We start from the raw sequence: 56,763 nt of genomic DNA on the forward strand, positions 1-56,763 counted from the left end.
GGTATGCGGTGGGGGGGAGATCGAGCGCCGCCCGCGCGGCGCATCGCGAGCAAGGCTCGCTCCTACGCTTGTTTCGGGCCAGTGATGTCAGTGGCGCGATGCGCGACCGCCTTGTTTGTACGACCTGATATCGCGTCAGGTGCCAAAGCGTTCGCGGGCAATCTCACAGGCATAGTTGGCCCGAAACAGACGTAGGAGCGAGCCTTGCTCGCGATGCGCCGCGCGGGCGGCGCTCGATCTCGCAGGCGTAGGGTCTGTCACGACGACCACACTCAGTCATCGTATCTCTGGCTGCGAAAAGGGAAAAAACGATCGCGGAGACAGGCACAAGCCCGCCGCCCGCTTCCACGGGAAGTATTCTGGGACCAGCAGAGGGTGACCGGGGAAACGGGGGCGACGTTGCGCCGCCCCGCGATCAAAGCTAACGAAGCAGAGGAATCAAGCCGCCAGGTGGCGTTTGCCGGCCTGGGCCTTGCGGACCTGGGCACGGCAGGCGTCGCCAAAGGCCTGGAACATTTTGATCGAGTCAGGGTTCTTCGCAGCTTGCCACTCTGGGTGCCACTGCACAGCGAAGAGGAAAGGCGAAATGCTTGGCGCGTGGATGGCCTCGACCAGGCCGTCTTCGGCGTGAGCGATCGGCTCGATGCCTTCACCCAGATTGCGCAGGCCCTGACCGTGCAGCGAGTTGACGCGGATCTCATCGGTACCGAGCGTTTCGCGCAGCCAGCTGCCTGGCTTGATCTTCACGCTGTGGACCTGGGCGTATTGCACCTCGACCGGGTCTTCCGGGTTTTCCCGGTGATCGTTGAAACCTGGCTCTGCGTAGACCTTCTGGTAGATATCACCACCCAGGGCCACGTTGATTTCCTGCATACCCCGGCAGATGCCGAAGATCGGCAAGCCACGCTTGATGGCTGCCTTGACCAGCGGGATATCGAACAGGTCGCGGTTCTTGTCCTGGCCTTTGCCTGGGGTCTCGTTTTCCTGGCCGTACAGGGTGGGGTCGATATTGCTGCCAGCACCGGTCAGGTACACGCCGTCGGCCATGTCCAGATAGGTCTCCAGGTCTTCGGTACCGCAGCAAGTGGGCACCAGTACCGGGACGCAATCGGAAAACTCGACCAGCGGGGTGATGTATTTGTGGGTCATGACCTGGTAGTCATGGCCTTTGCGCTCTTGCATGCCCATGGTCATCAGGACGACGGGTTTGCGCAGGGAGGGTTGTTTGCTGCCAATGTTGCTGTTGGACATATGTCACCTTGAGACAGGTTCGACCTGTCGTTGTTGTGCAGGCGCACGGCCTTGGCCTTCTGTGCTGCCTGGAGCCCCGAGCACTGCCGGCTCGTCCGAGTCGACGATTCCGGTCGGGGCTTAAGCGATAGATTGCCAGAGCCGTTCGATATGTCAAACGACACGCAGGGGCTTTGATGGGGGGCGGGCGCCGAAATACGGGGGGTTAAACCCTTGCGAGCCTCAGGCGGCAAGGGTTTGACGTAAGGTGAGGTCAATTATATTTAACGATGCAGTCGGCTCATTGCAGCCGTGCAATGAATCGCCGCCAATTCGGCGCCGGCAAAGGCTCCGCAACCCCAGCAGGCATCGGCTTGCCGACGATCAGGCCTCAATGCAGTATCTGCGCAAGGAACGCCTTGGCTCGCGCAGTGCGTGGCTGGCCGAAAAAGACCTCTGGCGGGCTGTCTTCGATGATCTGACCACCTTCAAGGAACAGCACGCGCTCGGCGACCTGCCGGGCAAAGCCCATCTCGTGGGTCACGCACAACATGGTCATGCCCGTGCCAGCCAGTTGTACCAGCACATCCAGCACCTCGGCGACCATCTCCGGGTCGAGCGCCGAGGTCGGTTCGTCGAACAGCATGATCCGCGGCTTCATGCACAGTGCACGGGCAATCGCAACCCGTTGTTGCTGGCCGCCGGAAAGCTGGCTGGGGTACTTGTGCGCCTGGCTCTCGATGCCGACCTTGCTCAGGTACATCCGCGCGCGTTCCTCTGCGTCCTTGCGTGACAGCCCGCGCACGCTGGTGGGGGCCAGCAGGCAGTTGTCGAGCACGCTCATGTGCGGAAACAGGTTGAAGTGCTGGAATACCATGCCAATTTCGCTACGCACCTGGGCAGCTTGCCGGCTGGTCGCAGCAAGGTCGGTGCCGTCGACCCGAATGGTGCCTTGCTCGGCCACCTCCAGACGGTTGATGCAACGGATCAGGGTCGACTTGCCCGAGCCGGATGGGCCGCACAGGACGATGCGCTCGCCTTCGCGCACCTTGAGGTTGATGTCACGCAATACATGGAAGGCGCCGTAATGCTTGTTCAAGCCCTCGATGCTGATCAGCGTTGGACGCGGATCGGGTTCAGGAGCAAGGCTGGCAACGCTCAGGGGGGCGGTCATATTGTTGTTCTCCCGCGTGGGTTCAGTCGAAACGTGCAGCGCTGTAAGGCGCAGGGTCGGTGAATGGCCGTTCGCCGGTGACCATCTCGGCCAGCAGGCGGCCGCTGACCGGGCCCAGGGTCAGGCCATGGTGGGCATGGCCGAAGTTGAACCACAGCCCTTTGTGCCTTGGCGCAGGCCCGATCACCGGACGCATGTCCGGCAGGCAGGGGCGACGACCGAGCCAAGGGCTGTCGTCCAGGCGCTCGCCGAGGGCCGGGAACAGTTGGCGGGCCAGGATTTCGCAGCGCCTTAGTTGGATTTCATTGCCCGGCGCGTCGCTGGCGGCGAACTCGATGCCGGTGGTCAGGCGCACGCCTCGGGCCATCGGTGCCAGCACGTAGCCGCCTTGTGTATCGCAGATCGCATGTTCGAGCTGTGCACCGTCACGGGTGCCGTAGTGCATGTGGTAGCCGCGCTTGATACCCAGCGGGATGCGGTAACCCAACCGCTCGTAGACTTGGGCGGATTGCGGGCCGAGGCAGGCGACGACTTCGTCGGCGGTGATCGGGCCGCGCTGGCTGTTCACCTGCCAGCGACCTGCGACCTGGCTCAGGCTGCGTGCATCGCCATGCAGGAACTGCCCGCCGCGCTGGACGAATAGCGCAGCGTAACCCTGGGTGAGGGCGCCGGGGTTGTTCACGGTTTTCGGGTCGAGCCAATGAATGCCACCGACCACCGCGCTGTCGAGCTGATGCTCTCGCGCCTGCAACTGGCCGCGCTCGAGAATCTCGTACTGCAGACCATAGCGGGCAAGCCCCCTGATCTCGGCCTTGGCCTGTTCGAACAGGGCCGGGTCGCGGTACACCTCGATCCAGCCTTTGGCTTGCACCAGCCCTTCGAGGCCAGCAGCACCGATCAACGCGTCATGCTCTTCGACGCAGCGCTGCACCAGCGGCAGCATGTCGGCGGCCGCGCCCGCCAGACGCCCAGGAGCCGACTGGCGCCAGTAACGCAGCAGCCATGGCGCTGCCTTGGGCAGGTGCAGCAGGCTGTAGCGAACATCGGGCTGGCGGTTCAGGCCATAACGCAGCAGAGCGCCCAGTTGGCGGGGGAACGCGTAGGGGATCACGCTCGAGCGCTCGATCAGGCCCGCGTTGCCGTGGCTGGTACCGCTGCCGGGTTCGTCGCGGTCGATCAGGATCACCTGGCGACCACGCGCTTGCAGGTGCAGCGCGGTGCTGACGCCGACGATACCGGCGCCGAGGACAAGGGTCTGGCAATGCATGGAACGTATCCTTCCGTCAGTTCAAGTGGCGGCCCAGGCGGGCTTCCAGGTGTTTGAGCAGGCGCCGTACCAGTTCCACGATCACCAGGTAGAGCACAGCGGCCCACAGGTAGATCTGGAAGTCGAAGCTGCGCGAGAAGGCCAGCTTGGTCACGCCCATCAGGTCGTAGATGGTCACCAGCGAAGCGATGGCGCTGGCCTTGATCATCAGGATCAACTCGTTGCCCAGCGGGCCGATGGCCACCAGCAGCGATTGCGGCAGGATCACCTTGAAGAAGGTGGTCGAGCGTTTCAGGCTCAAGGCTCGCGCGGCTTCGTACTGCCCTGGGGCGACCGCCATCAGGCTGCCGCGGAAGATTTCGGCTTGGTACGCCGCGGTGTTCAGGGTGAAGGCCAGCAGGGTGCAGAACCACGCCTCGCGGAAGAACCACCACAGCCCTACGTCCTGCCAGAAGCCTTTGAGCGAACCCAGGCCGTAATAAAGTAGGAACAGCTGCGCGAGCAGCGGCGAACCCCGGAAAAAATAGATGTAGCCAGCGGCCATGCGCTGCAACAACAGGCTGTGTGACATCCTCGCCAATGCCAGCAGCAAGCCAAGGACGGCGCCCAGACTGAAGGAGATGGCCACCAGTTTCGCGGTCACCAGCAGGCCATCGACGAAGCGTGGCCCGTAGCGCTCCAGCAGGTCAGGGTCTAGTACCAGGCCCAGCAGTTGTTCGAAGCTCATGCCCGTGCTCCTTGCAGATGTCGGTTGCAGCGTCGTTCGATCCAGGCGAATACCCGCCCCGACAATGCCGAGAACAGCAGGTAGCCCACGCAGGCAACGCCATAGAAGAACATCGGCTCTTTGGTCACGCTGACTGCCAGATTGGTCTGGCGCATCAGGTCGACCAGGGAAATGGTCGAGACCAGCGAGGTGTCCTTGAGCAACGACAGCCAGTTGTTGGAAAGGCCGGGCAGGGCGATGCGCGTCAGTTGCGGCAGCACCACCTTGAAGAACGCCGTGCGCTTGCCCAGGCCCAGGGCCGAGCAGGCCTCCAACTGGCCTTTGGGCAGGGTCTTGAAAGCGGCCAGCCAGATCTCGCTGGAGAACGCCGCGAATACCAGGCTGAAGGCGACCATGGCGGCCAGGAAGGTGTTGATCAGGAACTCACCTTCATAGCCCATGGCTGTCAGGATCTTTTGCGCGGCGATCTGGCAGCCGTAATAGATGATGAGCAGGGTGAGCAGTTCGGGCAGCCCACGAAACACGGTGGAAAAGGTGGTCGCCCAGGCTCTTGGCAGGCGTTTGCGAGAACGCGCAGCCATGGCCACGCCAAGGCCCAGCGGCAGGCCGATGGGCAGGCAGGCCAGGGCCAGCGAAACAGTGACCAGGGCACCGGCCAGCAGGGCCTGGCCCCAGCCTCCGCTGGCGAACGACAGAAGTGACAATTGGTCGAGCATGACAAGCCCTCACGCGGGATCACTTACCCTCCCTGCAGGACCGGGTTTATCCGCGAAAGTGCCAGCAACAGCGGCACCTGTCGCCCGGTCGGGCGCATTCGCGGGCAAACCCGCTCCCACAGGGCAGCAGGTCAGTTGTAGATGTCGAAGTCGAAGTACTTGCTGGCGATCTTCTGATAAGTGCCGTTGGCGACGATCTCGGCCAGGGCGGTATTCAATCGCTGGCGAAGCGCATCGTCGTCCTTGCGCACCGCGATAGCGGCGTCGGCCTTGGTCCCGGCCACATCACCGAGGATCTTGCAGCAATCCTTGCCATTTTTGTTGATCCACTCCTGCAGCGGGAACTTGTCGGCGATCACCCCGTCCAGGCGGCCGGCTGCCAGGTCGGCGTTGGCCTCGTCCATGGTTGGATAGAGCTTCACCTCGGCGCCGGCCTTGGCGTAAACGTCCTCGGCGTAGATCGCCTGGGTGGAGGAGGACTGGGCGCCCACGGTGTAACCTTCGAACGTGGTCTGGGCGTCGTCGATCTTGCTGTCCTTGGCCACGGCGACGGCCAGCGGCGTACGGTAGTAGTGGTCGGTGAAGGCGATCTTTTTGCGGCGCTCTTCGGTGTCGATCATCGAGGCGACCACGGCATCGTACTTGCGCGCCATCAACGCCGGAATGATGCCTTCCCAGTCTTGTGCCACCAGGGTGCACTCGACTTTCATCTGTTCGCACAAGGCGTAGGTAATGTCGATGTCGAAACCGTGCAGCTTGTTATCGGCGTCGACATAGTTGAAGGGCGGGTAGCCGCCCTCGGTGGCGAAGCGCACGGTTTCGGCACTGGCAGCACCCGCCAGCAGCAGGGCACACGCACCCACCATAGCCATGGTCTTGTTCATCTCGCACCTCTTGCACTCTTGCTATTGTTGTTTGCCCGACGGCCACGAGGTGTAGCCGACGAACTCGTTATGTAGAGCGGCAGTTGCTTCCAAGCGTCTTTCAACATCCGGTCCGAGCTTCTTGCAGACCTCGTTGACCATCAGGTGCACCCACGACAGCATGGGGGCAGTAGATTCCCAGAACAGATTGAACTCGGTAGGTACGCGGAACACTTCGTCTGCGTGGGCATCTGCCCAGTCGCAGAAGGTATCGGTCACCAGGGTGACGGGTATACCGGCGGCCCGTGCCTTCTGGCACAGCAGCAGGGCGTGGCGTGAATAACGGCGGGCCTCGAACACCACCAGGGCGCTCTGTTCGGCGGGCCCGAGCAGCACTTCGCCGAAGTGCCCGGCGCTGCCATCGACCTGTTGCACGCCATCGCGTAGGTATTGCAGCAGGTGGGTCATGCACAGGGCGACGCCGCGCTCGGTCTGGAAGCCGGCGATGAATACCCGTGGTTTCTGCGCCAGGCGCTGGGCGACCTGGTGCCAGGCGTCGGTCTGACGATACTCGTGGACCCGTACCAAGGCGGCCATTTCCAGCTCCAGGCTGCCAGAGATATCGCTGGGGTCATGGTTCTGGCGGTATTCTTGCAGACGATCACCCACCAGCCAGGGGCCGTCGCCCAGGTCGCTTTGCAGATCTTGCTTGAGCGCTTTGAGGTGAGGGTAACCGAGGGCGCGGCAGAAACGGCCGACACTGGATTCGCTGACACCCAGCTTGGCAGCGATGCTGGCCGAAGTCTGGAATGGCAGTTCGTGCAGATTGGCGAGCATGTACGTGGCGATCTTGCGGCCTGAGGCAGCGGCCCCTTGCAGGCTGTTTTCCAGGCGTTGCTTGATCGGTTGGCTCATGCTGTGGCTCCCGGTGAGGCGTGGAAAAGAAAATGGATGTTTTCTGTCATCAAGTCAACATTTGACAGGTAGCTGTCACTTGCAGGAAAGTTTTTGTCGTTGCCAACGCTGTAGCCACTCCAAATCCAATAAGGAGCTTCAGATGTCCGCACCCTCCACCAGCCCCGTCGTGCGTGTGCCTTTCGCCGAGTTGCAGGCGCTGTTGCAAGCGATTTTCCAGCGCCACGGTTGCAGTGAGGCAGTGGCCGAAGTGCTGGCCCACAATTGTGCCAGCGCCCAGCGCGACGGCGCCCATAGCCACGGGGTGTTCCGTATTCCGGGGTATGTCTCGACACTGGCCAGCGGCTGGGTCGATGGCCGCGCAACACCGCAGGTCACCGATGTCGCCTCCGGTTATGTCCAGGTGGATGCGGCGGGCGGTTTTGCCCAGCCCGCCTTGGCAGCCGCACGTGCGCTGCTGGTGAAAAAGGCCCGCAGTGCCGGAATCGCCGTGTTGGCAATCCACAACTCGCACCATTTCGCGGCCCTGTGGCCGGATGTCGAGCCGTTCGCCGAGGAAGGCCTGGTTGCACTGAGCGTGGTCAACAGCATGACCTGTGTGGTGCCCCATGGCGCACGCAAGCCGTTGTTCGGTACTAACCCCATCGCCTTCGCTGCTCCGTGCGCCGACCATGACCCCATCGTCTTCGACATGGCCACCAGCGCCATGGCCCACGGCGATGTGCAAATCGCCGCCCGTGCCGGCCAACAGTTGCCTGAAGGCATGGGGGTCGATGCCAATGGGCAGCCAACCACCGACCCGAAGGCCATCCTCGAGGGCGGGGCGTTGTTGCCGTTCGGTGGACACAAGGGCTCGGCACTGTCGATGATGGTCGAGCTGCTGGCGGCGGCCCTGACCGGAGGTAACTTTTCCTGGGAGTTCGATTGGTCCAAGCACCCTGGGGCCAAGACCCCATGGACCGGGCAGTTGATCATCGTCATCGACCCCAGCAAGGCCGAAGGCGAACGGTTTGCCCAGCGCAGCCGTGAGCTGGTCGAGCAGATGCAGGCCGTGGGGTTGACGCGCATGCCTGGCGAGCGCCGCTACCGCGAGCGCGAAATGGCCGATGAGCAAGGGGTGGCGTTGACGCAGAGTGAGTGGGAGGCCCTTCAGGGAATGATTGGCTGAGCGGGTTCGAGGCCAAGGTTGCTTCGTCGCGAGCACGGCTCGCTCCTACCTGGTCGTGTCGCACAGGCATGGCGGGACAGGGGCGAACCTTGCTCGCCATCACCGCGCAGGTGGCGTTCGATCCAAAGGGCGAAGAAAACGCTCCCGTCATGCAATCTTGCATAGACAACCTTGCACGATAGGTGATGTTTCTTGGCCCCGACTCCGGGTATCCTCAGGGCAGCCTTTCCGAACTGTCCTGATCCAAGGAGCTGCACGCTGTGTTCAAACATGTCGATGCCTATGCCGGCGACCCGATCCTCTCGTTGATGGAGACTTTCAAGGCCGACCCACGCGCCGATAAGGTCAACCTGAGTATCGGCCTGTACTACGATGAGGCCGGCGTGGTGCCGCAATTGGCGGCTGTGGATGCGGTGGAAAAACGCATCGCGGGCCAGGACCACGAAGCCTCGCTGTACCTGCCGATGGAAGGCCTGGCCAGCTACCGTCAGGCCATCCAGGCGCTGCTGTTCGGTGCTGACCACCCGGCCGTCACCGGCAAGCGTGTGGCCACCGTGCAGACCGTCGGTGGTTCCGGCGCGCTGAAAGTCGGTGCCGACTTCCTCAAACGCTACTTCCCAGGCTCCGAAGTCTGGGTCAGCAACCCGACCTGGGATAACCACCGTGCCATCTTCGAAGGTGCCGGTTTCAAGGTCCACACCTATCCGTACTTCGACCAGGCCACCCGTGGCGTGGACTTCGCCGGCATGCTCGCCACCCTGCAGACCCTGCCGGAAAACAGCATCGTCCTGCTGCACCCATGCTGCCACAACCCTACGGGTGCCGACCTGGAGCAGAACCAGTGGCAACAAGTGGTGGAAGTGGTCAAGGCGCGCAACCTGATTCCGTTCCTCGACATCGCTTACCAGGGCTTCGGCGAGGGCCTGGTGGAAGACGCCTACGCCATCCGTGAAATGGCCCGCGCCGGCGTGCCGTGCTTGGTCAGCAACTCGTTCTCGAAGATCTTCTCGCTGTATGGCGAGCGGGTAGGGGGGCTGTCGGTGGTCTGCGACGACGAAGCCACCACCCAGAGCGTGCTCGGCCAGCTCAAGGCCACCGTGCGCCGCAACTACTCCAGCCCGCCCAACTTCGGTGCCCAGTTGGTGGCCGGCGTGCTCGGCGACCCGGCCCTCAACGCCCAGTGGGTCGCGGAAGTCGAAGTCATGCGCAAGCGCATCCTCGACATGCGTCAGGCCCTGGTGGACGCCCTGGCGGTATTGCTGCCAGGCCAGGACTTCCAGTTCTTCCTGCGCCAGCGCGGCATGTTCAGCTACACCGGCTTCAGCGTCGAGCAGGTGCGTCGCCTGCGTGACGAGTTCGGGGTGTACCTGATCGACAGCGGCCGCGTGTGCATGTCGGGCCTGCGCCCGGCCAACCTGCAACGGGTTGCCGAAGCGTTCGCTGCCGTCCAGAAGTAAGCCTTCATCACAGCCCATCGCCGGTAGGCCGGCGATGTGGCTTGTCCGGTAACACCGCCTCTTGTAAAGACAAGTGCAACCGTCCCTCGGACGGGGCTTCCCCAAGTGCAACCTTTGCAGGCACAATCGCGCCCCTCTTTTCCGGTTGAGTTGGGCGAAACGTCTATTTCGCCATTCTCAGCCTGTTGCAGTCTTGCGAGTGGAGCTTCACCCGGAATGAATGAGCAGGCCCCAAGCGTTGAACAACGCTTTGCAGAATCGACCCCCGCCACCCTCGGCAGCTGGTCGCGTCACGACACCACCTGGATGCTGGGCCTGTTCGGCACAGCCATCGGCGCTGGAACCCTGTTCCTGCCGATCAACGCAGGCCTCGGCGGTTTCTGGCCGTTGCTGATCCTCGCCGCGTTGGCGTTCCCCATGACGTATTTCGCCCACCGTGGCCTGACCCGTTTCGTGCTGTCGGGGCGCAACGGTGGCGATATCACCGAAGTGGTGGAAGAGCATTTCGGGCTCAAAGCCGGTGCCCTGATCACCGTGCTTTACTTCTTCGCCATCTTTCCGATCCTGCTTATCTACAGCGTGGCGTTGACCAACACGGTGAGCAGCTTCATGGAGCACCAGCTGCACATGACCCCGCCGCCACGCGCGATCCTCTCGTTCGTGCTGATCCTCGGCCTGCTGGCCATCGTCCGTTGCGGTGAGCAGGCCACGGTCAAGGTCATGAGCCTGCTGGTCTATCCGTTCATCGTCGCCCTGGCGCTGCTGGGCCTTTACCTGGTGCCGCACTGGACCGGCGGTATCCTGGACAGTGCCAACCAGGTGCCGTCCGGTTCGGCCTTTCTGCACACCGTGTGGCTGGCGATTCCGGTGATGGTGTTCTCGTTCAACCACTCGCCCATCATTTCCGCGTTCGCGGTGGACCAGAAGCGTCGCTACGGTGAGCACGCCGACGAGCGCAGCGGCCAGATCCTGGCCCGTGCCCACCTGCTGATGGTGGCCATGGTGCTGTTCTTCGTCTTCAGCTGCGTGCTGACCCTTAGCAGCGCCCAGCTGGCCGAAGCCAAGGCGCAGAACTTGTCGATCCTCTCGTACCTGGCCAACCACTTCAGCAACCCGACCATCGCCTTTGCCGCGCCGCTGATCGCCTTCATCGCCATCGCCAAGTCGTTCCTGGGGCACTACATCGGTGCCAGCGAAGGCCTCAAGGGCATCATCGCCAAGGCTGGCCTGCGCCCCGGCGCCAAGACCCTGGATCGCGTGGTCGCCGCGCTGATGCTGGTGGTGTGCTGGATCGTCGCCACGCTCAACCCGAGCATCCTCGGCATGATCGAGTCGCTGGGCGGCCCGATCATCGCGGTACTGCTGTTCCTGATGCCGATGTACGCCATCCGTCGCGTGCCGTCGATGCGCAAGTACAGCGGGGCGCTGTCCAACGTCTTCGTCGTTGTGGTCGGCCTGGTCGCACTGACCTCGGTGGTCTACGGCCTGCTGGGCTAATCCACCGCCAAAACTAAAAATGTCCGGATGGTCTGTGGCCATCCGGACATTTTTTTGTCCACAAGAATTGTCCGGCAATAAAACAATTTCTCCGCCACCCATAGGCACCCGGCTGCCTTCATGCTTAACTCAGTGTCCTTTTCAAACCCCGCATAAGGATTTCTGCCCATGGCTCAAGTGACTCTCAAAGGCAACCCGGTTCAGGTGAACGGCGAGCTGCCAAAAGTCGGTGCCCAGGCTCCCGCTTTCTCGCTGGTCGCTGGCAATCTGGCCGACACCTCGCTGAAGGACTTCGCCGGCAAGCGTAAGGTGCTGAACATCTTCCCAAGCGTCGACACGCCAACCTGCGCCACCTCCGTGCGTAAGTTCAACGCCCAGGCCAACGACGTCGCCAACACCGTGGTGCTGTGCATCTCCGCCGACCTGCCATTCGCCCAGGCGCGTTTCTGTGGTGCCGAAGGCCTGGAAAACGTGAAGAACCTGTCGACCCTGCGCGGCCGCGAGTTCCTGGAGAACTATGGCGTAGCCATCGCCGATGGCCCGCTGGCTGGGCTGGCCGCCCGCGCCGTGGTAGTGCTGGACGAAAATGATAACGTGCTGCACAGCGAGCTGGTTGGCGAAATCGCTGACGAGCCGAACTACGCGGCGGCGCTGGCGGTTCTGAAGTAAACGCTGCGTGGGGGCAGGCCGTTGTGGCCTGCTCCGGCCCTGTCGCCGGCACCTGACATCGCAGTGCTTGCAGGCGCCCGGTACTAGGGCTTCAAGCAATACCCTGTAAACGGCCCGGAACGCGTTCCGGGCCGTTTTCATTTAAAGTTCAGCATCTTGGCAACGTCAGCCGAAGGTAAACCTCTGGTAAAGGGCCTTTGCTAAAACGAAGCCAGTGCTTATCGTTCAAACTTTCCAAGCCGTCCTTTTCTGAACAAGGTTCGTTCAATCCATGCAAGCTTCTGTCTCCCGTTCCCCCCGTCGCTGGCTCGTTGGCCTGCTGATCCTGCTGCTGGTGGCCCTGCTGGCCTGGTGGTTGTGGCCTGCAACGCCGGCACATAAAGAGGCCGGTGGTGGTCGCATGGGCATGGGAATGGGCAAGGGGCGCCCAGGCTTCGGTGCATCCACCGACCCGGTGCCGGTGCGGGTCGAACCGGTGCGGGTTGGCGACTTCCCGCTCTACTACAAAGCCCTCGGCACGGTAACGGCGACCAACACGGTCAATGTGCGTAGCCGGGTTGCAGGCGAACTGGTGAAGATCCACTTCAAGGAAGGCCAGCAGGTCAAGGCCGGTGACCTGCTCGCTGAAATCGACCCGCGCAGCTACCGCATCGCCTTGCAGCAGGCTGAAGGCACCCTGGCGCAAAACCAGGCGCAACTGAAGAACGCCCAGGTCGACCTGGCGCGTTACAAAGGTTTGTACGCCGAAGACAGCATCGCCAAGCAGACCCTGGATACCGCCGAAGCCAAGGTCGCGCAGTTCCAGGGCTTGGTCAAGACCAACCAGGCGCAGGTCAACGATGCCCGTTTGAACCTCGATTTCACCCAGATTCGTGCGCCGATCAGCGGCCGTGTAGGCCTGCGCCAGCTCGACCTGGGCAACCTGGTCGCCGCCAATGACACCACGGCCCTGGTGGTCATCACCCAGACCGAACCGATCAGTGTCACGTTCACCTTGCCGGAAACCGAACTGAGCAGGGTGCTCGAGCGCTACCGCAGTGGCGCCAGCCTGCCCGTCGAGGCCTGGGACCGCAGCGACAGCAAGCTGCAATCGACTGGCGTGCTGGGCAGCCTGGACAACCAGATTGATACCACCACTGGAACCCTCAAGTTCAAAGGCCGTTTCGAGAACAAGGACCAAGCCTTGTTTCCCAACCAGTTCGTCAACGTGCGCCTGCTGGCCGACACCCTCAAACAGGTGGTGCTTGCCCCTGCAGCGGCCATCCAGTTCGGAAACGATGGCACCTTCGCCTACGTCGTCAATGCCGATAACAAAGTCAACATCCGCAAGCTGAAGGTCGGCGCCAGCGACGGCGAGCACAGCGTGATCCTCGAAGGCCTGGCCGCAGGCGACCGACTGGTGCTCGAAGGTACCGACCGCCTGCGAGAAGGCACCCAGGTGGAGGTGGTGGAAGACAGCTCGCAGGTCCCCACCACGCCCGGTCAGCACCTGCAGGGCCAGGATGCCAAAGGTTCGGCCCAGGCGGGTGAAGCAGGCAAGGCGGGCGCATGAACCTCTCGCGCCTGTTCATCCTGCGCCCGGTCGCAACCACGCTGAGCATGCTGGCCATCGTCCTGGCCGGCCTGATTGCCTACAAACTGCTGCCGGTCTCGGCCTTGCCCCAGGTCGATTACCCGACCATCCGGGTCATGACCCTGTATCCCGGTGCCAGCCCTCAGGTCATGACCAGCGCGGTCACCGCACCGCTGGAGCGCCAGTTCGGCCAGATGCCAGGCCTTACCCAGATGGCCTCGACCAGCTCGGGTGGGGCTTCGGTGCTGACCCTGCGCTTCAGCCTGGACATGAACATGGACGTTGCCGAGCAACAGGTGCAGGCCGCGATCAACGCCGCCAACAACCTGCTGCCCAGCGACCTGCCTGCACCGCCGGTGTACAACAAGGTCAACCCCGCGGACACCCCGGTGCTGACCCTGGCCATTGCCTCCAAGACCATGCCGTTGCCCAAGCTCAACGACCTGGTGGATACCCGCGTGGCGCAGAAAATCGCCCAGATTAGCGGCGTGGGCATGGTCAGCATCGCCGGCGGCCAGCGCCAGGCGGTACGTATCAAGGTCAACGTCGACGCCCTGGCTGCCAACGGCCTTAATCTCGAAGACGTGCGCACCTTGATCGGCGCGTCCAACGTCAACCAACCCAAGGGCAACTTCGATGGCCCGACCCGGGTGTCGATGCTCGATGCCAACGACCAACTGCGCTCGCCCGAGGAGTACGCCAACCTGATCCTGGCGTACAACAACGGTGCGCCACTGCGCCTCAAGGATGTCGCCGAGATCGTCGACGGCGCCGAGAACGAGCGCCTGGCCGCCTGGGCCAACGAGAACCAGGCCGTGCTGCTGAACATCCAGCGCCAGCCGGGCGCCAACGTCATCGAAGTGGTCGACCGGATCAAGCAGATGCTGCCAACGATCACCGACAACCTGCCTGCCGGCCTGGACGTTTCAGTGCTGACCGACCGCACCCAGACCATCCGCGCAGCGGTCAAGGACGTGCAGCACGAGCTGCTTATCGCCATTGTCCTGGTGGTCATGGTCACGTTCGTGTTCCTGCGTCGCGTCAGTGCAACCCTCATTCCTTCGATCGCCGTGCCGCTGTCGCTGATCGGTACCTTCGGCGTGATGTACCTGGCCGGTTTTTCGATCAACAACCTGACACTGATGGCCCTGACCATCGCCACTGGCTTCGTGGTGGACGACGCCATCGTCATGCTGGAGAACATCTCCCGTCATATCGAGGAAGGCGAACCCCCCATGCAGGCGGCGCTCAAGGGCGCCCGGCAGATCGGCTTCACCCTGGTTTCCCTGACCTTCTCGCTGATCGCGGTGCTGATCCCGCTGTTGTTCATGGCCGATGTGGTCGGCCGGCTGTTCCGTGAATTCGCCATTACCCTCGCGGTGGCGATCCTGATTTCGCTGGTGGTGTCGCTGACCCTGACCCCAATGATGTGCGCGCGCTTGCTCAAGCGTGAGCCCAAGCCTGAAGCGCAGGGCCGCTTCTATCGCGCCAGCGGCGCCTGGATCGACTGGCTGATCGCGCACTATGGTCGTGGCCTGCAATGGGTGCTCCGGCACCAGCCGCTGACCCTGCTGGTGGCGGTGGCGAGCCTGGCACTGACGGTGGTGTTGTACCTGGCAGTGCCCAAGGGCTTCTTTCCGGCCCAGGACACCGGCGTGATCCAGGGTATTTCCGAAGCTCCGCAATCGACTTCGTTCGCCGCCATGAGCGAACGCCAGCAGGCCTTGAGCAAAGTGATCCTGCAAGACCCTGCGGTGCAAAGCCTGTCATCCTACATAGGCGTGGACGGCGACAATGCCACGCTCAATAGCGGCCGTCTGCTGATCAACCTCAAGCCCCACGGCGATCGCGATGTGACTGCTGCGCAAGTCATCGAGCGCCTGCAACCGCAGCTCGACAAACTGGTGGGCATTCGCCTGTTCATGCAGCCGGTGCAAGACCTGAGCATCGAAGACAGGGTCAGCCGCACCCAGTACCAGTTCAGCTTGTCGTCGCCCGACGCCGAGTTGCTGGCGCAATGGAGCGGCAAGCTGGTCCAGGCTCTGCAGCAGCGTCCCGAACTTCAGGACGTGGCCAGCGACCTGCAGGACAAAGGCCTGCAGGTGTACCTGGTGATCGACCGCGACATGGCCAGCCGCCTTGGCATCAACGTGTCGCAAATCACCAATGCCCTGTATGACGCCTTCGGTCAGCGGCAGATCTCGACCATCTATACTCAGGCCAGCCAGTACCGTGTGGTGCTGCAGTCCCAGACCGCGGCGAGCATTGGCCCACAGGCCCTGGAGTCGATCCACGTCAAGGCTTCAGACGGTGGCCAGGTGCGGCTGTCGGCACTGGCGCGCATCGAGCAGCGCCAGGCCCAGCTGGCCATTTCGCACATTGGCCAGTTCCCGGCGGTGATGATGTCGTTCAACCTGGCCCATGGCGCGTCCCTGGGCGAGGCAGTGAAGGTGATCGAGCAGGTGCAGCAGGAGATCGGCATGCCGATTGGCGTGCAGACCCGCTTCCAGGGCGCCGCCGAAGCTTTCCAGGCCTCGCTGTCGAGCACCTTGCTGCTGATCCTGGCCGCCGTGGTGACCATGTACATCGTGCTGGGCGTGCTCTACGAGAGTTACATCCACCCGATAACCATCCTCTCGACCCTGCCATCGGCAGCCGTCGGTGCCTTGCTGGCGCTGATCCTGAGCGGCAACGACCTGGGTATGATCGCCATCATCGGCATCATCTTGCTCATCGGCATCGTCAAGAAGAACGCGATCATGATGATCGACTTCGCCCTCGAAGCCGAGCGCAACCAGGGCATGGCACCGCGTGACGCGATCTACCAGGCTGCGCTGCTGCGCTTCCGGCCAATCCTGATGACCACCCTGGCGGCGCTGTTCGGCGCCGTGCCGTTGATGCTGGCGACCGGCTCCGGTGCCGAGCTGCGACAACCCCTGGGCCTGGTGATGGTCGGCGGGCTGCTGGTCAGCCAGGTGCTGACGCTGTTCACCACGCCGGTCATCTACCTGTACTTCGACCGCCTGGCGCGCCGCTGGCGTCCGGTCGCTGACGTGAAGCAGGCCGAGGCATGAACCTGTCCGGACCTTTCATCCGTCGCCCCGTGGCGACCATGCTGCTGAGCCTGGCGATCATGTTGCTCGGTGGCGTCAGTTTCGGCCTGTTGCCTGTGGCACCGTTGCCGCAGATCGACTTCCCGGTGATCGTGGTACAGGCCAACCTGGCCGGTGCCAGCCCCGAAGTCATGGCGGCCACGGTCGCCACGCCGCTGGAGCGCAAGCTGGGCACCATCGCCGGCGTCACCACCCTGACCAGTAGTTCGAACCAGGGCTCGACCCGGGTGATCATCGGCTTCGAACAGGGCCGTGACATCGATGGCGCGGCGCGCGAGGTGCAGGCGGCGATCAATGCCACTCGCAACCTGCTGCCCAGTGGCATGCGCAGCATGCCCACCTACAAGAAGATCAACCCGTCCCAGGCGCCGATCATGGTGCTGTCGTTGACGTCGGATGTGCTGCAGAAAGGCCAGCTGTACGATCTTGCAGACACCATCCTGTCCCAGAGCCTGGCCCAGGTGAGTGGGGTAGGCGAGGTGCAGATCGGCGGTAGCTCGTTGCCGGCAGTGCGTATCGCGGTGGAGCCGCAACTGCTCAACCAGTACAGCCTGTCGCTGGACGAAGTGCGCACAGCGGTGGCCAATGCCAACCAGCGGCGGCCCATGGGTTTTGTCGAGGATGCCGATCGCAACTGGCAGGTGCGTGCCAACGACCAGCTGGAAAAAGCCGAGGACTACGCGCCGATCGTGATCCGGCAGGAAAATGGCACGATCCTGCGCCTGTCCGACGTGGCTACCATCACCGACGGGGTGGAGAACCGCTACAACAGCGGTTTCTTCAACGACCAGAGCGCGGTGTTGCTGGTGGTCAATCGCCAGAGCGGTGCCAACATTATCGAAACCGTCGACCAGATCAAGGCACAGCTCCCGGCGTTGGAGTCGCTGTTGCCGGCCAGCGTCAAGCTGAACGTGGCCATGGACCGCTCGCCGGTGATCAAGGCCACCTTGAAGGAGGCCGAACATACCCTGCTGATCGCCGTGGTGCTGGTGATCCTGGTGGTCTACCTGTTCCTCGGCAACCTGCGTGCTTCGCTGATTCCTAGCCTGGCGGTGCCGGTGTCGCTGGTGGGCACCTTCGCGGTCATGTACCTCTGCGGCTTCTCGCTCAACAACCTGTCGCTGATGGCGCTGATCCTGGCCACCGGTCTGGTGGTGGATGACGCGATCGTGGTGCTGGAGAACATCTCCCGGCATATCGAGGGCGGCGAACCTCCGATGCGCGCTGCGTTCCTCGGCGCCAAGGAGGTGGGGTTCACCTTGCTGTCGATGAACGTCTCGCTGGTGGCGGTGTTCGTCTCGATCCTGTTCATGGGCGGTATCGTGCGCAGCCTGTTCCTGGAGTTCTCGGTCACGCTCGCGGCGGCAATCATCGTCTCGCTGGTGGTTTCCCTGACCCTGACGCCGATGCTCTGCGCCCGCTGGCTCAAGGCGCAGCACCGCGAGCAGACTCGCCTGCAACGCTGGAGCGACCAGCTCCACCAGGGTATGGTCGATGCCTACGATCGTAGCCTGGGCTGGGCCCTGCGCCACAAGCGACTGACCCTGATCAGCCTGTTGCTGACCATCGGGGTCAACATCGCCTTGTACGTGGTGGTGCCCAAGACCCTGATGCCGCAGCAGGATACCGGCCAGCTGATCGGCTTCATTCGCGGTGACGACGGCCTGTCGTTCAGCGTGATGCAGCCGAAGATGGAAATCTACCGACGCGCCTTGCTGGCCGATCCGGCGGTACAGAGTGTCGCCGGCTTCATCGGCGGCAACAGCGGTACCAACAATGCCATGGTGCTGGTGCGTCTGAAACCGATCGGCGAACGAAAGATCAACGCTCAGCGTGTCATCGAACGCTTGCGCAAGGAAATGCCCAAGGTGCCGGGTGGGCGACTGTTCCTGATGGCCGACCAGGACCTGCAGTTGGGCGGCGGTGGTCGCGACCAGACTTCGTCGCAGTACCTCTACACCTTGCAGAGCGGCGACCTGGCGGCGCTGCGCGAATGGTTCCCGAAAGTGGTCGCCGCCTTGCGTGCGCTGCCGGAGCTGACCGCCATCGACGCCCGTGACGGCTCGGGTACCCAGCAAGTGACCCTGGTGGTCGATCGTGACCAGGCCAAGCGCCTGGGCATCGACATGGACATGGTTACCACCGTGCTCAACAACGCCTACAGCCAGCGGCAGATCTCCACCATCTACGACAGCCTCAACCAGTACCAGGTGGTGTTGGAGATCAACCCGAAATACGCCTGGGACCCGACCACGCTCGAGCAGGTCCAGGTCATCACCGCCGACGGTGCCCGGGTACCACTGTCAACCATCGCCCGTTACGAGAACAGCCTGGCCAACGACCGGGTCAGCCACGAGGGGCAGTTCGCCTCCGAAGACATCGCGTTCGACGTCGCCGAAGGCTACAGCCCCGACCAGGCCATGAGCGCGGTGGAGCGGGCGGTGGCCAAGGTTGGCCTGCCTGAAGAGGTGATCGCCAAGCTCGGCGGTACTGCCGATGCTTTTGCCAAAACTCAGGAAGGCCAGCCACTGATGATCCTCGGCGCCCTGGTGCTGGTGTACCTGGTGCTGGGCATTCTGTATGAAAGCTACATTCACCCGTTGACCATCCTTTCGACCCTGCCTTCGGCTGGGGTTGGAGCCTTGCTCGCGCTTTACGCCACCGGTGGCGAGTTCAGTCTGATTTCGCTGCTGGGGCTGTTCCTGCTGATTGGGGTGGTAAAGAAGAACGCCATCCTCATGATCGACCTGGCCTTGCAGCTTGAGCGTCACCAGGGCTTCACGCCGGAGGAGTCGATTCGACAGGCCTGCCTGTTGCGCTTGCGACCGATTCTGATGACCACTCTGGCGGCTATTCTGGGGGCCTTGCCATTGCTGCTCAGCCGCGCCGAAGGCGCTGAAATGCGCCAGCCCCTGGGCCTGACCATCATTGGCGGCCTGGTGGTCAGCCAGGTCCTGACCCTCTACACGACGCCGGTGGTATACCTGTACCTCGACCGTTTGCGTCACCGATTCAACCGTTGGCGTGGCGTGCGCACCGACGCCGCCCTGGAAACCCCGCTATGAACTTTGCCCAGACACCTCTTCACCGTGCCCTGCAGTTACTGACACGTGGGCGTGGCTCGCGCCTGGTCGGCGCGGGGCTGTGCGTGGCGCTGCTGAGTGCCTGTACCCTGAGCCCCGACTACCATCGTCCGCAGATGAGCACCCCGGTCCAGTTCAAGCAGGCCGAAGGTTGGACCCAGGCCAAGCCGTCCGATGCCATTGACCGTGGGGCGTGGTGGGAGATCTACGGCGATGCCGGGCTCAACGCGCTGGTCGAGGAGCTCAATCGCAGCAATCAGACCGTCGCCCAGTCCGAAGCCCAGTATCGTCAGGCCCAGGCGCTGGTGCGCAGCAGCCGTGCCTCGCTGTTCCCCAGCCTGGACCTGACCACCAGCAAGAACCGCTCGGCCCAGGGCACCGGTAGCAGCAGTTCGAGCTTGTCCAACAACAGCAGCGGCATCCGCAACACCTACAACGCGCAGCTGGGGGTGAGCTGGGAGATCGACCTGTGGGGCAAGTTGCGTGAAACGCTCAATGCCAATGAGGCGAGCGCTGAAGCCAGTCTTGCCGATCTGGCGGCCATTCGCCTGAGCCAGCAGTCGGAGCTGGTGCAGAACTACCTGCAACTGCGGGTCATCGACGAGCAGAAGCGCTTGCTGGAGGCCACGGTGGCCGCCTACCAGCGGTCGCTGCGGATGACCGAAAACCAGTACCGAGCGGGCGTCGCCGGGCCCGATGCGGTGGCCCAGGCCCGGACCCAGCTCAAGAGCACCCAGGCCGACCTGATCGACCTGGTGTGGCAGCGCGCCCAGTTCGAGAACGCCATTGCGGTGCTGATGGGCAAGGCCCCGGCCGAATTCAGCCTGGCTGATAACCAGTCGATACCGGCGTTGCCGGACATTCCGGTAACATTGCCGTCGCAATTGCTCGAACGTCGCCCCGACATCGCGTCAGCCGAGCGCAATGTAATGGCTGCCAACGCCAACATCGGCGTGTCTCGCGCGGCATACTTCCCCGACTTGTCCCTGAGCATGAGCGGCGGTTATTCCAGCAGCAGTTTCAGCAACTGGATCGAGCTGCCCAACCGTTACTGGTCGGTGGGGCCATCGCTGGCCATGACCCTGTTCGATGCTGGCAAACGTAGCGCCGAGGTGGATCGCACCGTGGCGGTGTATGACCAGACGGTGGCGCAGTATCGGCAGACGGTGCTCGACAGCTTCAAGGAAGTCGAGAACTACCTGGTGCAGCTCAAGGTCTACGCCGACGAAGCGGTGGTGCGTCAAGAGGCGCTGGATGCCGCGCGTGAGTCGTTGCGACTGACCGAGAACCAGTATCGTGCAGGCTTGATTGGCTATTTGGATGTGGTGAACGTGCAGACCACGGCATTGAGCAACGAGCGCAGCGTGCTCAACGTGCTGCAGGGGCGGTTGGTCGCGAGCGTCCAGCTGATTGCCGCGCTTGGCGGTGGCTGGCAGTCCGACGAGGCGTTCGCCCGGCAGGAGTGACAGGTACCGTCGCCAGCCAGCTTCTCTCTCCCGGAGCGGGCTGGCTGGCGGTCGACCTTGACAGCAGCCTGGATCCGTTCCCATTCGCAAAAACCCCGTGCGTTTCGCTAACGCTTGAGTACAATCGTCAGCTTTTTCCGGGCCCTTCGTCCCGACGCTGGAACTCCTGATGCTGACCGGTAGCTACTCTTCCTCGCTGGTGCTGATTTCGCTGTGCGTGGCGATTCTAGCGTCCTACACCGCCCTCGACCTGACGGGGCGCATCGCCACGGCCAAAGGCCGGGCTGTTCATCTGTGGATGGTGGGCGGAGCGCTGGCCATGGGTATTGGCATCTGGTCGATGCACTTCATTGGCATGCTTGCCTTCAGCCTACCTATCCAGCTGGGCTACGACTTCGGCCTCACCGCGTTCTCGCTGTTGATCGCCGTGTTGTCCTCGGCTTTCGCTTTGTGGCTGGTCAGCCAGCCGAGCCTGCCCTGGACGCAGTTGGGGTTCGGTGCACTGATCATGGGAGCCGGCATCAGCTTCATGCACTACACCGGCATGGCCGCGTTGCGCATGCTGCCAGGGATCGACTACGACCCGGTATTGTTCAGCGCATCCCTGGCCATTGCCGCGAGTGCCTCGGCGGCAGCCTTGTGGATCGCTTTCCGGCTACGCCAGCATACGCCTTATGTCCGGCATGTTCGCGGCCTGGCGGCGATCATCATGGGCTTCGCCATCGTCGGCATGCACTTCACCGGCATGGCCGCGGCGAATTTTCCCGAAGGCAGTTACTGCGGTGCGTTGGCAGAGGGGCTCAAGGGTGACGGGCTGGTCTACCTGGTGCTGATCACCACGCTGGCGGTGCTGTCGGTAGCGTTGCTCACCTCGGTGCTCGACGCCCGTCTGGAAGCGCGCACGGCCGAGCTTGCCCGCTCGCTGACACGGGCCAACCAGGAGCTGATCCAACTGGCCCTGCACGATACCCTGACCGGCTTGCCCAACCGTACACTACTGGCCGACCGCATCGAGCAAGCCATCCGCAAGGTGGCGGAGCAGGGCGGTTGTTTTGCGCTGATGTTCATCGATCTGGACGGCTTCAAGCCGGTAAATGACGCCTTTGGTCATCATGTGGGCGATCAGCTGCTCAAGGAGGTGGCGGCGCGCCTGCGAGGCCATCTGCACAGCCAGGACACCCTGGCACGGATTGGCGGCGATGAATTCGTGCTGTTGGTGGAGCTTCAGGAACCGGACGATGCCATGGGCGTGGCGGTCAAGCAGGTCAACCTGGTATCGCGTCCCTTCCGCGTTGCCGAACATGACCTGCAATTGTCGGCAAGCCTGGGCATCGTGCTTTATCCCGGCAATGGCCAGGACCAGCACGAACTGCTGCGTAATGCCGACGCCGCGATGTATCACGCCAAGAGCGCCGGCAAGAATGGCTACAGCTTCTTCGACGTGTCGATGAACAGCAATGCCCGTCAGCAGCTGCAACTGCTCCAGGACCTGCGCGTGGCCCTTGAGCTGGGCCAGTTCCGTCTGCATTACCAGCCCAAGTTCGATGCCCAGGCCTGCCGCCCCATCGGTGCCGAGGCCCTGTTGCGCTGGGAGCACCCCCAGCACGGGCTGCTGTTGCCAGACCGCTTCATTGGCCTGGCGGAGAAGACCGGTCTGATCATTCCCATCGGCGAATGGGTGATGCAGGAAGCCTGCCGACAGATGCGCGCCTGGATGGAGCAGGGGCACGAGGACTGGCGCATTGCGGTCAACCTCTCGGCGATTCAATTCTGCCATGCCGGGCTGGTCGACAGCGTTGCCCGAGCGTTGCGCGCAAACAACCTGCCGGCCAACCGGCTGACCCTGGAAATCACCGAAACCACAGCGATGCACGATGCCGATGCCAGCCTCACGGTACTGCAGCGCCTGGCCGACATGGGGGTCGACCTGTCCATCGACGATTTCGGTACTGGCTATTCCAGCCTGATGTACCTCAAGCGCCTACCAGCCAACGAGCTGAAGATCGACCGAGGTTTTGTGCGCGACCTGGAGCAAGACAGCGACGATGCGGCCATCGTTTCGGCGATTGTCGCATTGGGTCAGGCGTTGGGCCTGCGGATCGTCGCCGAGGGAGTGGAAACCGACCGCCAGCAGGCTTTTCTGACCCGTCTGGGGTGCGATTCGTTACAGGGTTATCTGCTCGGGCAGCCGGTGCCGGCCGAGCAGTTCATGGACAAGCTGCAGGCGTTGCGTCAGGCGAGCGACGCAGTGGCTTAACCTGCGTCGCGCAGTGCCATGGCAGGCACGAACGCCTCCATCTCGGCCTCGACGGCTTCGATGATCCGTTCCACGTCGGAGGCCGCCATGATGGCTGCGCAGGGGATACCGGCAATGGCGAGCAGGGTTTGCCCCGTGGCGCGGTCGAACAGGCGGGCGACCATGCTGCGCGGTGCATCCATGCTGGCCTCGAAGCCCAGCGGATGGAAATGCCAACGCATCACCTGGCAGGCGTTGGGGAACGTCATTTTGTTCAAGCCAGCCTCCTTGTCCAGTCCTGGACGCCTCGTTTGGATGGCCGCATGCGCGGTTGCCGGGAACTTAACCATAGCACTTGGATCGCCATTGTCCCGCGCCGCTCAAGACAATTGCATGAAGGCTTGAAGGCGGTCACAGATCCGTCATGCCTACCATTGGGCTATTAACGTCCAGGCAAACGTTTTCCTTCGCGGCCTGCCGCTAGCTGAGCCGTGGCCTCTGCTATGTTTAACCCCAGTTGGCGCACAGCGTTTTCGGACGAGCGGTGCGGGCTGGGCAGACAGGGAGACAGTCATGCGCTATTCCACGCTCACGCAATGCATCGCCGGGGACGCCAGCTCTGCCTGGGACATCCATTATCAGGCTCAGGCCCTGCGACGCGAAGGGCGAGAGATCTTCCTGCTGTCGGTGGGCGACCCCGATTTCGACACGCCCAGACCCATCGTCGAGGCGGCGGTCAGCAGCCTGCGCCGCGGCGATACCCATTACAGCGATGTGCGCGGCAGCCTGGCCTTGCGTCAGGCCATTGCCCGGCGTAGCGGCCCGCAAGTCACGGCGGACCAAGTGGTGGTGCTGGCGGGCGCGCAGTGTGCCTTGTACGCCGTCGCCCAATGCCTGTTCGAGGCGGGAGACGAGGTGATCGTCGCCGAACCCATGTACGTTACCTACCCTGCGGTACTCGCCGCCTGTGGGGCGCTACCGGTCGTGGTGTCGGTCAGCCCCGAGCAGGGGTTCCGGCTCGATCCGCTGGCCGTGGCCCGGGCCGTCACCCCCCGTACCCGGGGCTTGTGGCTCAATACCCCGCACAATCCCACCGGCGTCGCCATCCCAGCCCAGGACATGGCGCAACTCGCGCAGCTATGCCGCGAGCACGACCTGTGGCTAGTGTGCGACCAGGTCTACAGCGGGTTGTTGTTCGAGGGCGAGGTGATCGACCCGACCAGCCTGCCGGGCATGGCCGAGCGCTGCGTGATCATCGACAGCCTGTCCAAGTCCCATGCCATGAGCGGCTGGCGAATCGGTTGGGTGGTCGGACCGCTCCCGCTCGCCGCGCACTTGGCCAACCTGGCCATGGCCATGCTGTTCGGCTTGCCGGAGTTTGTGATGCAGGCAGCCTGTGTTGCGTTGGAAGGAGACCTGCCGGCGGTGCGGGAGATGCGCGAAGCGTATCGACAGCGTCGTGACCGGGTGTGCTCGGTCCTGGCCGATTGCCCGGGGGTCAGGGCTCACAAGCCCGCAGGCGGCATGTTCGTCATGCTCGACATCAGCGCGACCGGGCTTAGTGCCCAGGCGTTCGCCCAGCGTCTGCTAATGGAGGAGGGCGTAGCGCTGCTACCGGGCGATGCCTTTGGCCCCAGCGCGGCAGGGCATGTACGCATGGGGCTGGTGCTGGAGACTGGTCAGTTGGAGGACGTTTGTCGCCGTGTCGCTGCTTGTGCCTGGCGTGCGCTAGCCCAGCAACCCGGCGGCGATGTTGATCGTGAACCCCAGGATGGCCGTATTGAACACGAAACCTACCAATGAGTGCGCCAGCACTACCCGTCGCAAAGCCCGCCCTGCGACGCCGACATCCGACGTTTGCACCGCCACGTTGAGGGTGAACGAGAAATAGTGGAAGTCCCAGTAATCCGGGTTGCATTCATTGTCCGCGAAGCGCAGGGGCGGTGCCTTGCCATCGTCGGTGTAGAACAGGCGGGCGTAGTGCAGGCTGAAGATGCAGCCAATCATCAACCAGGAGCCAGCAACGGTCAGCCCAGTATAGAGGTAGTGCAGGACAAGGTCGCTGCCGTGCAGCCCGCGGCTGGATACCAACTGCAGGGTGACCGCCGCCAGGCTGGCGATGGCTGCGATGCAGACGGTGAACAGCACCAGGCCTGCGTTCTCGTCTTCGATGCGGGCGACCCGGCGCACGGTATCGGGACTGGCCCGCCAGGTCAGCCACAATACCAGCAACAGGTAAAGCCAGACGCCGATGTTCCAGCCGATCAGCACCTGCTGGACGGTATCGTCGGCGGGAACCAGCCAGGCGCCGACAACGCCTGCCAGGGTGGCGATGCTCAGGCGGGGATGGGTGCGGGTCAGTCGATGGAACGCCATGCGGCCTCGGCGATGGGGAGTCATGGCTACCACGATAGCCTATGGGGTACCATCATGGGCCGTGCCACCGTCAAACCCCTTGAATATCAAGGTGATGGCATTGATTCGCTTCACGCCTGGCGTGGCGTCACGCCGCCCTGGGCTTCGCTACAGGATCACGTTTTGTCCGACCTCACGCAAAACCCGCTGCTGCAGTACCTGGCCCGGCTGGCGCCCTCCAGCCAACAGACGATGCGCTACATTCTCCAGGATGCCGCCGACCGGCTTGGTTTCGTCGATTACGATATCGTCGATGTACCCTGGCACCAGCTCGAGCCTGGGCATGTCATCGGTCTGGTGGCCGCGTTGCGGTCGGACGGTTACGCGCCGAACAGTTCGTCGTTGTACGTCAATGCGGTGCGCGGGGTGATGAACGAAGCCTGGCGCCAGGGGCTGATCGAGCATGAGCGGCTGCTTCGAATCCGCGAAGTCAAGCCAGACACCGGCAGCCGTCTGCCACCGGGGCGCAACCTGCGACGCAGTCTGATTCGCGAACTGATGGACGTCTGTGCAGCCGACCCACGCCCACAAGGCGTGCGTGACGCGGCGATCATTGCGCTGTTGTATGGCACCGGCATGCGCAAGTCCGAGTCGGTGGACATCGACCTGACACAGGTCGATTTCATCGAACGCAGCTTGCAGGTGGTGGGCAAGGGTAATCGGCAGTTGGTCAAGTACGCGCCAGCCTGGGCCTTCGAAAAGCTTCAGGCCTGGCTCGACCTTCGTCGCCAGGCGTTGCCCGAGGGGGCTGCGGACGACCCGTTCCTGTTCAACCGTATCCGCCGTGGCAACCACATCACCCGCGCGCGCATCACCAAGCATGCGATCTACTACATCGCTCGCCAACGCGGTGCCCAGGTGGGGGTCAAGATCATGCCCCATGATTTTCGCCGTGCGTTCATCACCCGGGTGATCGAAGAGCACGACCTGTCGATTGCCCAGAAGCTTGCGCACCATGCCAACATCCAGACCACTGCCAGCTATGATCGGCGGGATGACAACGAACGGCGGCGTGCGGTCGATCGCTTCGATTACTGAAAAAGCGCCGGTGCCCAAGGCATTCCCATGCGCAGGCTTTTCCCCTATTGTCGGTGACTCCCAACCAAGCGATTGGCAGTGACATGGACAACGTTATCGTCATCACCGGTGCCAGCCGTGGCATCGGCGCCGCAACGGCATTGTTGGCGGCAAAGCAGGGTTACCGTATCTGTATCAATTACCACGCCGATGATCAGGCCGCCGAGAGCGTTCTGGCCCAGGTCCGGGCGTTGGGCGCCGACGCCATTGCCGTGCGTGCCGATGCCAGCGTCGAGGATGAGGTGATCCAGTTGTTCCAGCGGGTCGACCACGATCTCGGTCCGGTCACCGCGCTGGTCAACAATGCCGGCACCATCGCCCAGCAAAGCCGGGTCGAGGACATGTCGGAGTTTCGCCTGCTCAAGGTGATGAAAACCAATGTGGTCGGGCCGATGCTATGCGCCAAGCACGCGCTGCGGCGTATGTCCCGACGCCACGGCGGTCAGGGCGGCGCCATCGTCAATGTCTCATCGGTGGCGGCGCGCCTGGGTTCTCCTAACGAATACGTCGACTATGCCGCATCCAAAGGGGCGCTCGATACCTTCACCCTCGGCCTGGCCAAAGAGGTGGCGGGCGAGGGCGTGCGCGTCAACGGTGTGCGGCCCGGCTACATCCACACCGGTTTCCATGCCCTGTCCGGCGACCCGGGGCGGGTGAGCAAGCTCGAACCGGGCCTGCCCATGGGGCGCGGGGGGTACCCCGAGGAAGTCGCCGAGGCGATTCTCTGGCTGCTATCGGACAGGGCGTCCTATTCCACCGGCAGTTTCATCGACCTCGGCGGTGGGCGCTAAGCCCGCCGTCACTTCTGCCCATTGTCGAGCAACTGGCGCACCTGGTCAGCCAGTGCTCCGAGTTCGAAGGGCTTGGTCAGAACGCGCGTGCCCTGGAGCAGTTGCCCCTCGCTAAGCGCCGCACTCTCGTCGTAACCGGTGATGAACAGCACGCTCAGGTCCGGGTAGCGGGCCCGGCAGCGCTCGGCCAATTGGCGACCATTGATCCCGCCGGGCAGGCCAATGTCGCTGAGCAGCAGGTCGGGCCGTTCGCCATTTTGTAGATGATCCAGTGCCGCCAGGCCGTTTTCGAATGCCTCGACCTGGTACCCCAGCTCTTCCAGCACCTCGCTGACCACCATGCGCAGCGCCACTTGGTCCTCTACCAGGAGGATTCGCTGGCCGCTCGGGTGTGTGGACGCTGTCGGATTGCTTGCCGATTCGACACTGCAAGCAACCGGCTGCTCGTAATGGCGAGGCAAGTAGAGTGCTACCTCGGTGCCCTCGCCGAGGGTCGAGCGCAGGCGCATTTGCCCGCCGGACTGGCGCACGAAACCGTAGGTCATCGACAACCCCAGCCCCGTCCCTTGGCCCATCGGCTTGGTGGTGAAGAACGGATCCACCGCCCTTGCCATCACCTCCGGCGTCATCCCACGGCCGTTGTCCGAGATGGTCAGGCACACATATTCACCGGAAGGCAGCTCCACTGCACGTGCCTGGTCGGCATCCAGCACCCGATTCTCGCCCTCGATGACGATGGTGCCACCAGCAGGCAGCGCATCGCGAGCGTTGATGCACAGGTTCAGCAGAGCACTTTCCAGCTGAGGTGGATCGATGAACACCGGCCACAGGGGCGAATGGAACCGACTGCTCAACTCAATCGATGGCCCGATGGAGCGGCGCACCAATTCCTCCATGTCATGCACGAGCGCGGTGATGTGGGTGGAACGTGGTTGCAGGGTTTGCTGGCGGGAGAAGGCCAGCAGGCGGTGCACCAGCGATGAGGCGCGCTTGGCCGAGCTGTTGGAAAGGTCGAGCAAGCGGTGCAGGTCGTCGTACTGCTCCCGGGCCAGGCGCTGGCGCATCAGGTCCTGGGCGCCAAGTATGCCGCCGAGCAGGTTGTTGAAATCATGGGCGATACCGCCGCTGAGCTGTCCCACGGCCTCCATTTTCTGTGCCTGGCGCAAGGCTTCTTCGGCCTTTAGCCGCCGTTGCTGCTCCTGGAAACGCTCGGTGACGTCGTAGGCGAACAGGTAAGCGCCCTGGATCGTGCCGTCATGGTCGCGCAAGGCGTTGAAGTGCAGCTCGAAGTGGCGCACGTAGTGCTCGCTGCCGAAGACGCTCATTTCGAGGAAGCGCTCGCCTGCCAGGGCCCGACGCCACATTGGCAGGAACCGCGCGCGGTCGTCATCGGCATCGCCCATCAGGGCCGGCATGGACGCACCGACTTGCGGCGTGTGCCCATACAGTTTGTGGAAGTCTTCCTTGGCCTGCCGGTTGACGGCCAACCAGCGCATGTCGGTGTCGACCACATGCACATTGACCACGCTGTGCTCGATCAACTCGGCAAATAGCCGGCGTTCGGCCAGTGCTTCGCTAACCCGTTGCTCGAGTTCCTCGTTTAGCCGCTGCAGGGCAAGCTCGGCCTTGCGGCGTTCGGTGACATCCTTGAACAGCACCGCGACCTGACGTTTCTCGGGGGGCTCGACACGAAAGGTGGTGACCGAAAGTACACGGCCGGTGGCGACCAGTTCCTGCTCGAAGTGCAGCGGTTCGCCGGTGCGCAGCACCGCGCCGTAGCGCTCCACCCAGTCATCGGCCTCGTCGGGGACCATCTGGCGAAGCTTTTGCCCCACAACGTTGGGGATGCCGGCGTGCTTGGTGTAGGCGGCATTGGCCAGCACATGCACATAGTCGCTCAGTGGGCCATGGGGGCCATCGAAGAACTCGATGATGCAGAAGCCTTCGTCCATGGTGTCGAACAGGAAGCGATAGAGACCATCACCGAGCGTCTGTTGCTGCGCCAGCGTGGCTTCGAGTTGGCTGGTGCGCTGTTGCAGTGCGTCGAGTTGCTGGCGCAAATGGAGCAATTCGCGAGAGGGCATGCGGTCGTCCGACAGTGGGGCATGGCCCCACTGTAGCCTGCCCGTCATGGTGGCGGCTAGAAGGATCGCACGATGCGGCCCAGTGTCTCCATGGCCTGCTCGGCGCCATCATGCCAAGGGCTGCCGTAGTTCAGGCGAATGCAATTGCCGAAGCGTCGGGTCGGCGAGAAGATCGGCCCCGGGGCGATACTGATGCCTTGGGCCAGCGCCATGTGGAACAGCTTCAGCGCGTCCATCTGCTCGGGCAGTTCCAGCCACAGGAAGTAGCCCCCGGAAGGCTGGCTGACCCGTGTCTGCGCCGGGAAATACCGGGCGATGGCCGCCAGCATGTTGGCCTGCTGGCCTTCGAGGGCATAGCGCAGCTTGCGCAGGTGGCGGTCGTAGCCACCGTGCTGCAGGTAATCGGCAATGGCGGCCTGGGCGGGCATCGAGGCGCATAGCGAGGTCATTAACTTCAAGCGTTCGATTTTCTGGGCGAATCGCCCGGCTGCGACCCAGCCGATCCGGTAACCGGGTGCCAGGCTCTTGGCGAAGGAGCCGCAGTGCATCACCAGGCCTTCGGTGTCGAACGCCTTGGCCGGCTTGGGGGCTTGCTGGGCGTAGTACAGTTCGGCATAGACATCGTCTTCGATCAGCGGCACCTGGTGGCGGCGCAACAGTTCGACCAATGCCTGCTTCTTGGCCTCGGGCATGCTGGCGCCCATGGGGTTCTGGAAGTTGGTCATGCACCACACAGCCTTGATCGGGTGCTTGTCCAACGTTTGTGCCAACACGCCGAGGTCCATGCCTTCGCGTGGCTGCACGGGAATTTCCACCGCCTTGAGCTTGAGTCGCTCCAGTACCTGCAGGCAGGCATAGAAGGCAGGGGCTTCGATGGCTACCAGGTCACCGGGTTCGGTGACGGCTTGCAGGCACAGGTTCAGCGCTTCGAGTGCGCCATTGGTGATCAACAGCTCTTCCATGGGCAGCATCAGGCCGCCGACCATGTAGCGCAGTGCGATCTGCCGCCGCAACTGCGGGTTGCCAGGCGAAAGGTCGGTCACCACCATGCGCGGGTCCATCGTGCGGCTGGCGCTGGCCAGCGAGCGCGACAGGCGCTGCAAGGGGAACAGTTCGGGGCTGGGGAACGCCGAGCCGAACGGCACGGTGTTGGGGTCCTTGATCGACTCGAGGATCGAGAACACCAGGGCGCTGACATCTACCTCGGTGGATTCGCTGAGCGGCTGTAGCGTTTGCGGCTCGCTGAACGGGCGCGGTGCGTGAGCGTTGACGAAATAGCCTGAGCGCGGCCGGGCACGAATCAAGCCACGTCGCTCAAGCAGGTAATAGGCCTGGAACACCGTGGACGGACTGACCCCATGGGTCTGGCTGGCATAGCGTACCGAAGGTACGCGCTGGCCTGGGCCGAGCACCCCGGTGCGGATCAGTTCGGCGATGTCGTCGGCAAATCGTTCGTAGCGTTTCATCGTGGCTGTTTGTCGTGGCCTGGCGGGCAAGGTGAATGGGCAGTGTAAGGGATCAGCGGTTCATCGGTGCCACGAAGCGGCTCTGGGCCACGCTCCGCACCTCGGGCTTGTCGCTGTCCTGAACCACGAAACTCAGCGCCTGCGAGCTGCTGGTCGGGCGCTCGGCGAGCAGGGCGACCGATACCGGCACTTCGCTCATTTCCCCGGCTGGCACGATCAGTTCGTCCGGGCCTTGCAAGGCAAAGCCTTCGGCGTCGTCCAGGCGCAGCCGATAGCGCTGTGTCTGTTCGGTCTTGTTGATGATTTTCAGCAGGTAGATGTTCTCGATCTGGCCCAGGGCATTCTCCCGGAACAGGCCGCGGTCCTTGATCACGTCCAGCGACACCATCGGGCGCACCTGCAAGGCCACCACCAAGGCGCCGAGCATTACCACCAGGGCGCAGGCATAGCCTAACAGACGTGGGCGCAGCCAGTGGGTGGTGCCGCCTTGCAGGCTGTGTTCGGACTTATAGCCGATCAGGCCACGTGGGTAGCCCATCTTGTCCATCACGCCATCGCAGGCATCGATACAGGCGGCGCAGCCGATACAGGCCATCTGCAAGCCGTCGCGGATGTCGATGCCGGTGGGGCAGACCTGCATGCACAGCGTGCAGTCGATGCAATCGCCCAGGCCCTGGGCGCGGGCCTCGGCGCCCTTCTTGCGTGCCCCGCGTGCCTCGCCTCGGCGTGGGTCATAGGCCACGGCCAGGGTGTCCTTGTCGAACATCACGCTCTGGAAGCGCGCGTACGGGCACATGTGCAGGCACACCGCCTCGCGCAGCCAGCCGGCGTTGATGTAGGTGGCGGCAGTGAAGAACAGCACCCAGAACATTGCCGTCCCCCCCAGTTGCAGGGTGAACAGCTCAGCCGCCAAGGGGCGGATCGGCGTGAAGTAGCCCACGAAGGTGAGGCCGGTTAGTACACCGATCGCCATCCACAAGCTGTGTTTGAGTGTACGGCGGGCCGCCTTCGCCAGGCTCCAGGGCGCAGTGGCGAGTTTGATGCGCTGGTTGCGGTCGCCTTCGGTGACCTTTTCGCACCACATGAACAGCCAGGTCCAGGTGCTCTGTGGGCAACTGTAGCCACACCACACCCGGCCGGCGTATACGGTGATGGCGAAGAGGCCGAAGGCACAGATGATCAGAACTGCCGAAAGCAAGATGAAGTCCTGTGGCCAGAAGGTGGCGCCAAAGATGTGGAACTTGCTGTTGGACAGATCCCACAGCACGGCCTGGCGCCCGTTCCAGTCGAGCCAGGCGGTACCGAAGAACAACACGAACAGACTGCCGGCGAAGACGATTCGCAGGTTGCGGTACAGACCTTTGAAGCTGCGGGTATGGATGCCGCTGTCGACGGGTTTGGCGGTGCTTCGCGGGGCAGCGATCTCGACGAAGGGAATGCGTTCGCTCATGGTTCTGTGCTCATCAGGCCTGCATCAGGGTTGCTGCACTATCGCCGTCAAACTGTTTTCAGCACAGACTCAGGTTTTGCAATAAAAACCGTATCAGATGGCCAGGCGTGTTGCTCGCCAGCCGGTAGGCGGCACTCCTGGCACACAGCGCGGTCCACCGTTCATGTGAGTGGCCTGATGCGGGAGGCGGTTATGGAACCTTGGTGGCGACCTGTGGTGCTGGCCATTGAGTCCGAATTTGCCGATGTGACCGACGAAGGCGAGGTGACGCGGATTCTGCTGCGTTTGCTGATGGCGGCATTGCTGGGGGCGGTGCTGGGGTTCGAGCGTGAGCACAAGGGTAAATCGGCAGGTGTGCGCACCCATATGTTGGTGTCGCTTGGGGCCGCGCTGTTTGTCCTGGCGCCAGCGATGGCCGGGGCGGATGAGCAAGCCTTGAGCCGGGTGATCCAGGGCATCGTCGCGGGCATTGGTTTTCTGGGGGCGGGCACCATTCTCAAGGGCAATGGGCAGGACACCAGCCATGTGAAGGGGTTGACCACCGCTGCCGGACTCTGGATGACCGCTGCCATCGGCACGGCGGCAGGCATGGGGCGAGAAGTGACGGCGCTGGTAAGCACGGTGATGGCGCTACTGGTGCTGGGCACGATGCCCAAGGTGGTGGAAAAGGTCGAAGGGCATGAGGAGGCGAAGCAGGAGGAGGGCGAAGGCAGGAAGCACTGAGGGGAGCCGGAGCTCCCCTCAAAGCGTTGTTGCTTGCTCTTTTTTATTATTGAAGACCGACCATTTGTTGTTTTTGTTAGCCTGTCTTGGTACTGCGGCCGACCCCCATCCGGGGTCAAGAGCAAACGTATTTTTTTGAGCGCTGATCTGCTTTCACCAGGGCTGGTCCGGTCCTGACCGTCTCTACCTGAAGGTAGTTTTATTGTTCTGTGTCAGACCGCGGGGCGAACCCCTGAAAAGCGTATCTACTCCAAAAAAATCTGCTTGCTACGCCTCTGCCGTGTTGTTTTTTTTATGTCAGAGCCGTTATCTGTTGTTTTTATTGGGTATCACGTTTTTGTTCTTGTTATGCCAAAGATATAGCAGGTGGCGTGCCAACTTTTCAAAATCCTTTAAAATCAATAGGTTGGCATTCTGGGTGTGTGGCGGGTGACCTGAGATTTTGTCGATTTGTTTCCCTGTTACCCGATTTTTTGCTGGTTTTTGTGGGGGCGGTAACACTCCACCCACACAAATGTGACAGCCGTGTGAACTAGCCCGCAGTGCGCGCCCGCGCCACCCGTGAACCATTGGCTCGGCCCAGCACGGTACTGATACGCTGACCGGCTGCAATCAGTCGGTCCAAATCGATACCGCTGTCGATGCCCAGCCCCTGCAGCAGGTAAAGCACGTCCTCCGTGGCGATATTGCCGGTGGCGCCCTTGGCGTAGGGACAGCCCCCAAGGCCTGCGACCGAGCTGTCGAACACGTTGATACCCTCCAGCAGGCTGGCATAGACGTTGGCCAGGGCTTGCCCATAGGTGTCGTGGAAATGCCCGGCCAGTTGCTCGCGTGGCACCTGTTTCGACACCACCTCGAACAGGCGCCGGGTATCGCCGGCGGTTCCGGTGCCAATGGTGTCGCCCAGCGACACCTCGTAGCAGCCCATGTCATGCAGGGCACGGGCGACCGGTGCGACCTGTTCGGCGCTGACCTTGCCTTCATAAGGGCAACCGAGCACGCACGACACATAGCCGCGAACACGCACGCCGTGGCTGCGTGCCGCGTCCATGATCGGTTCGAAGCGCGTGAGGCTTTCACTGATCGAGCAATTGATGTTGCGCTGCGAGAAGGCCTCGGAGGCGGCGGCAAATACCGCGACCTCCTTCACACCGGCCGCCAATGCGTCTTCGAACCCGCGCAGGTTGGGTGCCAGGGCGGCATAGGTAACGCCTGGGTGCTGACGAATACCGGCGAACACCTCGGCGGAACCGGCCATCTGCGGTACCCATTTGGGCGAAACGAAACTGCCGACTTCGATGTAGCTCAGCCCGGCTTCGGTGAGGTCGTCCACCAGGCGCACCTTGTCGGCAACACTGATAGGTTGGGCTTCGTTCTGCAGGCCGTCGCGCGGGCCGACTTCGACCAGGCGAACGTGTTTGGGCAAGGACATGGCAGGGTTCCTGTGGCGGATCAACGGTTGTCGTTCTTGTTCAAGGTGGCAGCCAGGGCTTGTTCGCAGCGCTCCTGGGCGGTGTCCAGTTCCAGTTGCATCTGGTGGATATCGAGCATCTGCTGTTCCAGCTGCGCACGGCGCTCGGCGATTTTCGCCAGCATGCTGTTGAGCTGCTTGAGGTTGCCGCTGGTGGGGTCGTATAGCTCGATCAATTCACGGCATTCGGCCAGCGAGAAACCGATACGCTTGCCGCGCAGGATGAGCTTGAGGCTGACCTTGTCGCGCGCCGAATAGATTCGCTCCAGGCCGCGGCGCTCTGGGCTCAGCAGGCCCTGTTCCTCATAGAAGCGGATAGCGCGGGTGGTGATGTCCAGCTCGCGGGACAGGTCGGAAATGCTGTAGGTCTGGCTGCTCATGCTCGGGCTCGCAGGATGGTATGTGGCTAACCTAATGGCAGGTTGACGTATACGTCAAGCAGGCGCGTGCGAAGCCGAACGCCTGAATGCATTGGGCGTCTGGCCGGTCAGCCGTTTGAAGAACCGTGCAAAGTAGGTGGGGTCGCTGAACCCCAGGCTGTCCGACAGTTGGCTGATGCTCATACGCGTGTAGATCAGGTTGCGCCGGGCCTCCAGCAGCAGGCGCTGATGGACGACCTGCAAGGCCGTCTGGCCGCTGAGCTCGCGGCATAGCTGGTTCAGTTGCAGGCTGGAAATATTCAGGTGCGCGGCGAAGTCCTCCACCGACAGGTGTTCGCGGTAATGAGCCTCGACCAGGCGCAGGTACTGGCCCAGCAACAGGCGGTCGCGTTCATCGCGGTTGCGTGGTGCCAAACCTTGTTGCTGGCGACGGCTGATCCACACCACCAGTGCGGTGACCAACGCCTGGAGCATGGTCGACCGCGCCGGGGCACTGCCCTGGTATTCCTGCTGCAAGGTGTCGATCAGCGTGCGCAGGTGCTGACGATCCTTGCCCAACGGGTAGCAGGCCGGTGTCGAAAGCACCCGCAGCGGCGTGCCCAAGCGCTGTTCCAGATCGGCTACCAGGGCTGCGCCGAACGTCACCACATGCCCTTGAATGTCCGCGCTAAAGCGAAAGCCATGCACCGTCAGTGGCGGCACGACCTGGATCGCGGCCTCGCGGATTTCGCTGTGCCGGCCCTCGATCTCCACCTCGGCCCGACCCCGCTGCACGTAGAGCAACTGGAACAACTCGGCATGTTGGTGCAGCTTGATTTCCCAATGGTGCAGGCGGCTGCGCACCGGGATGGTCTCGCAATGCAGCAAGTCGGTGGCGGGCCAGGCTTGGTTTTCGCCATACAACTGGAACAGCGGGACGCCGGGGAGGGTGGATTTCATTGTTCTTGTTCCTGTCCGTTAATCGAACGCTTTTTGCAAAAGTGCAGTTTTTATATTGGATAGCACACTTTTTAGCGGTGCATTGCCAGTAAAAATGCAGGGGCAAACCCTAACAGCAGATGCCCAGCCACTGCCAGTCGTGGGCTGGCATCGCCAGACAAGAGACAAGAACAATGAACACTCAGGTTGCAATCATCGGCGCAGGTCCGTCCGGCCTGCTGCTTGGCCAGTTGCTGCATAACGCTGGCATCGACACGGTCATCGTCGAACGCCAGACCCCTGAATACGTGTTGGGCCGGATCCGTGCAGGCGTCCTCGAACAGGGCACGGTCGACCTGCTGCGCGAAGCCGGTGTGGCCGCCCGCATGGACTGCGAAGGGTTGGTTCACGAAGGCGTCGAGCTGCTGGTTGGCGGGCGTCGCCAACGCCTGGACCTCAAGGCCCTGACAGGTGGCAAGACCGTCATGGTGTACGGCCAGACCGAAGTGACCCGCGACCTCATGGAGGCCCGCAAGGCCAGCGGCGCACTGACCATCTATTCCGCCAGCAACGTCCAGCCCCACGAACTCAAGGGTGAACGCCCTTACCTGACCTACGAGAAAGACGGCCAAACCTATCGCCTGGACTGCGACTACATCGCTGGCTGCGACGGTTTCCACGGTGTGTCGCGACAGAGCATTCCTGAAGGTGTGCTCAAGCATTACGAACGGGTCTACCCCTTTGGCTGGCTGGGTATGTTGGCCGACACCCCGCCGGTGAACCATGAACTGATCTATGCCCACCATGAACGCGGCTTCGTGCTGTGCAGCCAGCGTTCCCACACCCGCAGCCGCTATTATTTGCAGGTTCCACTGGAAGATCGCGTGGAGGAATGGTCCGACGAGCGCTTCTGGGAGGAGCTCAAGGCGCGCCTGCCTGATGACGTTGCCGAACGTCTGGTCACCGGCCCTGCACTGGAGAAAAGCATCGCTCCGCTGCGCAGCCTGGTGGTCGAGCCCATGCAGTACGGGCACCTGTTCCTGGTTGGCGATGCCGCGCACATCGTCCCGCCCACCGGCGCCAAGGGCTTGAACCTGGCCGCTTCCGACGTCAACTACCTGTTCCGTATCCTGGTCAAGGTGTACCGCGAGGGCCGCACCGACCTGCTGGCGCAGTATTCGCCACTGGCGCTGCGCCGGGTGTGGAAGGGCGAGCGCTTCAGCTGGTTCATGACTCAGTTGCTGCATGACTTCGGCGACCACAAGGATGCCTGGGACCAGAAGATGCAGGAGGCCGATCGCGAGTACTTCCTGACCTCGCCGGCTGGTCTGGTGAACATCGCCGAAAACTACGTCGGGCTGCCCTACGAAGCGGTGGAGTAGGCGCAGTTTCCGTGGGAAATTCCAGGGTTGGGGGCAAAGCTTTCTTGCCCCCCGCCAACTCTTCACCCCAGGTAAAACCAGGGGCCACCAAACGATCCCGTCCGAACCCACGCCACTTCCACCGCCATGGCCCAAAACGGGGCTCTGTACCGCCCCTCGTTTGTGCGCCATAGCCCTGTGTGCCCGATGCCAGAGCAGTCGCCACACACGTTTCATTTTCCTTCACCTGCGTAGTTGGCCCGCAACCTGCTATATCCAGCCATCGAATTTGATCGAGTGGTCAGGCAGGCAATGCTCAGCGGCGCCGCGCCAAACCCTCACAACGGCCGTCAGGCCACGGATATCAGGGGCCGCAGGATGTCGCTCGCGGAGCAGATCGAACATACCGAACAGGATGCTGGCTGGAGCGCGCACTTGCAGTTGCGCTTTGTCGAACGCGCCGGCGTGACCCGTCTTGGTGCGCGCCATCATTTTGGTCCTCTTTTGGTGCAGCGACCGTTCTACCCGGAAGGTGCACCGTGTCACGTCTATGTGCTGCACCCACCCGGCGGCATCGTTGCTGGCGACCGCCTGGAACTGGACATTCATCTGGAACCAGGCAGTCACGCGCTGCTGACCATGCCCGGCGCCAGCAAGTTCTACCGCAGCATCGGCCCTACCGCCCGATTACGTCAGCGCTTTCACCTGCAGCCGGGCAGCACGCTGGAATGGCTGCCTCAGGACAGCATCTTCTTCTGCGGTGCCCGAGCGAGCCTCGACAGCTGTTTCACCCTGGAGCCTGGTGCCCGGCTACTGGCCTGGGAAACCCTCTGCCTGGGGCGGCCAGTGATGAACGAACGCTTCGAGCAAGGCGCCCTGGATAGCCGACTGCGCATCGACATGCCCGGTGACCCGGGGCTGCACGAGCGCCTGCGTATCGAAGGCGGGCGCCTGGACAAGGTCGCTGACCACCCGCTGCTGGCCACCTTCTGCGCCGCGCCCGCCGACCAGGCGCTGCTGGAGCAGGTGCGGCCTTTGCTCGAAGCACTGGGCAACCCCGCTGGCGCCACGCTGCTGGGGCAACTGCTGGTGATCCGTCTGCTCGATCACGACAACCAACATCTGCAACGCACCCTGCAGCGCCTCTGGCATGTGCTGCGGCCGGCCGTTCTCGGCCTGCCGGCATGCCCGCCGCGCATTTGGGCTACCTGAGAACGCGCCATGGAACTGACCCCGAGAGAGAAAGACAAACTGCTGCTGTTCACCGCCGCGCTATTGGCGGAGCGGCGCCTGGCCCGCGGCTTGAAGCTGAATTACCCGGAAGCTGTGGCATTGATCAGCGCCGCGGTGCTCGAAGGTGCCCGCGATGGCCGGACTGTGGCCGAGCTGATGAGCCTGGGCCGCGAAGTGTTGAGTCGCGAGCAGGTCATGGAAGGCGTCGCCGAGATGCTCCACGACGTGCAGGTCGAAGCCACCTTCCCGGACGGCACCAAGCTGGTGACCGTGCATGACCCCATCGTCTGAGGAGCCACCCATGATTCCCGGAGAAATCCAGGTCGCCGATGGCGACATCGAGCTCAACGTCGGCCGCGCCACTGTCAGCGTCAGCGTGGCCAACCATGGCGACCGGCCGGTGCAAGTCGGCTCGCACTACCACTTCTACGAAGTCAACGACGCGCTGGTGTTCGAACGTGAACCTACACGCGGCTTTCGCCTGGACATCCCCGCCGGCACCGCCGTGCGCTTCGAGCCCGGCCAGTCACGCACCGTGCAACTGGTGGCCTACGCCGGCAAGCGGGAAGTCTACGGCTTCCAGGGCAAGATAATGGGCGCACTGGAGGGCCAGGCATGAGCCGTATTTCCCGTCGAGCCTACGCCGACATGTTCGGCCCCACTGTCGGCGATCGCGTGCGCCTTGCCGACACCGCGCTGTGGGTAGAGGTGGAGAAGGACTTCACCCTCTATGGCGAAGAGGTCAAGTTCGGAGGTGGCAAGGTCATCCGCGACGGCATGGGGCAAGGCCAGATGCTGGCGGCCGAGGCCATGGACCTGGTGCTGACCAACGCGCTGATCATCGACCACTGGGGCATCGTCAAGGCCGACATCGGCGTCAAGCATGGCCGCATCGCCGTCATCGGCAAGGCCGGTAACCCCGATGTGCAGCCTGGCGTGACCGTGCCGGTCGGGCCAGGCACCGAAGTGATCGCCGCCGAAGGCAAGATCGTCACCGCCGGGGGCATCGATTCGCATATCCACTTCATCTGCCCGCAGCAGGTGGAGGAGGCGCTGACCAGCGGCGTCACCACCTTCGTCGGTGGCGGCACCGGGCCGGCTACCGGCACCAACGCCACTACCTGCACCCCAGGTCCGTGGTACCTGGCGCGCATGCTCCAGGCCGCCGATTGCCTGCCGATCAACATCGGCCTGCTGGGCAAGGGCAACGCCTCGCAACCTGAAGCCTTGCGCGAGCAGATCGCCGCGGGAGCGGTGGGCCTGAAGCTGCACGAGGACTGGGGGTCGACACCCGCGGCCATCGACTGCTGCCTGGGCGTGGCGGAAGAAATGGACATCCAGGTGGCCATTCATACCGATACGCTCAACGAATCCGGCTGCATCGAGGACACCCTGGCCGCCATCGGTGACCGCACCATCCACACCTTCCACACCGAAGGTGCCGGGGGCGGTCATGCCCCGGACATCATCCGTGCGGCAGGCCAGGCCAATGTGCTGCCATCCTCGACCAATCCGACGCTGCCTTACACGGTCAACACGGTCGATGAGCACCTGGACATGCTCATGGTCTGCCACCACCTGGACCCTAGCATTGCCGAAGACGTGGCTTTCGCCGAGTCGCGCATCCGCCGTGAAACCATTGCCGCCGAAGACATTCTCCACGACATGGGCGCCTTTGCCATGACCTCGTCCGACTCCCAGGCCATGGGCCGGGTCGGCGAAGTGGTGCTGCGCACCTGGCAGGTCGCGCACCAGATGAAATTGCGCCGTGGACCGCTGGCCCCGGATACCGCCTACAGCGACAACTTCCGGGTCAAGCGCTACATCGCCAAGTACACCATCAACCCGGCGCTGACCCATGGTATCGCCCATGAAGTCGGCTCGGTGGAAGTGGGCAAGCTGGCCGACCTGGTGTTGTGGGCACCAGCCTTCTTCGCCGTGAAGCCGGCCCTGGTGATCAAGGGCGGCATGATCGCCACTGCACCGATGGGCGACATCAACGGCTCGATCCCGACGCCGCAGCCGGTGCACTACCGTCCGATGTTCGGCGCCCTGGGCGCTGCCCGGCATGCCACGCGCATGACCTTCCTGCCCCAGGCCGCCATGGACCGCGGTCTGGCCGAGGAGCTGGGCCTGCGCAGCCTGATAGGGGTGGCCCACGGCTGCCGCCGGGTGCGCAAGGCCGACATGGTGCACAACACCCTGCAACCGGTGATCGAAGTCGATTCGCAAACCTATCAGGTGCGTGCCGATGGCGAGCTGCTGGTGTGCGAGCCAGCCACCGAATTGCCGCTGGCTCAGCGTTATTTCCTGTTCTGAAGGAGCAAGCATGATTGTCCTGACCCGCCGGATCCCTGCATCCGACACTGTTACCGGCACTGTCACCCTGGATGTGGACAGCCGAATCAAGAGCCGCTTGCGCGTCACGCTCGACGACGGTCGCGAGGCTGGCCTGATGCTCGAACGTGGCCACCTGCTGCGTGGCGGCGAGTTGTTGGCCGATGCCCAAGGCAGTCAGGTGATACGTGTGCTGGCTGCCCCGGAAGCGGTGTCGACGGTGCGTTGCGCTGATCCACACCTGCTGGCCCGTGCCGCGTATCACCTGGGCAACCGTCATGTGCCGCTGCAGATCGAACCGGGCCTGCTGCGTTTTCAGCACGACCATGTGCTGGACGACATGCTGCGCGGCCTGGGCCTGACGGTGGAAGCCGAACAGGCCCCTTTCGAACCCGAGGCCGGCGCCTACCAGAGTGCGCCGCATAGCCACAGCCATGGCCACGATCACCCGTTCGTGCGCATGCCAGCCCATTCTTGAGTACACGGAGTCAACCATGAAAAAAACGATCGCCTTTGCCTTGCTGATGGTGGCCTTGCCAGCCTTCGCCCACCCTGGCCACGATGCCAATCCGTTGCAGGACGGTCTGCTTCACCCGCTGACTGGCCTTGACCACTTGCTGATGCTGCTAGGTACCGGCGTGCTTGCTGCGCTGACCCGCCGCAACCTGACACTGCCGCTGGCCACCTTGGCGGCGATGTTCGGTGGCGCCATCTGCGGTCACGTGTTCGGTGACGTGTTAGGCATGGAAACCCTGATTACCGTCTCGCTGCTGGTTGCCGCTGGCGCGTTGTTGCTGCCCAGCCGCCAGCTGGTGTTGGCTCTGCTCATGCCGGTGTTCGCGCTGTTCCACGGCTGGGCCCACGGTGTGGAAGCTACCCCTAGTGCCTTCTGGCTGTTCAGTGCAGGCTTCGTCACCGTCAGCGGCCTGCTGCTGGTGGTCGGGTTCGCCGTCGGTTGCCTGCTGCGCCGCCATAGCGGCCTGCAGAAGGCCTTCGGCGGTGGCCTGCTGGCCGGCGCCGCCTTGGTGCTGGCCGGTTGATGAACAGCGACCTGGCACTGCTACGCCTGCTGCAGCTGGCCAGCCCCGGCCTGCCAGTAGGCGGGTTCACCTATTCGCAAGGTCTGGAGTGGGCTGTCGAGGCAGGTTGGGTGCGCGACATCGCCAGCTTCAGTGCCTGGCAACGAGAGCAGTTGCACGACACCCTCGGCCACCTCGACTGGCCGCTGCTGGCGCGCTTGTACCGGGCCAGCCAGGCCGATGATGCCGAGGCGTTCGGCCGCTGGAGCCGGTTCCTGCTGGCCAACCGCGAAACCGCCGAGCTGCGCCTGGAAGAACAGCAGCGCGGCTCGGCCCTGGCGCGCATGCTCGACGGCTGGCAATTGGGCCAGGACCCGGCCTGGCGCGCCAGCCTGGAACTCAGCCAGCTCGGCGGCATGGCCTGGCTCGGCGCCCACTGGTCGATCCCGCTACGCCAGTTGGCCCTGGGCCATGGTTTTGCCTGGCTGGAAGGCGCCGTGATGGCAGGCGTGAAGCTGGTGCCCTTCGGCCAACAAGCGGCCCAGACACTGCTGCGCGACCTGGGCCAAGCGCTGCCCGGCGTGCTCGACCATGCCTTGGCGCTGGACGACGATCAGCTCGGTGGCGGCCTGCCGCTGCTGGCTATCGCTTCGTCGCGCCATGAAACCCAATACACCCGTTTGTTCCGTTCTTGAGGACTGCCTGCATGCAAAACTATCAGCAACCCCTGCGCGTCGGTGTCGGCGGCCCGGTCGGCTCGGGCAAGACCGCCTTGCTCGAAGCCCTGTGCAAGGCCATGCGCGATCACTATCAGATCGCCGTGGTCACCAACGACATCTATACCAAGGAAGACCAACGCATCCTTACCGAGGCCGGCGCCTTGGAACCTGAGCGCATCGTCGGCGTGGAAACCGGCGGCTGCCCCCATACCGCCATTCGTGAGGACGCTTCGATGAACCTCGCGGCGGTGGAAGCCCTGGCGCGCAAGTTCGGCAACCTCGAAGTGATCTTCGTGGAAAGCGGCGGCGACAACCTCAGCGCCACCTTCAGCCCTGAATTGGCCGACCTGACCATCTACGTGATCGACGTGGCTGAAGGCGAGAAGATTCCGCGCAAGGGAGGCCCTGGCATCACCAAGTCCGACTTCCTGGTGATCAACAAGACCGACCTTGCGCCCTATGTCGGCGCTTCGCTGGAGGTGATGGAGCGCGATACCCAGCGTATGCGCCCCGAGCGCCCCTGGACCTTCAGCAACCTGAAGAAAGGCGAAGGCCTGCAGGCGGTGATCGACTTCATCGTTGAGCGGGGGATGTTGGGTGTGCGGGGCTGAAGCCCAGCACTTCCACACGGTTGCGGCCATTCTGCTTGGCCTTGTAGAGCTGCTCGTCCGCCTGCTTGAGCAGCGTCTCGGCTTGATCGCTATCGGTCTGCCGGCAGACCACGCCAATGGACAACGTGAGTCGGCCAACATGGGCGGTATCAGCTTGTTCGACCGCCTCACGAATTCGCCCGGCGATGCGCCGTGCATCGGCATGGCCGGTGTCGGGCAGCAGCAGGGTGAACTCCTCGCCAGCCACCCGGCAAGGCAGGTCTTGCTGGCGTGACTGCTGGCGCAGCAAAGCGGCGAGGTGTTTGAGCACTTCGTCGCCTGCGTCATGGCCAAAGGTATCGTTGACCCGTTTGAAATGATCGATATCCAGCGCCAGCACGGCGAACGGGCGTGTGCCTTGCATCAGGGCGTCGAGGGTATGGTGCAGCGCCCGTCGGTTGGCCAGGCCGGTGAGCGCATCGCTCTGCGCTCCCTGGCGCAAACGACCGAATTTATCCCGCAACAGTTGATCGCACGTCAGCAAGGCCTGGCGGATGGATTTCCGGCGAGCGCTGGCGGCGGCTGGCGATCTGGCGGATGTCGGGGTAGGCCATCAGTACCTGGCCATCGGGGTTAACCATGACGATCGAGTTGAAGTCCTTGTCCTGCGCTTGCAGGCGGTGCGCTTCGCTTTGCAGCAGGGCTGCATCGTCCAGGCCTGTGGCCAGTTTTCGAGCGCTGTAGCGCAGGTGGCTGTGGGGCGAGCGCAGAAACTCGGCGATGCTGGACGCTACCTTGCTGGCGTGGGCCTGGTTGGCCCGTAGGGAAAGCTGTATCAGGGTGCCGTGCTGGACCCGATTGGCCACGTAGAGGGTGTTGCCCAAGGTGGCCAGGCAGGCCAGCAGCACCATGCCCAGCACAAGGGTACGCATATCGGTACGCGGACGGATACTGGGCATGGCGGGCCTGTGAGGCGGGGGACGGCCTCAAGTATGGCTGCTTTCCTGGCGAATGCCCGCCATGGGCGTAGTGCTACTGATGGCAGCAATGCGGTGCTGCTGGCGCCTGTTCGTAACGGTCGTGGTGGCGTACCCAGTCCATGGTGCCGCCCTCGTTGCGGCCCAGGGGCGCGATATCGAGGAAATTGTAGGTGTTGACCAGGATGTCGAGGCCGCGGGCATAGGTGGAGTAGGTGTGGAAGACCGTCCCGTCGTGGTCGCGGAAGAACGCGCTCAGGCCGGGCAATTCGCTTTCGTTGCCGGTGTATGGCGCGTAGTTGTACTGGCGTTGGCCCTGGCTGGCGACACTGACGCCAAAGTCTTCGTTGAACGTGCTGCCGTGGGAGGAGTACCACGGGAAGCGCCAGCCCATGCGCTGGCGGAATGCCTGGAACTGGGGGTAAGGCGCCCGCGAGACGGCGACCAGCGAGACATCGTGGTGCGCCAGGTGCAGGTTGGCGCCGTCGAAGTGGTCGGCGAGGAACGAACAGCCTGGGCAACCTTCGCTCCAGCCTTCGGCGAACATGAAGTGATACAGCAGCAACTGGCTGCGGCCAGCGAACAGGTTGGCCAGGCTCAGATCGCCGTCGGGTCCCTGGAAGCGATAGGGCTGCTCGACCTTGACCCAGGGCAGGGCGCGGCGGGCGGCAGCCAGTTCGTCGCGTTGGTGGGTGAGGGCTTTTTCGTGCAGCCACAGTTGCTGGCGGGCGGCCAGCCATTGACTGCGTGAGACCACTTCGTGCTTCGGTTCCGGGGTGCTCATGATACTGACTCCGCGCTTGGGGATTCAGTAATGGTCGTGTGGGAGGGGTGAGATTCGACCGGGGAATCGAGAGGGCGACGAATGGTGGTTGGCCGGTGGCGTTTTGGGCGTATGCCGGAAGTGGTGTAGCGCCTGGGCGATCGAGCGCCGCCCGCGCGGCGCATCGCGAGCAAGGCTCGCTCCTACGTCGGTTTCGGGTCAATGAATCCTGTGGGATTTGCGCGCGAACGCTTTAGAGCACGGCGCAATATGGGGTCGTACAAACCAGGCGGTCGCGCGCGCCCGTCACTGACGTTCCTGGTCCGCAACAGACGTAGGAGCGAGCCTTGCTCGCGATGCGCCGCGCGGGCGGCGCTCGATCGTCCAGGCGCTACACCGCTTGCGTCATGCACCAGCAAACCCTCACCCCTGCATCCGCTCGACCACCTCCCACAGCCGCGAATCAGCGAAATCCGCGACCACTAACTGTGCACCTGCCGCCAGCAACCGCTCAGGCGTCTGGGTCGTGGCAATCCCCACGGTGAAGATCCCGGCCCCGCTGGCCGCCTTCACCCCCGGCAACGAGTCCTCGAAGGCAAGTGCCTGTCCGGCCTCTGCCCCAAGGCGTTGCAGGCCGGTGAGGTAAGGCAGGGGGTCTGGCTTGGGTCGGGCCAATTCCTCAGCCACCAGCACATGCTCGAATCGCGCGCCCAGGCCCATGGCCGAGAGCATGTGCTCGGCGTTGAGCCTAGGGGCGTTGGTCACCACGCACATGCCGATGCCTTGCGCCTGGGCATGCTCCAGCAGGCGCAACAGCCCTGGCATGGGCTCAAGCGCCGGGGCCAACTCGCGGAACAGCGCCTCCTTGCGGTCAGCCAGCGCCAGGCGCTGCACCGTACTGGCCTTGGGAAACAGCTCGGCAAACAACTCGCCATTGGCCCGGCCACTGACCTGGGCATCGAACTGCGCCTGGGTCAGCTCGCGGCCATCATGTTCGCGCAGCAGTTGGCGAAAGGCCTGCAAGTGCAGGGTGTCGGTGTCGGTAAGGGTTCCATCGAGGTCGAACAGCAGGGCAGTCAGCATCAGGCATCCAGGCATTGAAAAAACACACGCCTGGGGATGATAACCAAACCTGGCGACGAGGGGGGCTGTTCAGTGCGCTCCGAAAAGAGTACAAATGTGCTCCATGGACAACTTGACCCCCAAACGCCGCGCAATCCTCGACTTCATCCGTGAACGCATCGCCGATCACGGCCAGCCGCCGAGCCTTGCCGATATCGCCACACGCTTCGGCTTCGCCTCGCGCAGCGTGGCGCGCAAGCACATCACCGCCTTGTGCCAGGCTGGCTACATCGACGTCACGCCAAACCAGGCGCGGGGTATTCGCCTGGCCGAGCCGCTGCGGCGCCCGGAAATCCTTGAAGTGCCCGTGCTGGGTCGCGTCGCGGCGGGCGCGCCTATAGGCCCGGACCTGGACATCCACGAGCAACTGTTGCTCGACCCCAGCCTGTTCCGCCGCCCCCCGGACTACCTGCTGAAAGTGCGCGGCGACTCGATGGTCGACGATGGCATCTTCGACGGCGACCTGGTGGGCATCCGTCAGCAGGCCGATGCCCGCGATGGCGAAATCGTGGTGGCGCGCCTGGACGGCGAAGTCACCATCAAGCGCCTGCAACGCCAGCCTGGCGGCTACCGGCTGGTGCCGCGCAACCCGGCCTATGCGCCGATCGAAGTGGGGCCGGAGCATGAGTTCTTCATCGAAGGCGTGTTCTGTGGCCTCTTGAGGCGTGACTGATGGGCGCGGTGGTCGAACTCGACAGGCTGCTCGACCAGCGCCAGGTGTGGCGCGGTCGGCAGGTCCGGGCACGCCCACTCGGGTTGCAGCCTACCGGTCACGACGCCCTCGATCAGCGCCTGCCCGATGGTGGCTGGCCCGCCGCCGCACTGACCGAACTGCTGCTGGCCAGCCCCGGTTGCGGTGAACTGCAACTGTTGTGGCCCTCCCTGGCGCGCCTGAGCGCCGACGGGGGGCGGGTGGTGCTGGTGGCACCGCCTTTCATCCCCTATGCACCGGCTTGGCAGGCGGCCGGCGTCGACCTGCGCTGGCTGGCCCAGGTCGACGCCGAGCCAGCCGACGCGTTGTGGGCCGCCGAGCAATGCCTGCGCTCCGGCAGTTGCGCCGCTGTGCTGTGCTGGCCGCAGCGGGCCGACGACCGCTCCCTGCGGCGCCTGCAGGTGGCCGCCGAGACCGGTCAGGCCCTGGCGTTCGCCTGTCGACCCCAGCAGGCCGCGCACAACCCGTCGCCGGCCGCGTTGCGCATAGCCATCGACACCCGACCGGCGCAATGGCGGGTGCTCAAGTGTCGGGGTGGCCTGCCGCCGGCGGTTCCCATTGCCTGTCCAGGGCGGGGCTGATGCGCCATGCTCTGGGCCTGCATTCTTCTGCCACAGCTGGCGCTGGATTCGGTCCTGCGCGAGCGGGACGATGCCGATACGCCGTTGGTGTTGATCGGTGGCCCGACCCAGCGCCGTGTGTTGCAGGCGGTCAACCCGGCTGCAGCGGCGCTGGGCCTGCGCGCCGGGCAGACCCTGACCGCGGCACGGGCCCTGGCCGATGGCTTTACCTGCGTTGAGGTCGATGCGGCGCACATCGAGCAACTGCAACAGCTGCTGGCCGCCTGGGCCTACCGTTTCAGCGCCCAGGTGAGCCTGCATTATCCCCGCGCCTTGCTGTTGGAGGTGGGCTCCAGCCTGCAGTTGTTCGGCCCCTGGCCTGCGTTCGAGGCCCGCTTGCGTCAGGAGCTGGGTGAACTGGGGCTGCGCCAGCGCATCGTGTTGGCCAGCAACCCGGTGGCGGCCCGCATGCTCGCCAACGCCCACGACGGCCTGGCCGTGGCCTGTGCTGAAGATACCCGCGCAGCGCTGGCACGCCTGCCCATCGAGCGGGTCGGCTTGCCCCGTGACGCCGCCGAGGCCTTTGCCCGCATGGGCCTGCGTCAGCTCGGGCAGGTCCTGGCATTGCCCCGTGATGCCCTGGCCAAGCGTTTTGCTGCCCAAGTGCAGTTGCATCTGGATCAACTGCTGGGCCTGCGCAAACTGGCGCTGGACTTCTACCAGCCGCCTGACCGCTTCGAGACGCGGCTGGAACTCAACTTCGACGTCGAATCGCACCAGGCCCTGCTGTTTCCGTTGCGGCGCATGCTCGGCGACCTGGCCGCCTTCCTTGCTGGCCGTGATTGCGGCGTACAGCGCTTCAGTCTGCACCTGGAGCATGCCGAAGGGCCGGACACTGTGCTCAAGGTCGGCCTGCTGGCCGCCGAGCGCGACGCCGGCATGTTGTTCGAGCTGTCTCGCGGACGGCTTGAACCATTGCGCATTCCCGCGCCGGTGCGCAATCTGCGTCTGGTTGCCGATGACCTGCCGCCATTCGTGCCCCAGCACCAGGCCTTGTTCGACTCCCGTGCGCAACAGGCCCAACCCTGGGAGCAGCTGCGCGAACGCCTGCGCGCACGCCTGGGCGACGAGGCCGTGAAGGGACTGCGCGCCGAGGCCGACCATCGTCCCGAATGCGCCTGGCAGCGGGCAGAGCAGGGCGCGCAGGGCAGCCTGCCGGTGGCGCCTGGCAGCCGCCCGGGCTGGCTGCTTCCGACCCCCCAGGCGCTGGACGAGGCAGGCCACCGCCTGCTGGGGCATGCCGAGCGCATCGAATCGGGCTGGTGGGACGGTGGCGACGTACGCCGTGACTACTATCGCATCGAAACCCGTGAAGGCTTGCGCGGCTGGGCCTACCGCGACCTGGCCCAGCCCGGTCCGCTGTGGCTGCAAGGCTGGTTCGCATGAGCACCCCCGGCTATGCCGAGCTGCACTGCCTATCGAACTTCAGCTTCCAGCGCGGCGCCTCGAGCGCCGACGAGCTGTTCCGGCGCGCCCTTGAGCAGGGCTATGAGGCGCTGGCGATTACCGACGAGTGCACCTTGGCGGGCATCGTGCGTGCCTGGCAGGCGGCCAAGGCCCACCCGCTGCGGCTGATCGTCGGCAGCGAGGTGCGTCTGCAGGACGGGCCGAAACTGGTGTTGCTGGTGGAGAACCTCACGGGTTACCAGAACCTCTGTGCGTTGATAACGCGGGCGCGGCGGCGGGCGCGGAAGGGGGCTTACCAACTGTTGGGCGAAGACCTGCAACACCATCATCAGGGGCTGCTGGCGTTGTGGGTGCCCGATGACCTGGGCGACACGGCTTCCGGCCAATGGTTGCAAGCGCTGTTCGGCGAGCGCCTGTGGCTGGCGGTGCACCTGCACCGGGGCAGCGATGACCAGGCTCGTTTGGTCCGCCTGCGGGCCTTGGCGGCAGGCTTGGGTGTTCGCGCCGTGGCTTGTGGCGATGTGCACATGCATAACCGCCGCCGTCGTGCCCTGCAAGATTGCATGGTCGCCATCCGCGAGCATTGCAACGTGGCCGAGGCCGGTCGTCACCTGTTCGCCAATGGCGAGCGGCATCTGCGCAGCTTGGCGCAGTTGAGCGAACTGTACCCCGACGACCTGCTCGCCGAGACCCTTGTCATCGCCGAACGCTGCCGCTTCGAGCTGAGCGAAGTGAAGTATCAATACCCACGGGAATTGGTGCCCGAAGGGCACTCCCCGGCAAGCTGGCTGCGCGAACTGTGCGAGCGCGGCCTGCCCATGCGCTGGCCGCAAGGGCCAAGCGACAAAGTACGCACGGTGCTGGCCCGGGAGTTGGCGCTGATCGCCGAGTTGGGCTATGAAAGCTACTTCCTGACCGTACACGACATCGTCGCCTTCGCCCGTAGCCAGGGCATCCTCTGCCAGGGGCGGGGCTCTGCGGCCAACTCGGTGGTGTGCTTCGTGCTGGGTATCACCGAACTCGACCCCATGGTGCATCGCCTGCTGTTCGAGCGGTTCCTGTCCCGTGAGCGCAACGAGCCGCCGGATATCGACGTGGATTTCGAGCACGACCGCCGGGAGGAGGTGATCCAGTACATTTTCCGCCGTTATGGCCGGCACCGGGCGGCGCTCACCGCGGTAGTCAGCACCTATCATGCCGCGGGTGCGGTACGGGACGTGGCGCGCGTGCTGGGGCTGCCGGCCGACCAGGTGGATGCCCTGGCCAAGTGCTGTGGCCGTTGGAGCGACCGCATCCCCGATGCCCAGCGCCTTGCAGAGGCCGGTTTCGACGCTGCCAGCCCTTCGCTGCGACGCATCCTGGTGCTGGCAGGCGAGCTGATCGGCTTTCCACGGCACCTGTCGCAGCATCCGGGGGGCTTCGTCATCTCCCAGCAGCCGCTCGACCAACTGGTGCCCGTGGAAAACGCCGCGATGCCCGAACGCACGGTCATCCAGTGGGACAAGGACGACCTGGACATGCTCGGCCTGCTCAAGGTGGATGTGCTGGCTCTGGGCATGCTCAGCGCCTTGCGCCGCTGTTTCGACCTGCTGCAGCGCCATCGTGGGCGGCACCTGACTCTGGCGACCATCCCCGCCGAGGATGCCGCCACCTACGAGATGATCGGGCGCGCCGAGACCATGGGGGTGTTCCAGATCGAATCACGGGCACAGATGGCCATGTTGCCCAGGCTCAAACCCTGCAAGTTCTACGACCTGGTGATCGAGGTCGCCATCGTGCGTCCGGGGCCGATTCAGGGCGACATGGTGCACCCCTATCTGCGTCGGCGTCTGAAGCAGGAGCCAGTCACTTATCCATCGCCGGCGCTTGAAGAAGTGTTCGAGCGCACCCTGGGGGTGCCGCTGTTCCAGGAGCAGGTCATGGAGCTGGCCATGGTCGCCGCCGACTACAGCCCCGGCGAGGCCGACCAACTGCGTCGCAGCATGGCCGCCTGGAAGCGTCATGGTGGGCTGGAGCCACACCGGGAACGGCTGGTGCAAGGCATGCTGCGCAACGGCTATGACCTGGCGTTTGCCGAGCGTATCTTCGAGCAGATCAAAGGTTTCGGCAGCTATGGCTTCCCCGAGTCCCACGCCGCCAGTTTCGCCTTGCTGTGTTATGCCAGCAGCTGGCTCAAGTGCCATGAACCGGCGATTTTCACCTGTGCGCTGGTCAACAGCTGGCCCATGGGTTTCTACAGCCCTGACCAACTGTTGCAGGATGCGCGGCGCCAGGGGATCGAGGTCAGACCGGTGGATGTGTACCACAGTGACTGGGATTGCACCCTTGAGCCTATGGCCAATGACGCCTTGGCCATTCGACTCGGGTTGCGGCAGATTCGTGGCTTTGCCGAAAGCGATGCCCGTCGGTTGGTGCAGGCGAGGGCAGGGCGGCCCTGGCGCGATGTCGAGGACCTGTGCCTGCGCGCCGGCCTCAACAGTCAGGCCCGCGCCCGCCTGGCCGATGCCGGTGCGCTACGGGCCTTGGCCCGCAACCGCCATCAGGCGCGCTGGCAGGTGGCGGCGGTGCAGGCGCAGTTGCCGTTGTTCGCGGATGTGCATGCGGCCCCTGAAGCCGAGGTGGCGCTGCCTGCACCCACGGTCGGGGAGGATCTGTTCGCCGATTACCAGAGCTTGGGCACTACCCTCGGCCCCCATCCACTGAGCTTGTTGCGACCCCGCTTGCGGGCGCTGGGCTGCCGCAGCTCAAGCGAACTGCCGGGCGTCGAGCATGGTGACAACATCGCCGTGGCAGGGCTGGTGGTGGGGCGGCAACGGCCGCAGACGGCCAGTGGCGTGACCTTCGTGACCCTTGAGGACGAGGCCGGCATGGTCAATGTGGTGGTCTGGCGCGACCTGGCCGAACGGCAGCGGCGGGCATTGGTAGGGTCGCAGTTGCTCAAGGTGAGTGGGCGGCTTGAGCAGGAGAATGGGGTGCGGCATCTGATCGCCCGGCGCCTGGAAGATATCACCCCGTTGCTGCAAGGGCTGGATGTACGGAGCCGGGACTTCCACTGATTGCAGCGACCTTTTCGCGGGTAAGCCTGCGCCTGCAGGTCTCCCTGGATTCTCGAGGGCAATGCAAAAACCGTAGGAGCGGTTCTACCCGTGAAAAGGGCTGTCAACGGCCGTTCAGACCATCGCCAGGGGCTGCTTGCGTGTCGGCGCCGGAAATGCCCGGTCGATCGCCCGCAGGTCCTCGCTGTTCAAACTCAGCACCCCGGCCGCAGCATTCAAGCGCACATGCTCCGGTGTGACTGCTTTGGGGATGGCAACGACCCCATCGTTGCGCGTCACCCATGCCAGGCTTACCTGGGCCGGGGTTGCGCCGTGCCGCTCGGCGATTTCGCTGAGCACCGAGTGCTGCAACAGCTGTCCCGCCTGGGCCAGTGGGCAGTAGGCCATGGTCGGCAAGCCGCGCTTCTGGCTCCAGGGCAACAAGTCGAACTCGATCCCGCGTTGCGTCGGGTTGTACAGCACCTGGTTGGTCGCGCAGTTGGCATCGTCGAGTTCGCGCAGGTCGTCGACATCGAAGTTGGATACCCCCCAACGACGGATCTTGCCTTGCTCGCGCAGCCGCTCGAACGCCTCGACGGTTTCCTCCAGCGGGTACTGCCCGCGCCAGTGCAGTAGATACAGGTCGATGCAGTCGGTGCCCAGGCGCTTGAGGCTGCGCTCGCACGCGGCCGGCACGCCGCGCTGACTGGCGTTGTGCGGGTAGACCTTGCTCACCAGAAACACTTGGTCACGGCGCCCGGCGATAGCCTGGCCGACCACTTCCTCGGCGCCGCCCTCGGCATACATTTCCGCGGTGTCGATCAGGGTCAATCCCAGTTCGATACCTTGCTGGAGGGCCGCAACCTCCGCAGCCTTGCGATGTGGGTTTTCGCCCATGTACCAGGTGCCCTGGCCAATGGCCGGAACGCTGGAGCCTGCCAGTTTCACGTAACGCATGTCACCTCCGGGGGCTGAGTGTGGGAAAGCAGTACCTCGAGCAGCGCCTGCGCTGCGGTGGACAGTTTGTGGTCACTCAAGGCGATCACGCCGATACGTCGTTCGACGATCGGGTCGACCAGCGCCACGCAACGTGCGCCGAGCTCCTGCATCTGGTTGATGCACAGCGCAGGCACTGCGCTCACGCCCAGCCCGCTGGCCACCATTCGGCCGATGGTCGACAGCTGATGGCTCTCGAACGCCACCGCCAGCTTGCCGTGCTGCGCCGCCACATTGTGTTCGAGCAACAGGCGAACCGCAGAAGGGCGTTGCAAGGCGATGAAGTCCTCGCCCAGCAGTTGGTTCCAGGTGGCCTGTTGCTGCGCTGCCAGTGGCGAATCGGCCGGCACCACGGCGACGAAACGGTCCAGGTAGAGAGGGTGGAAGTCCAGGCCTTCGTTGTTGTCCGGTTCGAAGCCGATGCCCAGTTCTACGCGACGATGACGCACCAGCTCCAGCACTTGCTCGTTGATCACATCATGCACTGTGACGTTGACCTTGGGGTACCGCTGGCGAAAGACCTTGAGCGAGTGTGGTAGCAGATTGCCGGCGAAGGCGGGTATGGCGGCCACCGACACTCGCCCCAGCTGCAGGGTGAAGCGCTGGCGCAGCATCTCCTCGGTGTCGTCCCAGTCGGCCAGCAGGCGTCGGGCCATGGGCAGCAGCACTTCACCTTCGGCCGTCAGGCTGACGCTGCGGGTGGTGCGGGTGAGCAGGGCGCCGCCGAGGTTGTCCTCCAGCGCCTTGATGGTCAGGCTCAGCGCCGGTTGCGACACATGCAGGTGTTCGCCGGCCTGGGCGAAGCTCTGGTATTTGGCCACGGTGACGAAGGCACGCAGTTGCTTGACGTTCATGACAGGGCTTGGCCTTTGTTTTGAATTTATTATCAATTGATGATTAAAACAAAATTAACAAATCAGTCGCCAGCAGTGAAGATGCCTCCACACGCTCACCGACAGCCTCGTCGGTTCAACAACTACAAAAGGCGGATCAGCATGGCCGGACTGGACAAGCGCGTAGCAACCTATGAACAGGCCCTCGAAGGCCTGAACGACAACATGACGGTACTGGCCGGTGGCTTTGGCTTGTGCGGTATCCCCGAAAACCTCATTGCCGAAATCAAGCGCCGTGGTGTCAAAGGCCTGACCGTGGTGTCCAACAACTGCGGCGTCGATGGCTTCGGCCTGGGTGTGCTGCTCGAAGACCGGCAGATCCGCAAGATGATCGCCTCCTACGTCGGTGAGAACGCCGAGTTCGAACGCCAGCTTCTGAGCGGTGAACTGGAGGTCGAACTGACCCCGCAAGGCACCCTGGCGGAAAAAATGCGTGCGGGCGGTGCGGGCATCCCGGCGTTCTATACCGCCACCGGTTATGGCACTCCAGTTGCCGACGGCAAGGAAGTGCGCGAGTTCAACGGCCGCAAGTTCATCCTCGAAGAGTCCATCACTGGTGACTTCGCCATCGTCAAGGGCTGGAAGGCCGACCACTACGGCAACGTGGTGTACCGCAACACCGCACAGAACTTCAACCCGTTGGCCGCCACTGCCGGCAGGATCACCGTGGTGGAAGTCGAAGAGATCGTCGAGCCTGGCGTCTTGCTGCCCAGTGAAATCCACACTCCGGGCATCTATGTCGACCGCGTGATCGTCGGCACTTTCGAGAAACGTATCGAAAAACGCACCGTCAAGGCCTGAGCGCCGTCCTGAAGAACAACAAAGAGATCCTGACCATGGCATTGACCCGCGAACAGATGGCGCAACGCGTCGCCCGTGAACTGAAGGACGGTTACTACGTCAACCTTGGCATCGGCATTCCGACGCTGGTCGCCAACTACGTACCCGCCGATATGGACGTTATGCTGCAGTCGGAAAACGGCCTGCTGGGCATGGGCGAGTTTCCGACCGAAGGCACCATCGACGCCGACATGATCAATGCTGGCAAGCAGACCGTCACCGCCCGTCGTGGTGCCTCGATCTTCGACTCGGCCCAGTCGTTCGCCATGATTCGTGGCGGCCATGTCGACCTCACCGTGCTGGGCGCTTTCGAGGTGGACGTGGAGGGCAACATCGCCTCGTGGATGATTCCCGGCAAGTTGGTCAAAGGCATGGGCGGCGCCATGGACCTAGTGGCCGGAGCCGAGAACATCATCGTCACCATGACCCACGCCTCCAAGGACGGCGAGTCCAAGCTGCTCCCGCGCTGCAGCTTGCCGCTGACCGGTGCGGGCTGTATCCGCAAGGTGCTCACCGACCTGGCCTATCTGGAAATTGAAAACGGTGCGTTCATCCTGCGCGAGACGGCGCCAGGGGTGAGCGTCGAGGAAATCATCGAGAAGACCGCCGGCAAGCTGATCGTGCCCGATGATGTGAAGGAAATGACCTTCTAAGGTCATTCCCCATCCCCTGTGGGAGCGGATCTGCCCGCGAATGCATTGGCCAACTGACTGCTGCATTCGCGAGTGAACCCGCTCTCACAGGGTTTTTGCGTTTCCGGCAGATTTGCCGTTGCAACCAATAAAACCAATAAAAGGAAGTTTACCGTGGCCGCTGAAATTCAAGACAGCCGCTCCGCCCGCTTTGCCTTGCGCTGCTCCAACTGGGCCGAACGCTGGTTCCCCGACTCCTGGGTATTCGCTGCCCTGGCGGTGATGCTGGTGTGCCTGGGCGCCCTGGTCATGGGCGCCAAACCGACCGACACCGCCAAGGCCTTTGGCGATGGCTTCTGGAGCCTGATCCCATTCACCATGCAAATGGCCTTCGTGGTCATCGGCGGCTACGTGGTCGCCAGCTCGCCGCCGGCTGCGCGGTTGATCGACCGCCTGGCACGCCTGCCCAAGAACGGCCGCTCGGCTGTGTGCTGGGTCGCGCTGATTTCGATGTTGGCCTCGCTGCTCAACTGGGGCCTGTCGTTGGTGTTCGGCGGTCTGCTCGTTCGCGCCCTGGCCCGCCGTACCGAGCTGAAGATGGACTACCGCGCCGCTGGCGCAGCCGCCTACCTGGGCCTCGGCGCCGTCTGGGCATTGGGCCTGTCGTCTTCGGCCGCGCAGTTGCAGGCCAACCCTGCCAGCCTGCCGCCGTCGATCCTGTCGATTACCGGTGTGATTCCGTTCACTGAGACCATCTTCCTCTGGCAGTCCGGGGTGATGCTGGCCGCGCTGGTGATCGTTTCGTTGGTGATCGCCTATGCCACTGCACCCGGCCCGAACAGTGCGCGCAGCGCCGAGGATTGTGGCGTCGACCCAAGCTTCACCGCGCCGCCCGCGCCTCAGCGCACCCGCCCCGGTGAGTGGCTGGAATACAGCCCGATCCTGATCCTGCTGCTGGTGGCGCTGGCCGGTGGCTGGCTGTACCAGGAGTTTGCCACCAAGCCGGCGATCACCGCGATTTCCGGGCTGAACACCTACAACCTGTTGTTCATCATGCTCGGCGCCTTGTTGCACTGGCGCCCGCGCAGCTTCCTCGACGCTGTGGCCCGCGCCGTGCCGACCACCACCGGGGTCCTCATCCAATTCCCGCTGTACGGCTCGATCGCCGCGATCCTCACCCAGGTCAAGGGGGTCGATGAGCAGACCTTGGCTCATCATATTTCGCTGTTCTTCACCCAGATCGCTACCCATGACACCTATGCGTTGCTGATGGGCGTGTATTCGGCGGTGCTGGGCTTCTTCATCCCTTCAGGCGGCGGCAAGTGGATCATCGAGGCGCCGTACGTGATGATGGTGGCCAATGACTTGCAGTACCACTTGGGTTGGGCGGTACAGATCTACAACGCCGCCGAAGCGCTGCCGAACCTGATCAACCCGTTCTACATGCTGCCGCTACTGGGCGTGCTGGGGCTCAAGGCACGTGACCTGATCGGCTTCTCGTTCGTGCAGTTGCTGGTGCATGTACCGTTGGTGCTGGTGCTGCTGTGGGCATTGGGGACTACGTTGCAGTACCTGCCG

General features: G+C 63.6%; 50 protein-coding genes (1 of these 50 only partly in view). 29 read left to right on the plus strand and 21 right to left on the minus strand.

The window, feature by feature from the left end; translation table 11 throughout:
• Nucleotides 1-438 precede the first annotated feature (438 nt).
• The 7 genes from H620_RS0115540 to H620_RS0115570 form a co-directional block, all read right to left on the minus strand.
• Nucleotides 439-1,251 carry a gamma-glutamyl-gamma-aminobutyrate hydrolase family protein gene (locus tag H620_RS0115540; protein ID WP_023380334.1) on the minus strand — a complete coding sequence of 271 codons (813 nt, stop codon included), beginning with the start codon at nt 1,249-1,251 and terminating at the stop codon, nt 439-441.
• 370 nt (nt 1,252-1,621) lie between these two features.
• Nucleotides 1,622-2,404, minus strand: a complete 783-nt coding sequence (locus H620_RS0115545; protein WP_023380336.1) for an amino acid ABC transporter ATP-binding protein — start codon at nt 2,402-2,404, stop codon at nt 1,622-1,624.
• A 22-nt stretch (nt 2,405-2,426) separates the two neighbouring features.
• The gene (locus H620_RS0115550; protein WP_023380337.1) at nt 2,427-3,671 is read right to left on the minus strand and encodes an NAD(P)/FAD-dependent oxidoreductase; all 1,245 of its coding nucleotides are present in this window, start codon (nt 3,669-3,671) and stop codon (nt 2,427-2,429) included.
• A gap of 16 nt (nt 3,672-3,687) precedes the next feature.
• A complete protein-coding gene (locus H620_RS0115555; RefSeq protein ID WP_023380338.1) occupies nt 3,688-4,398 on the minus strand; it encodes an ABC transporter permease in 711 nt (236 codons plus the stop codon).
• The gene (locus H620_RS0115560) at nt 4,395-5,114 is read right to left on the minus strand and encodes an ABC transporter permease (RefSeq protein ID WP_023380339.1); all 720 of its coding nucleotides are present in this window, start codon (nt 5,112-5,114) and stop codon (nt 4,395-4,397) included. Before H620_RS0115560 ends, H620_RS0115555 begins: the two co-directional genes overlap by 4 nt.
• A 131-nt stretch (nt 5,115-5,245) precedes the next feature.
• A complete protein-coding gene (locus H620_RS0115565) occupies nt 5,246-5,998 on the minus strand; it encodes a transporter substrate-binding domain-containing protein (RefSeq protein WP_027907602.1) in 753 nt (250 codons plus the stop codon).
• A gap of 21 nt (nt 5,999-6,019) precedes the next feature.
• Nucleotides 6,020-6,892, minus strand: a complete 873-nt coding sequence (locus H620_RS0115570) for a MurR/RpiR family transcriptional regulator (protein ID WP_023380341.1) — start codon at nt 6,890-6,892, stop codon at nt 6,020-6,022.
• A gap of 142 nt (nt 6,893-7,034) precedes the next feature.
• On the opposite strand from H620_RS0115570, the gene H620_RS0115575 reads away from it, so the two are divergent.
• The 9 genes from H620_RS0115575 to H620_RS0115615 all read left to right on the plus strand — a co-directional run bounded on the left by H620_RS0115575 (nt 7,035) and on the right by H620_RS0115615 (nt 23,175).
• Nucleotides 7,035-8,060, plus strand: a complete 1,026-nt coding sequence (locus H620_RS0115575; RefSeq protein ID WP_027907603.1) for an Ldh family oxidoreductase — start codon at nt 7,035-7,037, stop codon at nt 8,058-8,060.
• 260 nt (nt 8,061-8,320) lie between these two features.
• Nucleotides 8,321-9,517, plus strand: coding sequence for an amino acid aminotransferase (locus H620_RS0115580; protein ID WP_027907604.1), 1,197 nt, complete (start codon nt 8,321-8,323; stop codon nt 9,515-9,517).
• A 216-nt stretch (nt 9,518-9,733) separates the two neighbouring features.
• Complete coding sequence (locus H620_RS0115585) at nt 9,734-11,014, plus strand: serine/threonine transporter (RefSeq protein ID WP_023380345.1); 1,281 nt, start codon at nt 9,734-9,736, stop codon at nt 11,012-11,014.
• A 168-nt stretch (nt 11,015-11,182) separates the two neighbouring features.
• On the plus strand, nt 11,183-11,683 hold the full coding sequence (gene tpx, locus H620_RS0115590) for a thiol peroxidase (protein WP_023380346.1): 501 nt from the start codon (nt 11,183-11,185) through the stop codon (nt 11,681-11,683).
• A gap of 271 nt (nt 11,684-11,954) precedes the next feature.
• Nucleotides 11,955-13,235 carry an MdtA/MuxA family multidrug efflux RND transporter periplasmic adaptor subunit gene (locus tag H620_RS0115595; protein WP_027907605.1) on the plus strand — a complete coding sequence of 427 codons (1,281 nt, stop codon included), beginning with the start codon at nt 11,955-11,957 and terminating at the stop codon, nt 13,233-13,235.
• Nucleotides 13,232-16,330 (plus strand): MdtB/MuxB family multidrug efflux RND transporter permease subunit, encoded by a 3,099-nt coding sequence (locus H620_RS0115600; RefSeq protein WP_027907606.1) that lies wholly within the window; start codon nt 13,232-13,234, stop codon nt 16,328-16,330. The genes H620_RS0115595 and H620_RS0115600 overlap by 4 nt, the downstream gene beginning before the upstream one ends.
• Complete coding sequence (locus H620_RS0115605; RefSeq protein ID WP_027907607.1) at nt 16,327-19,434, plus strand: efflux RND transporter permease subunit; 3,108 nt, start codon at nt 16,327-16,329, stop codon at nt 19,432-19,434. The genes H620_RS0115600 and H620_RS0115605 overlap by 4 nt, the downstream gene beginning before the upstream one ends.
• Nucleotides 19,431-20,918, plus strand: a complete 1,488-nt coding sequence (locus H620_RS0115610) for an efflux transporter outer membrane subunit (RefSeq protein WP_023380350.1) — start codon at nt 19,431-19,433, stop codon at nt 20,916-20,918. The genes H620_RS0115605 and H620_RS0115610 overlap by 4 nt, the downstream gene beginning before the upstream one ends.
• Nucleotides 20,919-21,087: 169 nt before the next feature.
• Nucleotides 21,088-23,175, plus strand: a complete 2,088-nt coding sequence (locus H620_RS0115615; RefSeq protein ID WP_023380351.1) for a putative bifunctional diguanylate cyclase/phosphodiesterase — start codon at nt 21,088-21,090, stop codon at nt 23,173-23,175.
• Here the strand turns inward: H620_RS0115615 and H620_RS0115620 are convergent.
• The gene (locus H620_RS0115620) at nt 23,172-23,432 is read right to left on the minus strand and encodes a DUF1652 domain-containing protein (RefSeq protein WP_027907608.1); all 261 of its coding nucleotides are present in this window, start codon (nt 23,430-23,432) and stop codon (nt 23,172-23,174) included. The genes H620_RS0115615 and H620_RS0115620 overlap by 4 nt on opposite strands.
• 295 nt (nt 23,433-23,727) lie before the next feature.
• Here H620_RS0115620 and H620_RS0115625 point away from each other — a divergent pair, with 295 nt between their 5' ends.
• The gene (locus tag H620_RS0115625; RefSeq protein ID WP_023380353.1) at nt 23,728-24,957 is read left to right on the plus strand and encodes a pyridoxal phosphate-dependent aminotransferase; all 1,230 of its coding nucleotides are present in this window, start codon (nt 23,728-23,730) and stop codon (nt 24,955-24,957) included.
• Here H620_RS0115625 and H620_RS0115630 read toward each other — a convergent pair.
• Nucleotides 24,883-25,530 carry a DUF1345 domain-containing protein gene (locus H620_RS0115630; protein ID WP_023380354.1) on the minus strand — a complete coding sequence of 216 codons (648 nt, stop codon included), beginning with the start codon at nt 25,528-25,530 and terminating at the stop codon, nt 24,883-24,885. The genes H620_RS0115625 and H620_RS0115630 overlap by 75 nt on opposite strands.
• A gap of 162 nt (nt 25,531-25,692) precedes the next feature.
• Between H620_RS0115630 and H620_RS0115635 the strand changes: the two genes are divergently transcribed.
• Both H620_RS0115635 and H620_RS0115640 read left to right on the plus strand, forming a co-directional pair.
• Entirely contained in the window at nt 25,693-26,607 is a 915-nt protein-coding gene (locus tag H620_RS0115635; protein ID WP_023380355.1) for a site-specific integrase, read from the plus strand.
• Between the two features lie 83 nt (nt 26,608-26,690).
• Nucleotides 26,691-27,437, plus strand: a complete 747-nt coding sequence (locus H620_RS0115640) for an SDR family oxidoreductase (RefSeq protein WP_023380356.1) — start codon at nt 26,691-26,693, stop codon at nt 27,435-27,437.
• Between the two features lie 8 nt (nt 27,438-27,445).
• Here the strand turns inward: H620_RS0115640 and H620_RS0115645 are convergent, their stop codons facing one another.
• From H620_RS0115645 to ccoG, 3 genes are read right to left on the minus strand one after another with little or no spacing between them, the layout of a single operon-like run.
• Nucleotides 27,446-29,521, minus strand: a complete 2,076-nt coding sequence (locus H620_RS0115645; RefSeq protein WP_023380357.1) for a hybrid sensor histidine kinase/response regulator — start codon at nt 29,519-29,521, stop codon at nt 27,446-27,448.
• A 56-nt stretch (nt 29,522-29,577) separates the two neighbouring features.
• Nucleotides 29,578-30,987 (minus strand): GntR family transcriptional regulator MpaR, encoded by a 1,410-nt coding sequence (mapR, locus tag H620_RS0115650; RefSeq protein ID WP_023380358.1) that lies wholly within the window; start codon nt 30,985-30,987, stop codon nt 29,578-29,580.
• A 52-nt stretch (nt 30,988-31,039) separates the two neighbouring features.
• Nucleotides 31,040-32,437 (minus strand): cytochrome c oxidase accessory protein CcoG, encoded by a 1,398-nt coding sequence (gene ccoG / locus H620_RS0115655; protein ID WP_027907609.1) that lies wholly within the window; start codon nt 32,435-32,437, stop codon nt 31,040-31,042.
• 192 nt (nt 32,438-32,629) lie between these two features.
• Between ccoG and H620_RS0115660 the strand changes: the two genes are divergently transcribed.
• The gene (locus H620_RS0115660; protein ID WP_023380360.1) at nt 32,630-33,160 is read left to right on the plus strand and encodes an MgtC/SapB family protein; all 531 of its coding nucleotides are present in this window, start codon (nt 32,630-32,632) and stop codon (nt 33,158-33,160) included.
• 532 nt (nt 33,161-33,692) lie between these two features.
• Here H620_RS0115660 and H620_RS0115665 read toward each other — a convergent pair.
• The 3 genes from H620_RS0115665 to H620_RS0115675 are packed head-to-tail and all read right to left on the minus strand — an operon-like array spanning nt 33,693 to nt 35,950.
• On the minus strand, nt 33,693-34,592 hold the full coding sequence (locus tag H620_RS0115665) for a hydroxymethylglutaryl-CoA lyase (RefSeq protein WP_027907610.1): 900 nt from the start codon (nt 34,590-34,592) through the stop codon (nt 33,693-33,695).
• Nucleotides 34,593-34,612: 20 nt separating this feature from the next.
• Nucleotides 34,613-35,011, minus strand: coding sequence for a MerR family transcriptional regulator (locus H620_RS0115670; protein WP_023380362.1), 399 nt, complete (start codon nt 35,009-35,011; stop codon nt 34,613-34,615).
• Nucleotides 35,012-35,065: 54 nt separating this feature from the next.
• Entirely contained in the window at nt 35,066-35,950 is an 885-nt protein-coding gene (locus H620_RS0115675) for a helix-turn-helix domain-containing protein (RefSeq protein WP_027907611.1), read from the minus strand.
• Nucleotides 35,951-36,123: 173 nt separating this feature from the next.
• Between H620_RS0115675 and pobA the strand changes: the two genes are divergently transcribed.
• The 9 genes from pobA to ureG all read left to right on the plus strand — a co-directional run bounded on the left by pobA (nt 36,124) and on the right by ureG (nt 43,209).
• The gene (pobA, locus tag H620_RS0115680; protein WP_023380364.1) at nt 36,124-37,311 is read left to right on the plus strand and encodes a 4-hydroxybenzoate 3-monooxygenase; all 1,188 of its coding nucleotides are present in this window, start codon (nt 36,124-36,126) and stop codon (nt 37,309-37,311) included.
• A 357-nt stretch (nt 37,312-37,668) separates the two neighbouring features.
• Nucleotides 37,669-38,502: an urease accessory protein UreD gene (locus H620_RS0115685; protein ID WP_027907612.1), complete on the plus strand. Its 834-nt coding sequence runs from the start codon at nt 37,669-37,671 to the stop codon at nt 38,500-38,502.
• A gap of 9 nt (nt 38,503-38,511) precedes the next feature.
• Complete coding sequence (locus H620_RS0115690; RefSeq protein WP_023380367.1) at nt 38,512-38,814, plus strand: urease subunit gamma; 303 nt, start codon at nt 38,512-38,514, stop codon at nt 38,812-38,814.
• Nucleotides 38,815-38,824: 10 nt separating this feature from the next.
• A complete protein-coding gene (locus tag H620_RS0115695) occupies nt 38,825-39,142 on the plus strand; it encodes an urease subunit beta (RefSeq protein WP_023380368.1) in 318 nt (105 codons plus the stop codon).
• Nucleotides 39,139-40,842, plus strand: coding sequence for an urease subunit alpha (gene ureC, locus H620_RS0115700; RefSeq protein ID WP_023380369.1), 1,704 nt, complete (start codon nt 39,139-39,141; stop codon nt 40,840-40,842). The genes H620_RS0115695 and ureC overlap by 4 nt, the downstream gene beginning before the upstream one ends.
• Before the next feature lie 10 nt (nt 40,843-40,852).
• Nucleotides 40,853-41,338 (plus strand): urease accessory protein UreE, encoded by a 486-nt coding sequence (ureE, locus tag H620_RS0115705; RefSeq protein WP_023380370.1) that lies wholly within the window; start codon nt 40,853-40,855, stop codon nt 41,336-41,338.
• A 16-nt stretch (nt 41,339-41,354) separates the two neighbouring features.
• Nucleotides 41,355-41,900 carry a HupE/UreJ family protein gene (locus H620_RS0115710; protein WP_023380371.1) on the plus strand — a complete coding sequence of 182 codons (546 nt, stop codon included), beginning with the start codon at nt 41,355-41,357 and terminating at the stop codon, nt 41,898-41,900.
• Entirely contained in the window at nt 41,900-42,574 is a 675-nt protein-coding gene (locus H620_RS0115715; RefSeq protein ID WP_023380372.1) for an urease accessory protein UreF, read from the plus strand. Before H620_RS0115710 ends, H620_RS0115715 begins: the two co-directional genes overlap by 1 nt.
• A gap of 11 nt (nt 42,575-42,585) precedes the next feature.
• Nucleotides 42,586-43,209 (plus strand): urease accessory protein UreG, encoded by a 624-nt coding sequence (ureG, locus tag H620_RS0115720; protein WP_023380373.1) that lies wholly within the window; start codon nt 42,586-42,588, stop codon nt 43,207-43,209.
• On the opposite strand, the gene H620_RS27455 is transcribed toward ureG, so the two are convergent.
• The 4 genes from H620_RS27455 to H620_RS0115740 all read right to left on the minus strand — a co-directional run bounded on the left by H620_RS27455 (nt 43,172) and on the right by H620_RS0115740 (nt 46,011).
• Nucleotides 43,172-43,711: a GGDEF domain-containing protein gene (locus tag H620_RS27455; RefSeq protein WP_238546549.1), complete on the minus strand. Its 540-nt coding sequence runs from the start codon at nt 43,709-43,711 to the stop codon at nt 43,172-43,174. The genes ureG and H620_RS27455 overlap by 38 nt on opposite strands.
• On the minus strand, nt 43,701-44,147 hold the full coding sequence (locus H620_RS27460) for a hypothetical protein (RefSeq protein WP_027907614.1): 447 nt from the start codon (nt 44,145-44,147) through the stop codon (nt 43,701-43,703). Before H620_RS27460 ends, H620_RS27455 begins: the two co-directional genes overlap by 11 nt.
• 73 nt (nt 44,148-44,220) lie before the next feature.
• Complete coding sequence (locus H620_RS0115735) at nt 44,221-44,949, minus strand: DUF899 domain-containing protein (RefSeq protein ID WP_023380374.1); 729 nt, start codon at nt 44,947-44,949, stop codon at nt 44,221-44,223.
• Between the two features lie 402 nt (nt 44,950-45,351).
• Nucleotides 45,352-46,011, minus strand: coding sequence for an HAD family hydrolase (locus H620_RS0115740; protein ID WP_023380375.1), 660 nt, complete (start codon nt 46,009-46,011; stop codon nt 45,352-45,354).
• Between the two features lie 103 nt (nt 46,012-46,114).
• Between H620_RS0115740 and lexA the strand changes: the two genes are divergently transcribed.
• The 4 genes from lexA to H620_RS0115760 are packed head-to-tail and all read left to right on the plus strand — an operon-like array spanning nt 46,115 to nt 51,845.
• Nucleotides 46,115-46,723 (plus strand): transcriptional repressor LexA, encoded by a 609-nt coding sequence (lexA, locus tag H620_RS0115745; RefSeq protein WP_023380376.1) that lies wholly within the window; start codon nt 46,115-46,117, stop codon nt 46,721-46,723.
• A complete protein-coding gene (imuA, locus tag H620_RS0115750) occupies nt 46,723-47,343 on the plus strand; it encodes a translesion DNA synthesis-associated protein ImuA (RefSeq protein ID WP_023380377.1) in 621 nt (206 codons plus the stop codon). Before lexA ends, imuA begins: the two co-directional genes overlap by 1 nt.
• 6 nt (nt 47,344-47,349) lie before the next feature.
• Nucleotides 47,350-48,768, plus strand: a complete 1,419-nt coding sequence (locus H620_RS0115755) for a Y-family DNA polymerase (protein ID WP_023380378.1) — start codon at nt 47,350-47,352, stop codon at nt 48,766-48,768.
• The gene (locus H620_RS0115760) at nt 48,765-51,845 is read left to right on the plus strand and encodes an error-prone DNA polymerase (RefSeq protein ID WP_027907616.1); all 3,081 of its coding nucleotides are present in this window, start codon (nt 48,765-48,767) and stop codon (nt 51,843-51,845) included. The genes H620_RS0115755 and H620_RS0115760 overlap by 4 nt, the downstream gene beginning before the upstream one ends.
• Before the next feature lie 114 nt (nt 51,846-51,959).
• Here H620_RS0115760 and H620_RS0115765 read toward each other — a convergent pair whose 3' ends face one another.
• On the minus strand, nt 51,960-52,781 hold the full coding sequence (locus tag H620_RS0115765) for an aldo/keto reductase (RefSeq protein ID WP_023380380.1): 822 nt from the start codon (nt 52,779-52,781) through the stop codon (nt 51,960-51,962).
• A complete protein-coding gene (locus tag H620_RS0115770; RefSeq protein ID WP_023380381.1) occupies nt 52,769-53,674 on the minus strand; it encodes a LysR family transcriptional regulator in 906 nt (301 codons plus the stop codon). The genes H620_RS0115765 and H620_RS0115770 overlap by 13 nt, the downstream gene beginning before the upstream one ends.
• 141 nt (nt 53,675-53,815) lie before the next feature.
• Between H620_RS0115770 and H620_RS0115775 the strand changes: the two genes are divergently transcribed.
• From H620_RS0115775 to H620_RS0115785, 3 genes are all read left to right on the plus strand, one after another.
• A complete protein-coding gene (locus H620_RS0115775; RefSeq protein ID WP_023380382.1) occupies nt 53,816-54,514 on the plus strand; it encodes a CoA transferase subunit A in 699 nt (232 codons plus the stop codon).
• A gap of 35 nt (nt 54,515-54,549) precedes the next feature.
• A complete protein-coding gene (locus tag H620_RS0115780; RefSeq protein WP_023380384.1) occupies nt 54,550-55,206 on the plus strand; it encodes a CoA transferase subunit B in 657 nt (218 codons plus the stop codon).
• Between the two features lie 153 nt (nt 55,207-55,359).
• Nucleotides 55,360-56,763, plus strand: the 5' portion of a protein-coding gene (locus H620_RS0115785; protein WP_023380385.1) for a short-chain fatty acid transporter. The gene runs 15 nt beyond the window's last position; only the first 1,404 of its 1,419 coding nucleotides appear in the window; the start codon lies at nt 55,360-55,362; its stop codon lies beyond the right edge, outside the window.

The organism is Pseudomonas taiwanensis DSM 21245, from assembly GCF_000425785.1.
In the GTDB taxonomy this organism is placed as follows: domain Bacteria; phylum Pseudomonadota; class Gammaproteobacteria; order Pseudomonadales; family Pseudomonadaceae; genus Aquipseudomonas; species Aquipseudomonas taiwanensis.

Excerpts from the sequence above, each read along its gene's own strand:
- H620_RS0115540 (WP_023380334.1), bottom strand. The coding sequence starts at position 1,251 with ATGTCCAACAGCAACATTGGCAGCAAACAACCCTCCCTGCGCAAACCC.
- H620_RS0115545 (WP_023380336.1), bottom strand. The coding sequence starts at position 2,404 with ATGACCGCCCCCCTGAGCGTTGCCAGCCTTGCTCCTGAACCCGATCCG.
- H620_RS0115550 (WP_023380337.1), bottom strand. The coding sequence starts at position 3,671 with ATGCATTGCCAGACCCTTGTCCTCGGCGCCGGTATCGTCGGCGTCAGC.
- H620_RS0115555 (WP_023380338.1), bottom strand. The coding sequence starts at position 4,398 with ATGAGCTTCGAACAACTGCTGGGCCTGGTACTAGACCCTGACCTGCTG.
- H620_RS0115560 (WP_023380339.1), bottom strand. The coding sequence starts at position 5,114 with ATGCTCGACCAATTGTCACTTCTGTCGTTCGCCAGCGGAGGCTGGGGC.
- H620_RS0115565 (WP_027907602.1), bottom strand. The coding sequence starts at position 5,998 with ATGAACAAGACCATGGCTATGGTGGGTGCGTGTGCCCTGCTGCTGGCG.
- H620_RS0115570 (WP_023380341.1), bottom strand. The coding sequence starts at position 6,892 with ATGAGCCAACCGATCAAGCAACGCCTGGAAAACAGCCTGCAAGGGGCC.
- H620_RS0115575 (WP_027907603.1), top strand. The coding sequence starts at position 7,035 with ATGTCCGCACCCTCCACCAGCCCCGTCGTGCGTGTGCCTTTCGCCGAG.
- H620_RS0115585 (WP_023380345.1), top strand. The coding sequence starts at position 9,734 with ATGAATGAGCAGGCCCCAAGCGTTGAACAACGCTTTGCAGAATCGACC.
- tpx (WP_023380346.1), top strand. The coding sequence starts at position 11,183 with ATGGCTCAAGTGACTCTCAAAGGCAACCCGGTTCAGGTGAACGGCGAG.
- H620_RS0115595 (WP_027907605.1), top strand. The coding sequence starts at position 11,955 with ATGCAAGCTTCTGTCTCCCGTTCCCCCCGTCGCTGGCTCGTTGGCCTG.
- H620_RS0115600 (WP_027907606.1), top strand. The coding sequence starts at position 13,232 with ATGAACCTCTCGCGCCTGTTCATCCTGCGCCCGGTCGCAACCACGCTG.
- H620_RS0115605 (WP_027907607.1), top strand. The coding sequence starts at position 16,327 with ATGAACCTGTCCGGACCTTTCATCCGTCGCCCCGTGGCGACCATGCTG.
- H620_RS0115610 (WP_023380350.1), top strand. The coding sequence starts at position 19,431 with ATGAACTTTGCCCAGACACCTCTTCACCGTGCCCTGCAGTTACTGACA.
- H620_RS0115615 (WP_023380351.1), top strand. The coding sequence starts at position 21,088 with ATGCTGACCGGTAGCTACTCTTCCTCGCTGGTGCTGATTTCGCTGTGC.
- H620_RS0115625 (WP_023380353.1), top strand. The coding sequence starts at position 23,728 with ATGCGCTATTCCACGCTCACGCAATGCATCGCCGGGGACGCCAGCTCT.
- H620_RS0115630 (WP_023380354.1), bottom strand. The coding sequence starts at position 25,530 with ATGGCGTTCCATCGACTGACCCGCACCCATCCCCGCCTGAGCATCGCC.
- H620_RS0115640 (WP_023380356.1), top strand. The coding sequence starts at position 26,691 with ATGGACAACGTTATCGTCATCACCGGTGCCAGCCGTGGCATCGGCGCC.
- H620_RS0115645 (WP_023380357.1), bottom strand. The coding sequence starts at position 29,521 with ATGCCCTCTCGCGAATTGCTCCATTTGCGCCAGCAACTCGACGCACTG.
- mapR (WP_023380358.1), bottom strand. The coding sequence starts at position 30,987 with ATGAAACGCTACGAACGATTTGCCGACGACATCGCCGAACTGATCCGC.
- ccoG (WP_027907609.1), bottom strand. The coding sequence starts at position 32,437 with ATGAGCGAACGCATTCCCTTCGTCGAGATCGCTGCCCCGCGAAGCACC.
- H620_RS0115660 (WP_023380360.1), top strand. The coding sequence starts at position 32,630 with ATGGAACCTTGGTGGCGACCTGTGGTGCTGGCCATTGAGTCCGAATTT.
- H620_RS0115665 (WP_027907610.1), bottom strand. The coding sequence starts at position 34,592 with ATGTCCTTGCCCAAACACGTTCGCCTGGTCGAAGTCGGCCCGCGCGAC.
- H620_RS0115670 (WP_023380362.1), bottom strand. The coding sequence starts at position 35,011 with ATGAGCAGCCAGACCTACAGCATTTCCGACCTGTCCCGCGAGCTGGAC.
- H620_RS0115675 (WP_027907611.1), bottom strand. The coding sequence starts at position 35,950 with ATGAAATCCACCCTCCCCGGCGTCCCGCTGTTCCAGTTGTATGGCGAA.
- pobA (WP_023380364.1), top strand. The coding sequence starts at position 36,124 with ATGAACACTCAGGTTGCAATCATCGGCGCAGGTCCGTCCGGCCTGCTG.
- H620_RS0115685 (WP_027907612.1), top strand. The coding sequence starts at position 37,669 with ATGTCGCTCGCGGAGCAGATCGAACATACCGAACAGGATGCTGGCTGG.
- H620_RS0115690 (WP_023380367.1), top strand. The coding sequence starts at position 38,512 with ATGGAACTGACCCCGAGAGAGAAAGACAAACTGCTGCTGTTCACCGCC.
- H620_RS0115695 (WP_023380368.1), top strand. The coding sequence starts at position 38,825 with ATGATTCCCGGAGAAATCCAGGTCGCCGATGGCGACATCGAGCTCAAC.
- ureC (WP_023380369.1), top strand. The coding sequence starts at position 39,139 with ATGAGCCGTATTTCCCGTCGAGCCTACGCCGACATGTTCGGCCCCACT.
- ureE (WP_023380370.1), top strand. The coding sequence starts at position 40,853 with ATGATTGTCCTGACCCGCCGGATCCCTGCATCCGACACTGTTACCGGC.
- H620_RS0115710 (WP_023380371.1), top strand. The coding sequence starts at position 41,355 with ATGAAAAAAACGATCGCCTTTGCCTTGCTGATGGTGGCCTTGCCAGCC.
- H620_RS0115715 (WP_023380372.1), top strand. The coding sequence starts at position 41,900 with ATGAACAGCGACCTGGCACTGCTACGCCTGCTGCAGCTGGCCAGCCCC.
- ureG (WP_023380373.1), top strand. The coding sequence starts at position 42,586 with ATGCAAAACTATCAGCAACCCCTGCGCGTCGGTGTCGGCGGCCCGGTC.
- H620_RS27460 (WP_027907614.1), bottom strand. The coding sequence starts at position 44,147 with ATGCCCAGTATCCGTCCGCGTACCGATATGCGTACCCTTGTGCTGGGC.
- H620_RS0115735 (WP_023380374.1), bottom strand. The coding sequence starts at position 44,949 with ATGAGCACCCCGGAACCGAAGCACGAAGTGGTCTCACGCAGTCAATGG.
- H620_RS0115740 (WP_023380375.1), bottom strand. The coding sequence starts at position 46,011 with ATGCTGACTGCCCTGCTGTTCGACCTCGATGGAACCCTTACCGACACC.
- lexA (WP_023380376.1), top strand. The coding sequence starts at position 46,115 with ATGGACAACTTGACCCCCAAACGCCGCGCAATCCTCGACTTCATCCGT.
- imuA (WP_023380377.1), top strand. The coding sequence starts at position 46,723 with ATGGGCGCGGTGGTCGAACTCGACAGGCTGCTCGACCAGCGCCAGGTG.
- H620_RS0115755 (WP_023380378.1), top strand. The coding sequence starts at position 47,350 with ATGCTCTGGGCCTGCATTCTTCTGCCACAGCTGGCGCTGGATTCGGTC.
- H620_RS0115760 (WP_027907616.1), top strand. The coding sequence starts at position 48,765 with ATGAGCACCCCCGGCTATGCCGAGCTGCACTGCCTATCGAACTTCAGC.
- H620_RS0115765 (WP_023380380.1), bottom strand. The coding sequence starts at position 52,781 with ATGCGTTACGTGAAACTGGCAGGCTCCAGCGTTCCGGCCATTGGCCAG.
- H620_RS0115770 (WP_023380381.1), bottom strand. The coding sequence starts at position 53,674 with ATGAACGTCAAGCAACTGCGTGCCTTCGTCACCGTGGCCAAATACCAG.
- H620_RS0115775 (WP_023380382.1), top strand. The coding sequence starts at position 53,816 with ATGGCCGGACTGGACAAGCGCGTAGCAACCTATGAACAGGCCCTCGAA.
- H620_RS0115780 (WP_023380384.1), top strand. The coding sequence starts at position 54,550 with ATGGCATTGACCCGCGAACAGATGGCGCAACGCGTCGCCCGTGAACTG.